This is a genomic window from Stenotrophomonas sp. YJH_SMC_58 (assembly GCF_059369635.1).
Genome location: NZ_JCAFSW010000010.1, coordinates 1 through 56,703 on the forward strand (window position 1 = coordinate 1; position 56,703 = coordinate 56,703).

The 56,703-nt window shown below is 65.9% G+C and carries 49 protein-coding genes, 1 pseudogene and 1 riboswitch (1 of these 51 only partly in view); of the genes and pseudogenes, 31 read left to right on the forward strand and 19 right to left on the reverse strand.

Annotation, left to right across the window (positions count from 1 at the left end; translation table 11 throughout):
• Positions 1-225: 225 nt before the first annotated feature.
• The 7 genes from pnuC to AC5P68_RS13735 form a co-directional block, all read right to left on the reverse strand.
• Positions 226-795 (reverse strand): nicotinamide riboside transporter PnuC, encoded by a 570-nt coding sequence (pnuC, locus tag AC5P68_RS13705; RefSeq protein WP_414498141.1) that lies wholly within the window; start codon positions 793-795, stop codon positions 226-228.
• An 8-nt stretch (positions 796-803) separates the two neighbouring features.
• A complete protein-coding gene (locus AC5P68_RS13710; protein WP_049402845.1) occupies positions 804-2,993 on the reverse strand; it encodes a TonB-dependent receptor in 2,190 nt (729 codons plus the stop codon).
• Positions 2,994-3,063: 70 nt separating this feature from the next.
• A riboswitch (TPP riboswitch) is annotated at positions 3,064-3,159 on the reverse strand.
• A gap of 43 nt (positions 3,160-3,202) precedes the next feature.
• A complete protein-coding gene (locus AC5P68_RS13715; protein ID WP_033835102.1) occupies positions 3,203-4,327 on the reverse strand; it encodes a phosphotransferase enzyme family protein in 1,125 nt (374 codons plus the stop codon).
• A 125-nt stretch (positions 4,328-4,452) separates the two neighbouring features.
• Positions 4,453-4,860: a glycine zipper 2TM domain-containing protein gene (locus AC5P68_RS13720; protein ID WP_014645533.1), complete on the reverse strand. Its 408-nt coding sequence runs from the start codon at positions 4,858-4,860 to the stop codon at positions 4,453-4,455.
• Positions 4,861-5,105: 245 nt separating this feature from the next.
• Positions 5,106-7,097, reverse strand: a complete 1,992-nt coding sequence (locus tag AC5P68_RS13725) for a peptidoglycan-binding protein (RefSeq protein ID WP_049432650.1) — start codon at positions 7,095-7,097, stop codon at positions 5,106-5,108.
• 112 nt (positions 7,098-7,209) lie between these two features.
• Positions 7,210-7,980 (reverse strand): hypothetical protein, encoded by a 771-nt coding sequence (locus tag AC5P68_RS13730; protein WP_049402844.1) that lies wholly within the window; start codon positions 7,978-7,980, stop codon positions 7,210-7,212.
• A gap of 378 nt (positions 7,981-8,358) precedes the next feature.
• A complete protein-coding gene (locus tag AC5P68_RS13735) occupies positions 8,359-8,997 on the reverse strand; it encodes a response regulator (protein ID WP_005407620.1) in 639 nt (212 codons plus the stop codon).
• Positions 8,998-9,072: 75 nt separating this feature from the next.
• On the opposite strand from AC5P68_RS13735, the gene AC5P68_RS13740 reads away from it, so the two are divergent.
• Positions 9,073-12,672: an ATP-binding protein gene (locus AC5P68_RS13740; protein ID WP_049402843.1), complete on the forward strand. Its 3,600-nt coding sequence runs from the start codon at positions 9,073-9,075 to the stop codon at positions 12,670-12,672.
• Here the strand turns inward: AC5P68_RS13740 and AC5P68_RS13745 are convergent.
• Together AC5P68_RS13745 and AC5P68_RS13750 are read right to left on the reverse strand one after the other, a co-directional pair.
• Entirely contained in the window at positions 12,666-13,067 is a 402-nt protein-coding gene (locus AC5P68_RS13745) for a c-type cytochrome (protein ID WP_423373157.1), read from the reverse strand. The genes AC5P68_RS13740 and AC5P68_RS13745 overlap by 7 nt on opposite strands.
• A gap of 65 nt (positions 13,068-13,132) precedes the next feature.
• The gene (locus tag AC5P68_RS13750) at positions 13,133-14,809 is read right to left on the reverse strand and encodes an electron transfer flavoprotein-ubiquinone oxidoreductase (protein ID WP_049455009.1); all 1,677 of its coding nucleotides are present in this window, start codon (positions 14,807-14,809) and stop codon (positions 13,133-13,135) included.
• A 257-nt stretch (positions 14,810-15,066) separates the two neighbouring features.
• Here AC5P68_RS13750 and AC5P68_RS13755 point away from each other — a divergent pair, with 257 nt between their 5' ends.
• On the forward strand, positions 15,067-16,230 hold the full coding sequence (locus AC5P68_RS13755; protein ID WP_033835514.1) for an acyl-CoA dehydrogenase family protein: 1,164 nt from the start codon (positions 15,067-15,069) through the stop codon (positions 16,228-16,230).
• A gap of 376 nt (positions 16,231-16,606) precedes the next feature.
• Here AC5P68_RS13755 and AC5P68_RS13760 read toward each other — a convergent pair whose 3' ends face one another.
• A complete protein-coding gene (locus AC5P68_RS13760; RefSeq protein ID WP_231522448.1) occupies positions 16,607-17,095 on the reverse strand; it encodes a tRNA (cytidine(34)-2'-O)-methyltransferase in 489 nt (162 codons plus the stop codon).
• Between the two features lie 670 nt (positions 17,096-17,765).
• Here AC5P68_RS13760 and AC5P68_RS13765 point away from each other — a divergent pair.
• From AC5P68_RS13765 to AC5P68_RS13805, 9 genes are all read left to right on the forward strand, one after another.
• On the forward strand, positions 17,766-18,185 hold the full coding sequence (locus AC5P68_RS13765; protein ID WP_495217100.1) for a hypothetical protein: 420 nt from the start codon (positions 17,766-17,768) through the stop codon (positions 18,183-18,185).
• The gene (locus AC5P68_RS13770; RefSeq protein WP_495217101.1) at positions 18,139-18,753 is read left to right on the forward strand and encodes a hypothetical protein; all 615 of its coding nucleotides are present in this window, start codon (positions 18,139-18,141) and stop codon (positions 18,751-18,753) included. Before AC5P68_RS13765 ends, AC5P68_RS13770 begins: the two co-directional genes overlap by 47 nt.
• Positions 18,750-19,391, forward strand: a complete 642-nt coding sequence (locus tag AC5P68_RS13775; protein WP_231522445.1) for an N-6 DNA methylase — start codon at positions 18,750-18,752, stop codon at positions 19,389-19,391. Before AC5P68_RS13770 ends, AC5P68_RS13775 begins: the two co-directional genes overlap by 4 nt.
• Before the next feature lie 9 nt (positions 19,392-19,400).
• Complete coding sequence (locus AC5P68_RS13780) at positions 19,401-20,549, forward strand: ImmA/IrrE family metallo-endopeptidase (RefSeq protein WP_231522444.1); 1,149 nt, start codon at positions 19,401-19,403, stop codon at positions 20,547-20,549.
• Entirely contained in the window at positions 20,546-21,040 is a 495-nt protein-coding gene (locus AC5P68_RS13785; protein WP_231522443.1) for a DUF4411 family protein, read from the forward strand. The genes AC5P68_RS13780 and AC5P68_RS13785 overlap by 4 nt, the downstream gene beginning before the upstream one ends.
• Entirely contained in the window at positions 21,037-22,617 is a 1,581-nt protein-coding gene (locus tag AC5P68_RS13790; RefSeq protein WP_231522442.1) for an Eco57I restriction-modification methylase domain-containing protein, read from the forward strand. The genes AC5P68_RS13785 and AC5P68_RS13790 overlap by 4 nt, the downstream gene beginning before the upstream one ends.
• Entirely contained in the window at positions 22,610-25,150 is a 2,541-nt protein-coding gene (locus AC5P68_RS13795) for a GIY-YIG nuclease family protein (RefSeq protein ID WP_231522441.1), read from the forward strand. The genes AC5P68_RS13790 and AC5P68_RS13795 overlap by 8 nt, the downstream gene beginning before the upstream one ends.
• Positions 25,147-25,686: a hypothetical protein gene (locus AC5P68_RS13800; protein WP_231522440.1), complete on the forward strand. Its 540-nt coding sequence runs from the start codon at positions 25,147-25,149 to the stop codon at positions 25,684-25,686. Before AC5P68_RS13795 ends, AC5P68_RS13800 begins: the two co-directional genes overlap by 4 nt.
• Positions 25,687-25,767: 81 nt before the next feature.
• Entirely contained in the window at positions 25,768-25,995 is a 228-nt protein-coding gene (locus tag AC5P68_RS13805; protein WP_231522439.1) for a hypothetical protein, read from the forward strand.
• A 305-nt stretch (positions 25,996-26,300) separates the two neighbouring features.
• Here AC5P68_RS13805 and AC5P68_RS13810 read toward each other — a convergent pair.
• Both AC5P68_RS13810 and AC5P68_RS13815 read right to left on the reverse strand, forming a co-directional pair.
• Positions 26,301-26,396, reverse strand: a pseudogene (locus AC5P68_RS13810) (tRNA (uridine(34)/cytosine(34)/5-carboxymethylaminomethyluridine(34)-2'-O)-methyltransferase TrmL); the annotation flags it as partial.
• Positions 26,397-26,465: 69 nt separating this feature from the next.
• Positions 26,466-26,942 (reverse strand): XAC0231 family protein, encoded by a 477-nt coding sequence (locus AC5P68_RS13815; protein WP_005407626.1) that lies wholly within the window; start codon positions 26,940-26,942, stop codon positions 26,466-26,468.
• A 415-nt stretch (positions 26,943-27,357) separates the two neighbouring features.
• Between AC5P68_RS13815 and AC5P68_RS13820 the strand changes: the two genes are divergently transcribed.
• The 4 genes from AC5P68_RS13820 (at position 27,358) to AC5P68_RS13835 (ending at position 32,842) form a co-directional block, all read left to right on the forward strand.
• On the forward strand, positions 27,358-30,207 hold the full coding sequence (locus tag AC5P68_RS13820; protein ID WP_231522438.1) for a M16 family metallopeptidase: 2,850 nt from the start codon (positions 27,358-27,360) through the stop codon (positions 30,205-30,207).
• Between the two features lie 212 nt (positions 30,208-30,419).
• Positions 30,420-30,737 carry a DUF4156 domain-containing protein gene (locus tag AC5P68_RS13825; RefSeq protein WP_005407628.1) on the forward strand — a complete coding sequence of 106 codons (318 nt, stop codon included), beginning with the start codon at positions 30,420-30,422 and terminating at the stop codon, positions 30,735-30,737.
• Between the two features lie 103 nt (positions 30,738-30,840).
• Complete coding sequence (locus AC5P68_RS13830; protein ID WP_004135358.1) at positions 30,841-31,857, forward strand: 3-oxoacyl-ACP synthase III; 1,017 nt, start codon at positions 30,841-30,843, stop codon at positions 31,855-31,857.
• 94 nt (positions 31,858-31,951) lie between these two features.
• Positions 31,952-32,842, forward strand: coding sequence for an alpha/beta fold hydrolase (locus AC5P68_RS13835; protein ID WP_033835519.1), 891 nt, complete (start codon positions 31,952-31,954; stop codon positions 32,840-32,842).
• A 114-nt stretch (positions 32,843-32,956) separates the two neighbouring features.
• Here AC5P68_RS13835 and AC5P68_RS13840 read toward each other — a convergent pair whose 3' ends face one another.
• On the reverse strand, positions 32,957-33,388 hold the full coding sequence (locus AC5P68_RS13840) for a YkgJ family cysteine cluster protein (RefSeq protein ID WP_005407630.1): 432 nt from the start codon (positions 33,386-33,388) through the stop codon (positions 32,957-32,959).
• A gap of 104 nt (positions 33,389-33,492) precedes the next feature.
• Between AC5P68_RS13840 and oleC the strand changes: the two genes are divergently transcribed.
• The 3 genes from oleC (at position 33,493) to AC5P68_RS13855 (ending at position 36,377) form a co-directional block, all read left to right on the forward strand.
• Complete coding sequence (gene oleC, locus AC5P68_RS13845; protein WP_423373158.1) at positions 33,493-35,151, forward strand: olefin beta-lactone synthetase; 1,659 nt, start codon at positions 33,493-33,495, stop codon at positions 35,149-35,151.
• Positions 35,148-36,140: a 2-alkyl-3-oxoalkanoate reductase gene (gene oleD, locus AC5P68_RS13850; protein ID WP_164227146.1), complete on the forward strand. Its 993-nt coding sequence runs from the start codon at positions 35,148-35,150 to the stop codon at positions 36,138-36,140. The genes oleC and oleD overlap by 4 nt, the downstream gene beginning before the upstream one ends.
• Positions 36,141-36,221: 81 nt before the next feature.
• Complete coding sequence (locus tag AC5P68_RS13855; protein WP_005407633.1) at positions 36,222-36,377, forward strand: DUF1328 domain-containing protein; 156 nt, start codon at positions 36,222-36,224, stop codon at positions 36,375-36,377.
• 76 nt (positions 36,378-36,453) lie between these two features.
• Here the strand turns inward: AC5P68_RS13855 and ddlA are convergent, their stop codons facing one another.
• Positions 36,454-37,548, reverse strand: a complete 1,095-nt coding sequence (ddlA, locus tag AC5P68_RS13860) for a D-alanine--D-alanine ligase (protein ID WP_231522436.1) — start codon at positions 37,546-37,548, stop codon at positions 36,454-36,456.
• Positions 37,549-37,925: 377 nt separating this feature from the next.
• On the opposite strand from ddlA, the gene AC5P68_RS13865 reads away from it, so the two are divergent.
• The 4 genes from AC5P68_RS13865 (at position 37,926) to AC5P68_RS13880 (ending at position 41,692) form a co-directional block, all read left to right on the forward strand.
• The gene (locus tag AC5P68_RS13865) at positions 37,926-38,561 is read left to right on the forward strand and encodes a ubiquinone biosynthesis accessory factor UbiJ (RefSeq protein WP_005411902.1); all 636 of its coding nucleotides are present in this window, start codon (positions 37,926-37,928) and stop codon (positions 38,559-38,561) included.
• Positions 38,558-40,213: a ubiquinone biosynthesis regulatory protein kinase UbiB gene (ubiB, locus tag AC5P68_RS13870; protein ID WP_049404805.1), complete on the forward strand. Its 1,656-nt coding sequence runs from the start codon at positions 38,558-38,560 to the stop codon at positions 40,211-40,213. The genes AC5P68_RS13865 and ubiB overlap by 4 nt, the downstream gene beginning before the upstream one ends.
• A gap of 5 nt (positions 40,214-40,218) precedes the next feature.
• Positions 40,219-40,797, forward strand: coding sequence for an O-methyltransferase (locus tag AC5P68_RS13875; RefSeq protein WP_033835524.1), 579 nt, complete (start codon positions 40,219-40,221; stop codon positions 40,795-40,797).
• Positions 40,798-40,951: 154 nt separating this feature from the next.
• Entirely contained in the window at positions 40,952-41,692 is a 741-nt protein-coding gene (locus tag AC5P68_RS13880) for a pseudouridine synthase (protein WP_012478780.1), read from the forward strand.
• Between the two features lie 76 nt (positions 41,693-41,768).
• Here the strand turns inward: AC5P68_RS13880 and AC5P68_RS13885 are convergent, their stop codons facing one another.
• Complete coding sequence (locus AC5P68_RS13885) at positions 41,769-42,296, reverse strand: DUF2059 domain-containing protein (protein ID WP_005407643.1); 528 nt, start codon at positions 42,294-42,296, stop codon at positions 41,769-41,771.
• Between the two features lie 133 nt (positions 42,297-42,429).
• Here AC5P68_RS13885 and arfB point away from each other — a divergent pair, with 133 nt between their 5' ends.
• From arfB to dcp, 3 genes are all read left to right on the forward strand, one after another.
• A complete protein-coding gene (gene arfB, locus AC5P68_RS13890) occupies positions 42,430-42,861 on the forward strand; it encodes an alternative ribosome rescue aminoacyl-tRNA hydrolase ArfB (protein WP_005407644.1) in 432 nt (143 codons plus the stop codon).
• Positions 42,862-42,865: 4 nt separating this feature from the next.
• Positions 42,866-43,468 carry a lysophospholipid acyltransferase family protein gene (locus AC5P68_RS13895; RefSeq protein ID WP_033835525.1) on the forward strand — a complete coding sequence of 201 codons (603 nt, stop codon included), beginning with the start codon at positions 42,866-42,868 and terminating at the stop codon, positions 43,466-43,468.
• Between the two features lie 111 nt (positions 43,469-43,579).
• Positions 43,580-45,736: a peptidyl-dipeptidase Dcp gene (gene dcp, locus AC5P68_RS13900; protein ID WP_033835526.1), complete on the forward strand. Its 2,157-nt coding sequence runs from the start codon at positions 43,580-43,582 to the stop codon at positions 45,734-45,736.
• A 381-nt stretch (positions 45,737-46,117) separates the two neighbouring features.
• Here the strand turns inward: dcp and AC5P68_RS13905 are convergent, their stop codons facing one another.
• Entirely contained in the window at positions 46,118-46,564 is a 447-nt protein-coding gene (locus AC5P68_RS13905) for a 3-dehydroquinate dehydratase (RefSeq protein ID WP_004153636.1), read from the reverse strand.
• Between the two features lie 3 nt (positions 46,565-46,567).
• Positions 46,568-46,969: a hypothetical protein gene (locus AC5P68_RS13910; RefSeq protein ID WP_414498106.1), complete on the reverse strand. Its 402-nt coding sequence runs from the start codon at positions 46,967-46,969 to the stop codon at positions 46,568-46,570.
• A gap of 175 nt (positions 46,970-47,144) precedes the next feature.
• Here AC5P68_RS13910 and lepB point away from each other — a divergent pair, with 175 nt between their 5' ends.
• Positions 47,145-47,771 (forward strand): signal peptidase I, encoded by a 627-nt coding sequence (lepB, locus tag AC5P68_RS13915; RefSeq protein WP_005407648.1) that lies wholly within the window; start codon positions 47,145-47,147, stop codon positions 47,769-47,771.
• A gap of 125 nt (positions 47,772-47,896) precedes the next feature.
• A complete protein-coding gene (locus AC5P68_RS13920; RefSeq protein ID WP_033835528.1) occupies positions 47,897-49,153 on the forward strand; it encodes an MFS transporter in 1,257 nt (418 codons plus the stop codon).
• Between the two features lie 129 nt (positions 49,154-49,282).
• Here the strand turns inward: AC5P68_RS13920 and AC5P68_RS13925 are convergent, their stop codons facing one another.
• A complete protein-coding gene (locus AC5P68_RS13925) occupies positions 49,283-50,200 on the reverse strand; it encodes a LysR family transcriptional regulator (RefSeq protein ID WP_005411915.1) in 918 nt (305 codons plus the stop codon).
• Positions 50,201-50,532: 332 nt separating this feature from the next.
• A complete protein-coding gene (locus AC5P68_RS13930) occupies positions 50,533-51,501 on the reverse strand; it encodes a LysR family transcriptional regulator (RefSeq protein WP_033833255.1) in 969 nt (322 codons plus the stop codon).
• A 110-nt stretch (positions 51,502-51,611) separates the two neighbouring features.
• Here AC5P68_RS13930 and aceB point away from each other — a divergent pair, with 110 nt between their 5' ends.
• The 4 genes from aceB to AC5P68_RS13950 all read left to right on the forward strand — a co-directional run.
• A complete protein-coding gene (gene aceB / locus AC5P68_RS13935; protein WP_033833256.1) occupies positions 51,612-53,234 on the forward strand; it encodes a malate synthase A in 1,623 nt (540 codons plus the stop codon).
• 64 nt (positions 53,235-53,298) lie between these two features.
• Positions 53,299-54,600 (forward strand): isocitrate lyase, encoded by a 1,302-nt coding sequence (gene aceA, locus AC5P68_RS13940; protein WP_005407653.1) that lies wholly within the window; start codon positions 53,299-53,301, stop codon positions 54,598-54,600.
• Positions 54,601-55,017: 417 nt separating this feature from the next.
• Positions 55,018-56,058, forward strand: coding sequence for a GGDEF domain-containing protein (locus tag AC5P68_RS13945; RefSeq protein WP_024956231.1), 1,041 nt, complete (start codon positions 55,018-55,020; stop codon positions 56,056-56,058).
• A 17-nt stretch (positions 56,059-56,075) separates the two neighbouring features.
• Positions 56,076-56,703, forward strand: partial view of a putative peptide modification system cyclase gene (locus AC5P68_RS13950; protein WP_495217102.1) — the start only. 1,910 nt of this gene lie beyond the right edge of the window; only the first 628 of its 2,538 coding nucleotides appear in the window; the start codon lies at positions 56,076-56,078; its stop codon lies beyond the right edge, outside the window.

Consider the following 56,703-nt stretch of genomic DNA (forward strand, 5'->3'; position numbering starts at 1 on the left):
GGCGGTTCAGGGAGAATCCGGCGTGGGGACCCAAGCTACTTCTCGGTCGCAAGACCTGGATCCACACGGTCGCCCACGCCGGGCTCTCGGCACCCAAGGTGCCAGATTGGCAAGAGATAAGATCCACGCCATGCGTGGATGTTCTGGGTAGATGCCGACCTTGGTCGGCACGCACGCCAACCAAGGTTGGCGACTACCGGTAGCCCAGCCACGCATGGCGTGGCCCTACCGGGTTGCCACCTGTGGCTCGCGAGCGGCGGCGCTCCATGCGCGCAGGCCGAACACGGCCAGGCCGAGGAAGAACATGTACAGCGCGGCGGTCACGTGCAGCGACTTGAACAGGTACGCACCCACATAGACCACGTCCACTGCGATCCACACCCACCAGCAGGCCACGTGGCGGCGGGCCTGCCACCATTGCCCGACCAGGCTCAGACCGGTCAGCAGCGCATCCAACCACGGCAGGGCAGCGTCGGTGAAGCCGTGCATGGCTGCACCCAGCGCCACGCCACCGCACAGGCCGATGGCCAGGTCGCGCAGCAGCGTGCCGCGTGCCAGCGGAACGATGCGGATGCTGCCCTCATCGGCGGCATGCTGTCGCCAGTTGAGCCAGCCATAGACCAGGAAACCACCGAAGGCGATCTGCAGCAGGGTGTCCGAGTACAGCTTGGCCTCGGCGAACACCAGGCCATACAGCGCCACCGACAGCAGGCCCACCGGCCACGCCGCCAGCCGGCGCCGGGCCATCAGCCAGACGCCGAGGATGCTGCACAGTGCGGAGGTCCACTCGAGCATCACGCCGCTCACAGCGCGAACGTCACCGACAGGCGGGCCTGTCGCGGTGCGCCGGGGAACAGGTAGTAGTCACCGCCGCTGCTGCCGGTATCGCGCCAGTAGAAGCGGTTGAACACGTTGTCCACCGACAGGTTCCAGGTCACTGTGCGCTCGCGCAGGCGATGCTGGAAACGCAGGCCAGCGTCGAACACTGAATAGTCCGGTGCGCGCACGCCGCCGTCGACACGTGCCACGTTGGCACCGGCATAGCGCCAGCCGCCGGTCACGTCCAGGCCCTGCACGAACGGCAGCGCGTAGGCCAGGTGCACGCTGGCGCGTACCTTCGGCACGTTCACCAGCTGATGGCCTTCATAGGCTGGCGTGCCGGTGTCGCGCGCGCGCGCCTGCAGCACGCTGGCGCTGGCCACGATCTGCAGCGCATCGGTCAGCTGGCCGTTGGCGGTCAGCTCCAGGCCGGTGTGGGTCTGCGTGCCTTCCTCGACGAAGGTGTAGCCGACGTCGCTGCTGTCCGGCTTGGCGTACTGGTACGGCTGCGAAATGCGGAACACGGCCGCGCCCAGGGTCAGCGCTTCGACCGGCACGTACTTCACGCCCACTTCCAGCTGCCGCGACTGCACCGACGGCAGGAAGGTGTCGGCGTTGCTGGTCCAGAACGGCGCTTCCTGGCCCAGCGAAATGCCGCGCACGTAGCTGGCATAGGCATTGAGCTGGTCGGTGGCCTTCCACACCACCGCGGTCTGCGGCAGGAAGCGCGACAGGCGGCTGTGCCGCTGCGGGGTGCCACGCTTGTCGTAGGCGCGCTCATCGAGGCGCACGAAGCGGCCACCGGCCAGCCACTGCCAGTCGTCACCGAAGCTCACCCGGTCCAGCGCGAAGAACGCGGTCTGGCGGCTGTCCAGGCGACGTGCGGATGGGCCCGGCATCTTCGGCGATGGCGCGAACACCGGCACCGGTGCCTCGTGGATGTTGCTGGTACCGACGTACTCGTTGACGCTCGGGCGCTTGTCCACGGTGCGGCGGAAGTAGTCGGCGCCGACGGTCAGGTGGTGACCGACGCTGCCGGTCTCGAAGCGGCCGCGCAGTTCGGCACGGGCCTGCTGGTTGCGGCGGGTGTCGTCCGGGCTGCGGTAGTCGTAGATGTCATAGTCGCCGTTGGGTGCGAAGTAGTTGCCTGGCACGCTGCCATCGGCACATTGCGCGGCGTAGTAGCAGCCGTAGGCGAAGGCGACGTTGTCATCGATCACCGAACGGCTGTGGCCGACCGATACACGTGATTGCCAGGCGTCGTTGAAGTCGTAGGTATGCAGCGCGGTGATGTTGGTGCTGGCGATATCCACCGGGCGCTGCCACGGCTGGTAGCCGAGCAGATGCTCGCGGTCGACACCGCGCGGCAGGTCACGCGCGCCCAGCAGCTGGTAGCCGGACACCGAGCGCTGCGAGCTGGTCTGGTAGTTGGCATCCACTTCCAGCTTGCCGCGCTCGCCGATCAGCCAGTCGGCGGCCAGCGAGTAGAAGTTGCGGCGGCCATCGGCGTGCTCGACGTAGGAATTGCTGGAATCCCATGCGGCATTCAGGCGGACGCCGAAGCGCGGGGTGATCCAGTGGCCGACATCGACGGCAACGTAGCGCGAGCCTTCCGAATCGGTGCCGAGCGTGGCGGTGCGCACTTCCGCCGGGCGCTTGCCGATGTAATTGATGATTCCGCCCGGCGCCATCACGCCTGCCGCCAGGCCGGCTTCACCCTTGAGGATCTCCACCGACTGCACGTTCTCCAGCGCCAGGCGTTGTTCGCCGGCGATGGACAGCCCGTTGAAGCGGTAGCCGGTGGCCGCGTCCAGTGCGAAGCCTCGGATGGCGATGTTCTGGTAGTAGCCCACCGGCGCGTAGGCATCACCCAGCGAGGCATCGTTGCTGGCCAGCTCGGACAGCGAACGTACCTGGCGACCGTCGAGGTAATCGCGCTCGAGCACGTTCATCGACGCGGGCGTGTCCTTCCAGCTGCCGCCACCGAAGGCATTCACGCGCGAGGTATCGGCCTTCGGTTTGCCGGCCTGCACGCGCACCGCCGCCAGTTCGGTCGGCGAGCGCTCGGCGCCGGTGGCAGCCGCATCGGGGGACGTTTCGGCCTCGCTGGCGTGCAGCGGCAGCGCGGCGCAGAGGGCGAGGCAGAGCAGGGTGGGGCGCAGGCAGCGGTTCATTCGGTTCGTCTTCGGACAACAAGGGAGACGAAGCGACGGCGCGCAGGTGCACCGGCCCATGACGGGGGTGTGGCTGCGGCTCAAAGCTCCCTACGCCGGTGCAAACCGGATCAGGTTCCAAGGGACTCTCTCAGCCTGGCAGATCCAGGCACCCCCGCTTCAGGTGACCATTTCACTACAAATGGTACGGATTTGCGAGCCGGCGTCCTTCAGGCTGCCGCGTGCAGCGCGTTGAGCAGTGCCTGCCCCGGGGCGGTATGGAACCACGCCGGATGGCCGAGCATGAAGGGCTGCCACGCCACATCGGCATTGGCGGTCGAGCCGGTGACGCCCTCGAAATACTCCACTTCGGATAGTGCGAAGTCGAAATGCACCATCGGCAGCAGGTCGGCCAGCAGGTGCACGCGTGCCGCCGACAGCGGAAGCACCTGGCGGTAGCCGTCGAGCAGGGCCAGCGCAATATCGATGCGCACCGCCTCCATGCCGCGCTCCAGTTCCAGCCACGCCACCGCGTTGCGCTCGATCGCCGTGGCGAGGTCGAACAGCGCACTGGTGGGCGAGGCCAGGCCGAAATCCAGCACGGTACTGATCTGCCCATCGCGCCACAGCAGGTTGGAAACGTGCCAGTCGTTGTGCGCCCACAACCGTGGCTCATCGCGCAGGCGCTCGGCCAGGCCGGCATGCCACGGCAGCACGTCGCGCTGCAACTGCGCTTCCCATGGAATGCGCGCGAGATAGCGGGCCAGCCCGGGACGCTCGTGCAGCCCTGCCTTGATGGCCGCGATCGGATCGTCAGCACGGATCAGATCGTCGCGCGCGACCAGCACATGGGTGCTGCGTTGGGGCGCGTGGTAGCTGGCGGCGGCCCGGTGCAGCTGCGCGAGTGTGCGCCCGGCTTCGCGGGCCTGCGCGACATCGGTCAGCAGCGACCACGACACGGCGTCGCGGTACAGGTCCTCGCCGACGCCGATCGCATGCAGCTCGAACGTCCATTCGCCATGTTCGGCCGCAGTGTGGCCATCGGCCGCTGGCAGCACCTGCACCACCGGTACGCCCGCTGCGGCGAGATGGGCGATGAAGCGATGCTCTTCTTCCAGGCAGGCCGTGCTGCGCACGCTGTGGTGGTGGCGCTTGATGAACACCGCGCCTTCCACGCCGTTGACGATGGCGGCAGCCGACAGCGGCCGCGGGCTGTGCCAGCGCGGTTCGCTGCGCTCGTCCAGCTGCGGGTAGTGCTGGCGCAGCCACGCGATGTCCGCCGCGCTGATCGGTGGCCAGTCGGCAGCGACCTCGTCGTTGTTGAGGCCCTGCACGCGGTGGGAGGAAGAAGTCATGCCGCAGCCCCAGTGGGGAAAGTCACATCCAAGGCTGCGCATTCAACGCCATGCACGCGGCCAACGCAAACGGGCGGGTCATCGACCCGCCCGTCCGTGCATCGGCATGGGAGATGCCGCGCTGCTTACCAGCCGCGATGGCGACCGCGGTCGTGGTAGTAGCGGTTGTCGTAGTAGCGCTCGCGCTGCCAGCGACGGTCATCACCGCGGTCGTAGTAGCCGCTGCGGTAGTAGCCACGGTCGTAACGGCGATCGTAGCGGTCGTCGTAACGGCGATTGTCGTAGTAACGGCGGTCGCGGCGGTCGGAGGTGGTCAAGTTGCCGATCGCGCCGCCGGCCACGGCGCCGCCGACGGTGGCAGCGGGATCGCCGTTGGAGAGCAGGTTGCCGGCCACGCCACCGACCACGGCGCCGACCAGGGTGCGCTTGTCCTTCCTCGACATCGCGCTGGCATCGCTGACCACGGCGACACCGGCAACCAGTGCCAGGGCCATCGCCAGACCACGGAAGCTGAGTGTGGAAGTACTGAGCATGTTCGTTCTCCTGTGAGGTGCATGCCACGCTGGGCAGGGAGGGCGCGGGCGCCCCGGCTGCCGTGGAGACCACGCTGACGTTCCAACATTGCCGGAACATTGCCTGGTCCACCGTGCGGCTTGCGCATTCATCTAGCGGCAGGCGGCATGAAGCAAGGCTGAAAGCGGCCTCGGCCGCTCAGCTGGCAGAAAGGGAAAAGGCCACGCGGACGTGGCCCTCCCTTCTCTGCCAAGGCGTTGCGGGCTTAGACGCCCATCGCCTTCTGTGCCTGCCGGGCCTGCTCCTGCTGGGCGTCCTGCTGCTGGTGCAGCACGTTAGGCGCGCCCTGCACGGCACCGCTGCTGAGCGCGATGCTCTGCTCGCTGGCGGCTCGGGCCTCCACCGCCACGCGGCTGGCCGCCGGGTCACCGATCGTGCCCTGCACGGCAAACAGGCGTTCACCGTTCGGGCTGGGCACCACCGTGTCGATGCGCTGCAGGCCGGCGGCATGCGCCTCCTTGGTCAGGGCCGCCGCGGCGCTTTCCAGCGCGTGGCGATCCTTGAAGGTGCCGGCCGGCAACAGTTCCAGACCCTTGCTGGCCTGGATGAAGAGCGGATTGCGCGGGTGCCGTTCGTCGTTCAGCAGCGGGCGCTCGCGGGCTTCCTTGATGGCCTCCAGCGTCTTCGCCCCGACAATGCCGTCGGCCACCAGGCCGTTGTCCTTCTGCAGCTGGCGCACCGCCGCGTCGGTGTTGCGGCCGAAGCGGCCATCCTCGACCAGCGGCTTGCCGTCGGCACCGACGTAGCCGAGGTGGCCCAGCTGCTCCTGCACCTTGCGCACGCCCTCGCTGTGCGCGCCCTGCTTGTACAGTTCGGCGTGCGGCGTGGCAGCGGCCTTGTGCTCGGCGGCAGGCTTGCCCTGGGCCTGCTCGTGCGACGGGGTGCGGTTTTCCAGCAGGTCGCGCGCCTTGGACAGCGGATCGGAGGCGTACAGCTTCCAGTTCGGGTGGTCCTTCACCTGCTTGAGGTAGTCCTCGACCGGCATGGTGTGCACGCCCTTGCTGCCGGTGGACTGGCTGATCAGCAGCTTGTCGGTGGTGGGGTCGCGCACCACCATCACGATGTGGTCGATGCCGTTCCAGTGCTCGTGGCGGGTCCTGGCCGTATCCAGGCCGATGATCATGCCTTCCTTCAGCGCACCGGGCTTGAGGATCGCGTCGCGGTCAAGCAGCACGCCGGACTGGTCGAATGCCTTGCGAACGATGCCGCCGGAACCCAGGTTGCCCAGGTCGATGCGATCGGCCTTGCTGAAGACCGCATGCCCGGCCTTCTGGTTGATCTCGTCCATGGTGCGGTTCTGCAGCGTGCCGACCCAGCCGGAGCAGTCGATGTAACCCTGCTCCACGTTCTTGCCGGTCTTGCCCGGTACGTACAGCGCGTGACCCGGAATGTTGATGGCGTACTTCACGTGGTCGTACTTCACGCCGGCCTCGTAGGCGGCCTGCAGTTCGATGCCCGGCTTCGGTGTGGCAGCCGCCGCTGCGGTTGCCGCCAGCGTGGCTGCACCCGCCGCCACGGCTGCGCTGGCCTGTGCAGGCGCGGCCGGGGCCTGGCCCTGGCCCTGCGCCACCGCCTGCGGTTCGATGTTCTTTTCCGGAATGCTGATCGCCGCGTACTTGTGGATGTAGTAGCTGGAGAACGTCCGCGCCAGGTCGCCATCGTTCATGCCGCGCATCTCGGCCAGGGTGTGGCCGGTCAGCGCCTTCGCGTCGGAACCGATCTGGTTCAGCACGTTGCGGCGCATGTTGATCTCTTCGCCGTGGCCGTTGCGGACCACGCCGAAGGTGCCGGTGGCAATCGCGGTCTGCACCGAGCCATAGCCGGCGCTGCCCTGCTGGTGGGCCAGGTACAGGTCCAGGCCGGTCGGCGTACTGCCTCCGGACAGGTACGGGTGGCCGGTGCGCTCGTTGCGGCGTGCCATCGAGTCCAGGTTGTCCTGGTACATCTTTGCGGCCGCTTCGGTGTTGCGGGTCGGGTCGAACTCGTGGCCGGTCAGGTGGTACTGGCGCGCGGAGCCGGGCACGAACTGGAACAGGCCCTTGGCGCCGGACGAGGTATTGTGGGCGCGCTCGTTGAAGGTGCCGCCGGTCTCGATGTGCGCGAAGCGCATGAAGTCATCGACCGGAAGGCCTTTCTGCCGGGCGACCTGCTCGACGATGTCCAGAACTTCCTTTCTGCTGTAGTCATGCTGTGCCATGACGTTTTCCTCGGGGTTGATGGAGCGGCGCATGCCGCGAATCGCCAACCGGACTCATCCGTGAGTCAAGAACATGTCGGTCAACAGGAAACCCGCGCGTGGGCGGGTGCTATCAGGGCGCGACGTACTGCTGGGTCGCGCTGTCGAAGGTGTAGTGCACGGCGTCGCCGGCGCCCAGCGCACGGGTCTTGCCGGGGCCTTCGATGGTGGTGCCCTTGAAGGTCACGGTCAGTCGCGGCAGGCCGCTGCCGTCGGCAGCGAAGGCCAGTTCGCCATCGCTGTCGGTGCAGGGCATGACGTTGCCTTCGTCGCAGGCGGCGCTGTTGTCCTCGCCCGTACGCACCGAGCCGACATAGCGCCAGACCTTGCTGTCCACGTCGTCTTCGCTGCGCTTGGGGTTGAACAGCAGCAGCGCATAGCCGGTGCTGCTGATGCCGCGGTCGAAGCTGCTGGTCGGCACCGCCAGCAGCAGGCGACCGTCGGCGGTGCGATGTTCAAGCGGCTTGCGCCGGGTATCGACATCGTCGGCCTTGTCGTACGCGCCCAGCGCGCCGATGGTCCATTCCTGGCCACGGAACTTCCATGGCTTCTTCGCGTCGGTGCCGGCCAGCACGAAAGTGGCCTCGGCGAGGTTGGCGCGGTCATCCGGACCGGCCGGCGTCTGCTCGCCCGGCTTGCCGTAGTGCTCGCGGGTATCCCAGGAGAAACCCGTGTAATACGTGGTGCCATCGAGGGTGAAGGTGTGGCCGAACCAGAAGGTCGCCACGCTGCCGTTCTGGACCTCGTAGGAGGTCGCGCCATCACCGTCCACCTGGTAGGTGAAATACATCACGGTCGGCGCGTCGGGCGGGGTGACGGCGGTGTCGGGAGAGGTGTTCTGCATCGGGGCAACATCCTGTCGGGGCGCATCGGCAGCCTGCACGGGGGCGCCAGGCTGGGAGGACGAGGGGGCCGGATCGGCGGCGCTGCAGGCCGCAGCGGAAAGAGAGACGAGCAGGCACGCCGCGAATGCGCGCAGGGGCCGCAACGGCAGGGTCCAACATGGCTCGGGGGGGTGATGCATGCGCCTCTCCATGGTCAGCGTTGCCGGGCCAGACGGCCGGCAGGAAACCGCACCCCATCCACCTGGGACGGGAGCGAGGACATGAGCCGGCCGATTCCTTCGACCTCGCATTGAAAACCCATGCCGGGTCATCTTGGCACAGAACGGCGGCCGGTCAAAGAGGGCGGTGACAGATGCCCTCACAGTGTGATCTGGTTCTCAGATCTTGCCGTCGCGCAGGTAGTCGAACAGTTCGGCGTCGCCCTTCAGGCCCAATTTGAGCATGGCGTCGCCTTTCTGCCGGCTGATGGTGCTGACGCTCTTGTGCAGCTGCAGCGAGATCTCCTTCACCGTCATGCCGGTGCCGAGCAGCCGCAGCACTTCCACCTCGCGTGGCGACAAAGGCTTGCCGTCGCCCTCGCGCATGCGCCAGCTGCCCGCAGCCTCGACCCGCTCACGCAGGCTCCGGCTGATGTAGGGCTGGCCCCGATAGACCGCCTGGATGGCCTGCGGTAGTTCGTCCATCGACGAGCTCTTGTCGACCAGGCCGAGCACGCCGCTGTCGAGCACCATGCGCAGGATCGCCAGGTTGTTGGAGACGCTGAGCATCAGCACCGGCAGGTCGGGGAAGCGGCGGCGGATCATGCCGATCATGGCGAAGCCGTCGGCCTGTGGGCTGCCCGGCATGGAATAGTCGGTCACCAGCAGGTCGCAGGGTTGGCTGCCGAGCAGGGCCATCAGCGCCTGCGCGCTGTCAGCCTCGCCGACCACGCGGCCGACCCCGCTCGATTCGATGACGGCGCGGGTACCGATACGGACCACAGGGTGGTCGTCTGCGATGATGATGCGCAAGCTCATTGCTCTAGTATGGCCACCGGGCAAGCCGGGCCGCGACCATCGCGGCCCTGTCAGGATTCTAGGAGATCGACGCCGATGCGTAGCTGGGCTGTTCGCGGGCTGGTCCTGCTGCTGGCCGTGCTGGTGCTGCCCGTGGCGCTGGCACAGGCAGTGCCTGGGCTGTTGCCGCTCAGTCCCCTGCAGCGCGAGTACCTCGCCGCCCATCCAAGCATCGTCGTGGGGCAGTATGACAGCGGCTGGCCACCATTCGAGTCACTCCGTGATGGCCAGCAGGTGGGTCTGGGTCCGGATTATCTGTCGCTTCTTGCCCGTCAGTTGGGTGTGAAGGTCGAGGCCCGTCGTTTTCCGGATTGGACCTCCGTGCTGGATGCGGCATGTCGTGGCGAGATCGATGTGGTGATGAATGTCGGTCTGAGTGCCGACCGCACCCGCTGCATGGTCTATACCGCCGCCTATGGCGAGGCACCGCTGGCCCTGGTGGGCCGCCCCGACGACCTGCGTGCCTCGGACAATCCCGATCTGGATGGACTGCGGGTGGTGATCGAGCAGGATTTCCTGACCGGCCCGCAGGTGCGCGCGCGTTTTCCACAGGCCCGTCAGCTTGTCGCAAACAGCTCGTTGGCGGCACTCGAGATGGTCAGAGACGACAAAGCTGATGTCTATATCGGCAATGCCTATGTCGCCACCGAACTGATCGCCACCCAGCGCCTGCAGGGCGTGGTGCTGCTGCGGCCGAGCGATCTGCCTCCCGAACGCCTGCACTTCGGTGTACCCAACAGCAAGCAGCCGCTGGCAGAAGCGTTGGATCTGGCCCTGGCTGCGACCAGCCAGGCCCAGCGCGATGCCCTGGTGCAGCGCTGGCTGCCGCCACCGCAGTGGTCGGCATCGGCGCAGATGGCGCTGAGCCGGGCCGAGAAGCGGGTGCTGGAACAGCCGTTGAAGATCGGTTTCGCACCGAACGCGGCGCCGCTGTCGTTCACCGACGAGCAGGGCAAGCCCAGCGGCCTGGCCAGTGAGTACCTGCGCCGTCTGATGCAGGCCGGCGCCAACCTGCAGCCGGAGAGCAGCCACGACTGGTATGAGGTGCGCGAGAAGGCCCGCCGTGGCGAGCTGCAGGCGGTGATGGGAATTCCGGCCGATTCGCGCTACCTGGGGCCGGATTGGGTGTTCAGCCAGCCCTTCATCAGTGTGCCGAACGTGATCGTCAGCCGCGTCGACAGCCCAGCCCTGCTGGGCATGTCGGACCTGCAGGGCAAGCGCGTGCTGCTGTCCGATCCCGAGCGTGTGCGGGGCTACGTGCTGCAGCAGGCACCGCAGGCCCGGATCATGGCGGCACGCAGTGCGGAACAGGCGATGCAGCGGCTGCTTGATGGCGAGGCCGATGCCTACGTGGGCAATCTGGCGGTGGTCGACTACCTGCTGCGCAGTCGTTTCCCCGGCCGCCTGCAGGTCGCTGCACCGGCGGGCTTCAACGATCAGCTGGTGCTGGCGGTGGAGCGGCGGCATGCCGCACTGGCGACCACCTTCGATCGCCTGCTGCTGCAGATGACGCCGCGCAAGCATGAGGCGCTGCGTGGCGACTGGCTGGCGGTGGAGTATCGCAATGGCGTTGACTGGAAAAGCGCACTGCACTGGGGCCTGCCACTGCTGGTGGTGCTGCTGACCGCGTTGTTGGTGCATGGCATCGGCTACTGGCGCCTGCGCCGCGAAGTGACCAGTCGGCGTCATCTGGAACAGCGACTGGCCGAGGTCACCGACAACCTGCCTGCGGTGGTCTACCAGGCACGCCGCGACGCCGATGGCGTGCTCAGCTTCCCGTTCATCGCCGGTGATCTGCAGGCGTTGTTCGGAATCAGCCGGCAGCAGGCCGAGCAGGACGCCAGGACGCTGCTGGAACGCATTGAGGAAGACGATCGCGCACACATCCTGCAGGCCGTCGAACAGGCCGCGCGCCAGTTCGCGCCGCTGATCCTCGAGTTCCGCCTGCGCGCCGAGGGCGAAGGCGCGCGCTGGGTGCGCAGCCAGGCCCATCCGTATGCCGCAGAAGCCGGTGCGGTGACCTGGAGTGGCTACTGGGTGGATGTGAGCGAAGCGCGTGCACAGGCCGACGCCCTGGTCACGGCCAAGGCCGAGGCCGAGCAGGCGGCGGAAGCGAAGTCGCGCTTCCTGGCGACCATGAGCCATGAAATCCGCACGCCGATGAGTGGCGTGCTGGGCATGCTGGAAGTGCTGGCGCATTCGCCGCTGGACATCGAACAGCAGCGCATCCTGGGGGTGATCGAGGACTCGGCGCAGATGCTGCGGCAGATCCTGGACGACATCCTCGACTACTCACGGCTGGAGGCTGGCGCACTGCGCCTTGAGCCGGTGCCGCAGCCGCTGCGGCCGTTGCTGGAGAGCGTGTGCCGCCTGCTCTCCGCACAGGCCAGTGCACGTGGGTTGGCGCTGCACGTGCAGATTGACCCGCAGCTGGCGCCGGCCCACGAAGTGGATGGCGTACGCCTGCGCCAGATCGTGTTCAACCTGCTCAGCAACGCCATCAAGTTCACCGCGCAGGGCGAGGTTCGCCTGCAGCTGGAGGTGCTGGGGCCGACCAGCGAGGAGGGGGCTCAGCCGCTGTGCCTGAGTGTCACCGATACCGGCATCGGCATTGCACCGGAACAACTGCAGCACCTGTTCGCGCCGTTCACCCAGGCCGGTGCCTACATCCAGCGAGACCACGGTGGCACCGGGTTGGGCTTGAGCATCTGCCAGCGTCTGGTGCAGATGATGGACGGCGAGCTGGCGTTGCACAGTACGCTGGGCGAGGGCACCCGCGCCGAGGTGCGGCTGTCGCTGGTGGAGGCCGGTAGTGGCGATGTCGAGGCCCTGGTGGCCGAGCAGGATCAGGTGGCGCTGCTGCCTGCGCCGCTGCGCGAGGCACGGGTGCTGGTGATCGAGGACCATCCGACCAACCAGGCGATGATGGCCTGGCGCCTGCAGCAGCTGGGCGTGCCGCACGTGATTGTCGGTGACGGCCAGCAGGGACTGGATCGGCTGTCGTCGGAGAGCTTCGATCTGGTGATCACTGACTGCCGGATGCCGGTGCTGGATGGCTTTGGCTTCACCCGGCTGCTGCGCGAACGCGAGGGACGCACCGGGCAACCCCGGCTGGCCGTGCTGGCGCTGACCGCCAGCGTGCTGGACGACGATGCGCGTCGTTGCCGTGAAGCCGGCATGGATGAGGTGCTGGCCAAGCCATTGTCATTGGCGACGCTGCGCGCGGCACTGCTGCGCTGGTTGCCGCAGGCGCAGGGGCAACGGTTCGAGGAGCCCCTGGCCGAGTCCGCTGCCGTCGATGACAGGACGCTGCCCGATCTGGACAGCCTGCAGCGGCGCTTCGGCTCACGTGCGGTGGCCGAGCGGTTGCGCGACAGCCTGCTGCAGGCCAGTGCAGGTGACCTGGCCGCTGTGCAGCGCGCGCTGGAGGCCGGCGACCGTGAGGCTGCCGCGCTGCACCTGCATCGCCAGGCCGGTGGCTTGGGCGCGGTGGGAGCGACGGTGCTGGCTGCGCAGGCCAATGCCCTGGTCGAACGCCTGCAGGATGCGGCCGAGACCGATCCGGAGCCGTTGTTCACCGCGGTGGCGGCATTCGTGGCGCGGCTGCAACAGCAGTTGCAGCGCCTGGCTCACTGAGCCGACTGCTGATGCAGGTAGGCGATCACCAGCGCACGGCGTTCGGCGCTGGGGAAGGCGTTGTACATGCGTGTGCCCGGTACAACATGGGTGGGTGACTGCAGGAACGCATCCAGGGTCTGCGCGGTCCAGGTGATGTCGGCGCGGCGCATGCCATCGGAGTAGCCGTAGTCGGGCAGGCTGCCGGCGCGCCGGCCGATCACGCCGTGCAGGTTCGGCCCGAAGCGGTGGATGCCCCCGGGCTGCACGGTGTGGCAGCCGGCACACAGTTCAAACGCGCGCTGCATGGCCTGCTGGTGCGCCTGTTCCGGCGTGGCCGGTGCTGCAGGCGGGCGCTGGCAGGCCGTGGCCGCCAGGGCCACGGCAACGGTGATGAGCAGGCGGAAAGCACGCATGGGCGGGCAGGATAGCGACGCAGCGGGGCAGGTGGGCTGCGACACGCGGTCGCAGCCCGTGGCGTTCACATGCCCGAGTAGTTCGGGCCGCCGCCGCCCTGCGGGGTCACCCACACGATGTTCTGGGTGGGGTCCTTGATGTCGCAGGTCTTGCAGTGCACGCAGTTCTGCGCGTTGATCTGCAGGCGCGCGCTGTCGGCTTCGCCGACGAACTCGTACACGCCGGCCGGGCAGTAGCGCGCTTCCGGGCCTGCGTACTCGGCCAGGTTCACCTTCACCGGAATGCTCGGGTCCTTCAGCGTCAGGTGGCTGGGCTGGTTCTCGTCGTGGTTGGTGCTGCTCAGGAACACCGAGCTGAGTCGATCGAAGGTCAGCACGCCATCCGGCTTCGGGTAGGCGATGCGGGTGTGCTTGGCCGCCGGTTCCAGGCAGGCGTGGTCGGGTTGGGTGCGGTGCAGGGTCCACGGCGGGTTGCGCACGCCCAGCTTGGGAAGCAGCCACTGTTCCACGCCGGTCATCAGCGTGGCCACGGTCTGGCCCTTCTTGAACCACTGCTTGAAGTTCTTGGCCTGCTGCAGTTCGGTGAACAGCCAGCTGGCTTCGAACGCCGTCGGATAGGCACTCAGTTCATCGTGCTGGCGGTCGGCGGCCAGTGCATCGAACGCGGCGTCGGCGCACAGCATGCCGGTCTTGATCGCGGCGTGGCTGCCCTTGATGCGGCTGGCGTTGAGGTAGCCGGCCTCGCAGCCGACCAGCGCGCCACCGGGGAACACCGTCTTCGGCAGCGACAACAGGCCACCGGCGGTGATCGCACGCGCGCCGTAACCGATGCGGGTGCCACCCTCCAGGTGCTTGCGGATGGAAGGATGGGTCTTGAAACGCTGGAACTCTTCAAACGGGCTCAGCCACGGGTTCCTGTAGTCCAGGCCGACCACGTAGCCGATGGCGACCTTGCCGCCGTCGGCGTGGTACAGGAACGCGCCGCCGTAGGTGTCGCTGTCCAGCGGCCAGCCGGCGGCATGCACCACCAGGCCCGGCTCATGCTTGGCCGGGTCGATCTGCCACAGTTCCTTGATGCCGATGCCGTAGGCCTGCGGGTCCTTGCCTTCGTCCAGCTTGTAGCGGGCGATCAGCTGGCGACCGAGGTGGCCGCGTGCGCCTTCGGCGAAGATCGTGTACCTGGCGTGCAGCGCCATGCCGCGCTCGAAGGCCGGGCCGATGCTGCCGTCCTTCTCGATGCCCATGTCGCCGGTCGCTACGCCGATCACTTCACCGTTGTCGCCATACAGCACCTCGGCGGCGGCAAAGCCCGGGAAGATCGCCACTTCCAGCGCCTCGGCCTGCTGCGCCAGCCAGCGGGTCACTTCGCCCAGGCTGATGATGTAGTTGCCTTCGTTGTGGAAGCACTCCGGCAGCAGCGCGTTGGGCGTGCTGCGTGCGCCGGTTTCGCTGAGGAACAGGAATTCGTCGCGGGTGACCTTCTGCTTCAGCGGTGCGCCACGCTCGGCCCAGTCCGGGAACAGTTCGGCCAGCGCGCGCGGATCCATCACCGCGCCGGACAGCACGTGCGCGCCTGGTTCGGACCCCTTCTCCAGCACGCACACCGACAACTCGCGGCCGGCTTCGATCGCGCGCTGGCGCAGGCGGATCGCGGTGGCCAGGCCGGCGGGGCCGGCGCCGACGATCACCACGTCGAATTCCATTACTTCACGCGGGGGCAGGGCGTTGGCTTCAGCGCTCATCGATTGCATGACTCGTGGGTAGGGCCGGCATCGGGGCCACCGGCGGTGCCTGGGAATCGCGCGTGCAGCCACGGGCGAAACGGTTGTTTGAATGTGTCAGGGTACCGGGACGCGCGTGATCGAGCTAGATCGCCGATGTTCACACCCGGATTGCTGCAATGCAGCGTAGGGCCGCCGCTCTGGTGGGTGCCGACCTTGGTCGGCACGCTCTGCCCGGATGACCGACAATGGCCCGGTCCTGACTGCGCGTGAGTGCCATGGCTTTGCATCCGTACGATCTGTTCGATGTCCGTTCCCTGCTCAACGAGGAAGAGCGCGCGGTGCAGGAGAGCGTCGCCCGCTTCACCAACGAGCGCGTGCTGCCGATCATCGGCGATGCCTTCGACCAGGCCCGTTTCCCCGCCGAGCTGGTGCCGGAGATCGCGTCTCTGGGCCTGCTCGGCGCGACACTGCCGGCCGAATACGGTGGCGGTGGCCTCGGCGCGGTCAGCTACGGCCTGATCTGCCAGGAGCTGGAGCGCGGCGATTCGGGCCTGCGCAGCTTCGTCTCGGTGCAGAGCTCGCTGTGCATGTACCCGATCTACGCCTATGGCAGCGAGGAGCAGCGCCAGCAGTGGCTGCCGGCGATGGCGCGCGGCGAACTGATCGGTTGCTTCGGCCTGACCGAGGCGCATGGGGGTTCCGATCCGGCCAGCATGAAGACCCGAGCGGTGCGCGACGGCAGCGACTGGCGCATCAGCGGCAGCAAGATGTGGATCACCAGCGGCCCGGTGGCCGACCTGGCCATCGTCTGGGCGCAGACCGAGGACGGCATCCAGGGCTTCGTGCTGGAAAAAGGCATGGCCGGCTTCACCACGCAGGAAATCAAGCACAAGATGAGCCTGCGCGCATCGCTGACCGGTGCGCTGTTCTTCGATGACGTGCGCGTGCCTGACAGCCACCGGCTGCCGAACGTGAAGGGCCTGAAGGGGCCGCTGGGCTGCCTGACCCAGGCCCGCTATGGCATCAGCTGGGGCCCGATCGGTGCGGCGATTGCCTGCCTGGATGAAGCACTGGGTTATGCCAAGGAGCGCGTGCTGTTCGGTCGCCCGCTGGCGGCCACGCAGAGCGCGCAGATCAAGCTGGCCGAGATGGCCCGCCGCATCACCACCGCGCAGCTGCTGGCCCTGCAGCTGGGCCGCCTGAAGGAAGCCGGCCAGCTGCAGCCGCAGCAGGTCAGCCTGGCCAAGTGGAACAACTGCCGCATGGCGATCGACATTGCCCGCGAATGCCGTGACCTGCTGGGTGGCGCCGGCATCACCACCGAACACGTGGCGATCCGGCACGCGCTGAACCTCGAATCGGTGATCACCTATGAAGGCACCGAGACCGTGCACCAGCTGGTGATCGGCCGCGAACTGACCGGCATCAACGCGTTCTGAGTGCACCGGTAGTGCCGGCCGCTGGCCGGCATTGCCCAGTAGCGTACTCGCAGGCGAGCGATCGGTGTATCGAACCGCGCACTGTATCGAGATGGGTTCAAGGACAGCCTGTACCGCGCGGCTGTTGGGTCCGCCTTGAAGCGAGCCGAGCACCGCAGGTCCGGCGGGGGCGAAGAGGCGCGGGTGTCTGAGCGCAGCGAGTTCCGCGCCGTCCCCCGGCGGGCCAAGGAGCGCAGGGCACCGGTGCGCAGCACCGGCTCGCGGATGGCGGCGCGTTTCTTTTGGTTACTTTTCTTTCCGCGCGGAAAGAAAAGTAACGCCCATGAACGCATGCGCCCGCCACAGCAACGACCAGGCAGAAGAGAGACGCGTGGCGTTACGCGCCGCCGGCAAACCCGTGCTGCCGCCACGCCTCGTACATCACCACGGCAACGGTGTTGGAAAGATTGAGGCTGCGGTTGTCCGGCCGCATCGGCAGGCGCAGGCGGCGGCCATCGGGCAGGGCATCGAGCACGTCCTGCGGCAGGCCGCGGCTTTCGGGGCCGAACAGGAATGCATCACCGTCTTCAAAGGCCACGCTGTCATAGCGGACGCTGGCACGCGTACTCAGGGCGAACAACCGTTTCGGTGCGATCCGCGCCAGCGCGGTATCCAGGTCGGGGTGCACCTGCAGGCGTGAATACTCGTGGTAGTCCAGCCCGGCGCGCTTGAGCTGCTTGTCTTCCAGTGCGAAGCCCAGCGGCTCGACCAGGTGCAGCTGCGCGCCGGTGTTGGCGCAGAGCCGGATCACATTGCCCGTGTTGGGCGGGATCTCGGGCTGGTAAAGGATTACGTCGATATGGAAGGGGTTGGCAGGAGTGTCCATGGGCTTGAGAAATGCGTTTTGAAGGGATTAGGGTGTCCATAAGAGTGACCACAGCCGTGGACATTGCGACAGACGAGGAGGTGGCTATGCCACCGAGAACCGAACAGAAGTATCGCCTGAGCAAGGCCCAGCTGCAGTCACTGACGATGGGTCACCGGCCCACACTGACGGTGGACGGTTGGGTTCACTTGGTCGACAACACGACCGGCAGGCCGTATCGCTTTCGCGATGGCTCGCCCGGTTCTCCCATCGGGTTCGGTTCAAGAGCTGGACCTGACAGTCGCACTCGAGCTGGCCGGGGCCGCTCCCACATTCGCCAGACCGGCGAAGACCCGCAGGAACGGATCAAGGCCACCACGGAAGCGCGGAAGGTCCGTGGGACCACAGTAGGCGAGGCGCTGCAGAAGTACCTGGACAGCCTGAAGAAGCCCCCGACGGGCAAGAAGGCCAAGCCAGGTTCCATACGCTGCCGTGCAGCAAGCGGTTCGGCGGTTGTCGCACCCGGACGTCGCCTGATCGACGTAGCAGTTGCAGACCTCACGGACGAGCGTCTCGTCGAAGCCTTGAACAACATGCGTCACACCGCCATGCAGGCGTCCAACCTGCTGTCGAAGGACACCAAGGACCGCTTGAAGGCAGCTGGGCGGCGGTGGGAGTTGAGGCCAGGTCGATGTTGGCCAACGTGCGCTTGGATGCTGGCCTGTACGACCCGGCAAAGGGCATGAAGATCCGCCTCACACCGTACAACCTGAGGTGCACTTCGGGGCGCTTGGCTGGCAAACTGTTCCATGGCCGCATGGTCACGCAAATGCTCGGCCACCATCCGAAGGATGACGAGCCGCGGCGCATGGCGAAAACCACCAGGTGCTACATCCAGCATGCGTGGCCGGACCTATGGATGGCAATGGCGCAATGTGAGGAGGCCATCATTGGCACCAGCCCTCGGGTCTGGAATACCCTGAGGCCCGACGGCCACTCCGCTCGCGACGAACAGGACGATCCTGCGATCCATGTCCCCACCACCTACCCCGGCAACCGGAGACGTGCGCGATACGCGCTCGATCAAGCAAACCCGGGACGACCTGGCTGAGCGTCGTGCGGCCGCTACACAGCGAGTGCGGCCGCAGATCGACATCCTGCGGGCAGCGGCGACGCTGCGCTGTCACGAGGACGCAGCGGCGGCCCTGGAGGGGTTGTTGGCAAGTGGCCGCTTGGCATTTGCCAGCCTTGCCGACTTGCTCCTGCCTCAGGTCTGGGCCACGAACCCCAGTGGTGCGCTGCTGGGTCACTTGTTGGTCGTGGACAACGCCATCTATGCCCAGACTCTCGACGGGGACGCCTTCGATGTGCTCTCGCTCGCCGACGCGCTGGCTCAGTCTTGGGAGGACTTGGCCGCACAAGCGGTCTGGGTGGCGATCTTCGCGGAGCTTCTGGACGAAGAGGGGACGCGGCACAGCAAGTTCAGGATGCAGCGTTGCGGCGACGAAGGCTCATGGAAGTCGTCGCTAACGCCAAGAATAGCCCGTCATGATCAAAGGGTTGGGAACGCAAGGCCTCATCACAACGAACCCGCCGCAAGGCGGGTTTTTGCTGGCTGTCTCACATGCTGTGCGATTAGCTGCATAATGCAGCGAAAGGGGAAAGCGATAGCACCATGAACCTAGTGAAATCCAAGCAGCGCGTCGCCGACCACGGGGAGGTCTTCACCCCGCCGTGGATGGTCGAGGCTATGCTCGATCTGGTGAAGAGCGAAACCGAGCGGATCGACAGCCGGTTTCTGGAGCCTGCCTGTGGCAGCGGCAACTTCTTGGTGCAAATCCTGCGGCGCAAGCTCGCGGCTGTCGAGCTGAAGTACGGCAAGGCCGAGTTCGAAAAGCGCAACTTCGCGCTGCTCGGGCTGATGTGTATTTACGGCGTTGAGCTGCTTCCCGACAACATCTTGGAGTGCCGGGAGAACCTGCTCGAAATCTTTGCGGAATACCTTGGGTTGGACGCTGACGCCGACTTGTACCGTGCCGCCAGTTTCGTGCTAACGCAGAACCTGGTTCACGGCGATGCTCTAACCATGCTGGATAACAGCAAGCAGCCGATAACTTTTGCCGAGTGGGGCTATCTTGGTAAGGGCAAGTTCCAGCGGCGGAATTTCCGTTTCGACGTGCTGACGCATTCGTCGGCGTTTAGCCAGGAGGGCGGCTTGTTTGCCCACCTGGGCAAGCATGAGATATTCCAGCCGGTTAAGACCTATCCCGTCATGAATGTGGCTGAGTTGGCCGCCACGGAACAGAGAACTCGATAAATCTTGTTCATGGATACTGTCCCCGCCACCATTTCTGTTCTCCTATGGGCTGCGCACCGTGCGGGGCTGGATGATGCAGCCTTGACTGGGCACTACCCGAAGTGGCCGCGTTGGGTCACGGGTGAAGCGCAGCCGACCTTGCGACAACTGGAAGACTTCGCGAGGCGCACGCATACAGCTATCGGCTACTTTTTTCTGCCGCAGCCTCCGAGGCTGCCGTTGCCTATCCCTGACTTTCGCACGCTAAGGGATGAGGCCATTGGCGAGCCGAGTAGCCACCTGCTCGACACGATCTATCTCTGCCAGCAGCGGCAAGGCTGGTTCCGTGACCACGCGCGGCTGCATGGCTTCCCGCCCCTTTCCTTCGTGGGTAGTGCCACCGTCCAGGAGGAACCAGAAATAGTGGCCCAGCGGATGCGCGAGGTATTGACGCTGTCCGTTGAGGCAAGACAGCGTCTGTCTACTTGGACGGATGCGCTTCGCCAGTTGATTGCCAAGGCCGAAGAAGCGGGCGTGATGGTGATGGTCACCTCGGTGGTAGGTAGTAATAGCCACCGCAAGCTGGATGTTGAGGAGTTCCGAGGCTTCGCGCTGGCGGATGATCTGGCGCCGCTCGTTTTCATGAATGGTGCGGACAGCAAGTCCGCGCAGATGTTCACGCTGGCCCACGAGCTGGCACATCTGTGGTTGGGGGCTTCCGGTGTATCCGATCCTGAGAGCGGTCGTATGCCGGAGCAGCAGATTGAGCGCTGGTGCAATCAAGTGGCGGCGGAATTGTTGATGCCCATGCAGGCGCTGCGTGCTGCGTATCACCCAGAAATGCCAATCCCGCAGGAAACTCAGCGGCTGGCACGTCTGTTCAAAGTTAGCACTTTGGTCGCCCTGCGTCGCCAGTTCGACGCCGGGTTCATTAGCCAAACTTTGCTGTGGCAGCACTATCGCGATGAGCTGGAACGACTGCGTTCGTTGGAACGTAGGGAAAGTGGTGGAGACTTCTACAACTCGCTCGGTGCGCGCACCAGTAAACGTTTTGCACGCGCCATCCTGTCTAGCACACTGGAAGGATTGACTTCCTTCCCCGACGCCTTCCGCATGCTGGGCGTGCGAAAGACGGCCACCTTCTACGAAGCCGCACGTGAGCTGGGGGTGACGGCATGAGCTATTTGCTGGACGCCAACATATTCATGTCGGCCAAGAATCTGCACTATGGACTGGATTTCTGTCCTGCGTTCTGGGAATGGCTGGTACACAAAGGTAATACCGGCGTGGTGTTCAGCATCGACAAGGTGGCCGATGAAATTGCCGCAGGTGGAGATGCTTTGTCCACATGGGCCGTAGATCACGGCAGCCATCTATTCCGCCGTACTCCGGCATCGCTGGCCACACAGTTCGGGCAGGTCAGCGGCTGGGCAACGGGTCAGCAATTCACGCCTGCGGCCATCAACACCTTTCTGCAGGCGGCCGACTTCTATCTGGTTGCGCATGCCTTGGCAGGTAATCATGTGCTGGTCACGCACGAAACGCCCGCTACATCGAACGCGCGCATCAAGATTCCGAATGCGTGCTTAGGTGTAGGCGTGCGCTACATGACGCCGTTCCAGATGCTGCGCACCGAGCAAGCCAGGTTTGTTCTGGGGAGACAAGCATGATGGGCACAAAGCAATCAGGTTTCACTCTGCGTGGGCGAAATCCCGACGTGCTGACGTGCATTGCCAACCTGAGCAACGACGAGGTGTTCACACCACCAGAGTTCGCCAATCGCATGTTGGATGCCGTGGCCGAAGCATGGGCCTCAGACCACGGCGGCGCGAGCATCTGGGCAAACCCGGACGTGCGTTTCCTCGATCCGTTTACCAAGTCCGGCGTGTTCCTGCGCGAAATCACTGCGCGACTAACGGAAGGCTTGAAGGACGCGATCCCCAACCTGCAGAAGCGTGTCGATCACATCCTCAGTAAACAGGTGTTCGGCATTGCCATTACCGAACTCACCAGTTTGTTGGCACGGCGCAGCGTCTACTGCTCGAAACACGCCAACGGCGAGCATTCCATTGGTAAGTCGTTCGATAGCGACGCTGGGAATGTCTGGTTCGAGCGGACGGAACACGCTTGGAACGGAGAGAGATGCGCGTTCTGTGGGGCGAGCAAGAAGGCGCTGGATCGTGGCGCAGGAATGGAAACGCATGCCTATGCGCTTATCCATGCTGACGATATCAAGGCGCGCGTGGACGGAATTTTTGGAGGCGACATGCAGTTTGATGTGATCATTGGCAATCCGCCGTATCAGTTAGCCAGTGATGGCGGCACGCGAGATATTCCTATCTATAATAAGTTCGTTGAGCAGGCAAAGAAGCTCCAGCCGCGTTATTTGACTATGGTCATCCCCTCCCGCTGGATGGCGTCTGGTCTTGGCCTGGGGGATTTTCGAAAGGCTATGCTTGGAGACAGGAATATAAGGAAGTTGGTTGACTTTGAGCGTATGGATTTGGTGTTTCCTGGCGTGGATTTCGAGGGTGGCGTCTGCTTCTTCCTCTGGGACAGGGATAATGAAGGTGCGTGCGAAGTCACCACTGTCAGCGGCGATGAAACAGTGGGCCCCGTGGATCGCGATCTGGGTGAGCACGATATCTTTGTGCGGGACAGTCGAGGGCTTGGCATTCTCAAGAAGGTGCTCGCAGCGAAAGAACCCTCCATCACGGAAATCCTGTCAGCTGACAAGGAGTTCGGCTGGACCTCAAACTTCGATGAATTTCGTGAGAAAAAGCGGCCGGATGACATTGCGCTGTACTACTTCCGTAAGGGCAAGCGCCTCATTGGCGGCATAGCGCGTAGAGATGTCACTAAGAGTGCGCATTTGATTGACTATTGGAAGGTGATGACGCCAGCGGCCTATGGCGAGCGTGGGGCTCGGCCTGCCATGGTGCTTGGGCCAAGTTTCATTGCCGAGAAGCCGTCAGTCTGCACACAAACCTATTTATTCTTCTACGTAGGGTCGAAGAAGAAGGCTGAGAGCCTGCAAACTTATCTCAATACTCGCTTCTTCCGCTTCTTGGTTTCGCTAAGAAAAATCACGCAGCATGCTACGCGTGCAACTTACACATGGGTTCCGCAGCAGGCGTGGGATCGAGCCTGGACAGACGCAGAGCTCTACAAAAAGTACCGGCTCAGCAAGGACGATATCGCCTACATTGAGGCATCCATCAGGGCGAAGGGCAATATCGATGAGTAAGCCCATCGATGAAATCCTTGCTCCCAAGCCAACCACACGCCCACGCATTTACGCCTACTCGATTGCCGACAACGCGCATAAGGGGCAGTTGAAGATTGGGCAGACCACGCGCGACGTGAAAAAGCGCGTCGCCGAGCAGCTCAAGACGGCGGCAATCAAGAACTACAAGATTGAAATGGACGAGAGCGCCGAGCGTGAGGACGGTAGCGTTATCCGCGATCACGAAGTTCGGGCGGCGCTGGTCAAGAAGGACTTCAAGAATGTCGCGCTGGAGTGGATGCGCTGCAGCGTGAAGGACGTGAAAACCGTCCTGACCGAGTTGCGGACGGGCCAGAAGTTCACAGGCACGCACAGCGATACCTTTCCCATGCGCAAGGAGCAAGCGGACGCCGTGCGATTGACGCACGACTACTACCGCTCACGCTGGGAAGAGGACAAGCACGCCGTTCCGCGTTTCCTGTGGAACGCGAAAATGCGCTTCGGCAAGACTTTCACCGCCTACCAGCTCGCCAAGGCGATGAAGGCCAAGCGCGTGCTGGTGCTGACGTTCAAACCAGCAGTCGAGGACGCGTGGCAGTCCGACTTGGAGAACCACGCCGATTTCGACGGCTGGCAATACCTCTCGAAGAGTTCGGGCAGCGACCCGACGCAGATCGACAAGAAGAAGTCGGTGGTCTATTTCGGCTCGTTTCAGGATGTGCTGGGCCGCGACAAGGCAACCGGGGCGATCAAGCCCCGCAATGAATGGCTGCACGAAGTGAACTGGGACTTGGTGGTCTTCGACGAGTACCACTTTGGAGCATGGCGCGACACCGCCAAGGAGCTGTTCGAGGGCGAAGACGAGGCCGAGGCCAAGAAGGAAGCCAAGCTCGAATATGCGGCTGATCTGGATGCAGTCAACGACGATCTGGACGTGCTGACGGAGAAGGAGCCAGGCTTCCTGCCCATCACTACCAAGGCGTACCTCTATCTGTCCGGTACGCCGTTCAAGGCGCTGGCCACGGGCGAGTTCATCGAAGAGCAAATCTACAACTGGACCTACACTGACGAGCAGCGCGTCAAGGAAGAGCACGCCACCTATCACGCGGACAAGTGGAACCCCTACGGGGCGCTGCCGCAAATGCGGCTGCTGACCTACCAAATGCCCGATGAGCTACTGGCCATCGCCAGCGCCGGAGAGTTTGACGAGTTTGACCTCAATGAGTTCTTCGCCGCGACGAGCACCGGGAAGACGGCCAAATTCAAGCACAAGGACGATGTACAGAAATGGCTCAACATCATCCGGGGCGCATACATGCCCAAGGCTGCCGAGTATCTGAAGACCGGCACCAAGCCGCCGTTTCCGTATTCCGACACCCGGCTGCTTCCGTACTTGCAGCACTCGTTCTGGTTTTTGCCTAACGTCGCAGCCTGCCACGCGATGGAGAACCTGCTGAAGGAAAAGCACAATACGTTCTGGCACGACTATAGAGTGATCGCGGCTGCTGGCACGAGTGCCGGTATTGGCTTGGAAGCCTTGCCGCCCGTGCGCAATGCCATCGGTAGCGGCTTCGATACCAAAACGATCACGCTGTCATGCGGCAAGCTCACGACGGGCGTGACGGTGCCGCAATGGTCGTCCATCCTCATGCTGCGCAACCTGAAATCGCCGGAAACCTATTTCCAGGCGGCGTTCCGCGTGCAGTCGCCGTGGTCGATCAAGAACCCGAACGGCGACAACCCGAACGAGGAAGAAATCCTCAAGCCGGCTTGCTTCGTGTTCGACTTCGCGCCCACGCGCGCTCTTCGCCAGTTGTCCGAGTACGGCATTGGTCTGTCGCCGAACGAACCGAACCCGGAGAATGCGGTCAAAGACTTGGTAGCGTTCCTGCCGGTGCTGGCCTACGACGGCGCTAACATGACGCAGATCGATGCCGGCGGCATTCTCGACATTGCGATGGCGGGCACATCGGCGACGCTGCTGGCACGTAAGTGGGAAAGCGCCCTGCTGGTCAACGTGGACAACGACACGTTGCGCCGCATCCTAAACGACCCGGAAGCCTTGGCTGCCGTGGAGCGGATTGAGGGCTGGCGATCGCTGGGCGACAACGTGATCGAAACGATCATCAACAAGGGCGACAAGATCAAGGCGCTCAAGAAAAAGGCCAAGGAAGCTGGCCTGACGGAGAAGCAGAAGAAGCAACTCTCCGAGGAAGAAAAGGAGTTTAAGAGCAAGCGCAAGCTGGTACAGGAGAAGCTGATCAAGTTCGCTACACGCATCCCGGCTTTCATGTACCTGACCGACTTCCGCGAAAACACGCTGCAGGATGTGATCACCAAGATTGAACCTGATCTGTTCAAGGTGGTCACTGGCTTGACCGTGGCCGACTTCCATCTACTGGTGCGGTTGAAAGTGTTCAACACCGAGCAGATGAACCAGGCGGTGTTTGCGTTCCGCCGCTACGAAGACGCCTCGCTGCGCTACACGGGCATCGAGAGCCACAAGGGGCTGACGCACTACGGCCTGTACGACACGGTGATTGCGAAGGAATGAGCGCCACCCTCCCCGCTGCTACTGAAGAACGCATTAGCCAACGGTTCCCCGGTCGCGTCTGCCTGTCTCCGGGAAAAGTCGCCGAAGCATGGCGCGCCGTTCTGGTTCCAGGCCTGCAGAAGAATGGCGGCGGGTGGGAGGTGCCGGTCGGGAAACTGATTGAGGCGATTGAAGAACCTGGGGATGACGAAGACAAGGCCGCTGAAAAGGCCGCCGATCCGGTTGGTGTGACGGAAGCGCTTGAGTTTTGGGGCGAGGTGTTCGACGAGCTAGATCGCCTCGAAACAGAGCGGGTACGTGTGGAACTCGGCGCGACCGTAATGGAGTGGAAGTGGATCAGCGCCGAGGAGCACGAGAAATGGCGCGTCAGATCCTTAGTGATACGTCGGAAAAAGCGTACACGGATGACGAAGTTGCGAAACTTGCCGGTAGTGGTATTCGCACGTTACAGAACTGGCGCAAGGCCGGGTCCGGGCCAAAGCACGCCACGAAGTAGGCCACCAAGAAGGTCACAACGAGGCGCACGCTGGAAGTAAAGTACACGGAGATCGTCTATTCGCGTTCTGGACCTGCTGAAGTGGCTGAAATCACGCGACTTCGTGGACGAGAGCGGCTTCATGATGTGGAACATGAAGGGTATGGGGCGCGGCGCCAGAACGGGCCAGCGCGACGCCGGTTCCTTGCTCGACCTGCTGCATTCCGAGCACTTTAGTCGCAAGAGCCTGGAGTTGGCGATGATCTGGATGGGGCGGCATGGCGGTTGGCGGCAATGCCGGTCGAAGCCGATCCGCCGTGCGTGTTCTGACCTGACGGAAACATTTCCCGTTTTGTTTAGGGTCCAGTGAAGCCGATGAGTGTTCGTGGCGTTCTTTTTTGACCCACCGGCAACATTCTGCGATTTGTTGAGGTCGTGTGTTGCTGGTGCCCCATAGGCTCGCTCCCGTCCATAACAGAGGAGGGACAGTCCATGACGACTAGCACCACCCGTCGCTCGTCCACGAGCACTGCCGGCGGTGTTTGCGTCGAAGTGGCGCGAGTTGCTGCGGGCGTCTCCGGCGGACACTTTTTGGGTGTCCATACGGTGACCATAGTTAAGGCAGCAGCAACGAAAACAGAGATTTAGCCGAGAAAATAAGGCCTAAAAAGTATGAGCGCCGGTGTTGGCGCAGAGCCGGATCACATTGCCCGTGTTGGGCGGGATTTCCGGTTGGAACAGGATCACGTGGAACGGGGGCGCGGCATTCATCGGCGCAGTGTACCTGCGACGACCGCCGCCTTTACGGCGCACGCCCTGCGCGAGGCAGGGCGGCACCGCTTACGGGCGCAGCAGGACCTGGGCGGTTTCGGTGGCCAGGGCCTGCAGGTCGGCGGCGCTCGGACGCACCTGCAGGGCCGGCAGGTTGACGATCACCTGGTTGGCGACGCTGGTGGCGGCGGCAGCCAGGGTCGCGGCGTAGCGCTGGGCTTCCAGTTCGGCGGCCAGGGCGACGCGCTGCTCCAGGCTCGGGCGCACTTCCACCGAGGCCAGGGTGGTGATCGGCATCGCGGCGGCGACCGGGGCGGCGACGTAGCCGCTGCGCTCGGCCAGCTGGTCGGCGCTTGGGCGCACTTCCACGGTGGCCAGGGTCGGGATGCCGCTGGCCTGTTCCCAGGCCTGCTGGGCCAGCTGGTCGGCGGCCGGACGAACCTGCACGGTGGACAGGGTCTTGATGGATTCGGAGGCCTGCACCGACGAAACAACCGCGGTGCCGGCGATCAGGGCGATGGCGATGGCAATGGTCTTGGCGTTCATGACGGGGCCTGTTTAGTGTTGGTGATCAGTGGTGTGGTAGTAAGGTAGTACACCAATTCTGGGCTTGCAAGGAAAATTTTCGATTTCCTGCGTTTGTTCATCCTTCAGTCAGCTTTTGTCTGAAGCCCTTCCTGGTGCAGAAACTACCAAGCAATCCCCGTGCCAACTTTTAATTATTGATTTGCAAGGGTTTTATGGTCATCGAAAAGTGTCCGGCGGGCGGACACCTGTCCATTCGATGTGCTGCGGACACTGTCCGGACGTTGCTGGCGGGTGCTTGTGACGGCTCGGACAGGGCAGATCGGCTCCGCGGATGGCGCACAGGGGCAAACACCCCCAGTGACTGGCGACCGATTCCTGCCGTTGCGCGCGCACGCTAGGATCGGGGTTCACCTATGTGACCAAGGATCCGGATATGTCTCTCGCCCTTCGCCCGCGCACTGCGCTGCTGGCCGTTGCCCTCAGCACCGCCCTGGGCACGCTTGTGCCTTCCCATGCGTTGGCGGCAAAGCCGGCCGCACCGGCCAAGGTCGATATCCCGTATGAGCAGTTCACCCTGCCCAACGGCCTGCGCGTGATCGTGCACACCGATCGCAAGGCGCCGATCGTCGCGGTCAACGTCTGGTATCACGTCGGCAGCAAGGACGAACCGGCCGGCCGCACCGGCTTCGCGCACCTGTTCGAACACCTGATGTTCCAGGGCAGCGAAAACCACGATGGCGAGTTCTTCGAGCCGTTCAAGCAGGTGGGTGCCACCAACCAGAACGGCACCACCAATACCGACCGCACCAACTACTTCGAGAACGTGCCCACCACTGCGCTGGACATGGCGCTGTGGATGGAATCGGACCGCATGGGCCATCTCGTCGGTGCGATCGACCAGGCGGCGCTGGACGAGCAGCGTGGCGTGGTGCAGAACGAGAAGCGCCAGGGCGAGAACCAGCCCTACGGCCAGGCCTGGGACCAGCTCAACAAGGCGCTGTATCCAGTTGGCCACCCGTACCACCACGGCGTGATCGGTTCGATGAACGATCTGAACGCGGCGTCGCTGGATGACGTGAAGACCTGGTTCCGCACCTGGTACGGCCCGAACAACGCCGTGCTGGTGCTGGCTGGCGACATCGACCTGGCCACCGCCAAGGAAAAGGTTGGCAAGTACTTCGGCAGCATCCCGGCCGGCCCGACCATGGCGCAGCCGGCGGTGAACGTGGCCAAGCGCAGCGCCGACACGCGCGAGACGATGACCGACAAGGTGCCGCAGGCGCGTATCTACCGCGCCTGGAACGTGCCGCAGGTCGGTACCATCGAGGTCGATCAGCTGCAGCTGTTCGCGCAGGTACTGGGCGGCGCCAAGTCCTCGCGGCTGAGCCAGCGCCTGCAGCACCAGGACAAGCTGGTGGACAGCATCGCGGCAGGCCTGTCGACGTCGCAGCTGGGTTCGAACTTCGTGATCATGGCGACGGTCAAGCAGGGCCAGGACCCGGCCAAGGTCGAGAAGATCATCGACGAGGAACTGGACCGGCTGATCAAGCAGGGCCCGACCGCGGCCGAGCTGGAACGCGCCAAGACCGGTGCCCGCGCCGGTTTCATCCGCGGCATCGAACGCATCGGCGGCTTCGGCGGCAAGGCCGACGCACTGGCCGAGTGTGCGGTGTTCACCGGCGACCCGGGCTGCTTCCGCACCTCGCTGGCCAACATCGAGAAGGCCAGTGCTGCTGATCTGAGCCGTCTGGGCGCGCAGTGGCTGGACAAGGGCAGCCACACCCTGGTGATTGCACCGGGTGAGCGCGTGGCGCTGAAGGAAGACCCGAGCCAGGCGCCGAAGCCCTCCACCGTGCCGGCAGTGGACCCCAAGTACAGCACCCTGCCCGAGCAGGTCGACCGCAAGGCCGGCGTGCCGCAGACCCGCGAGTTCCCGCAGCTGAAGTTCCCGGCGCTGCAGCGCGCCACGCTGAAGAACGGCACCCAGGTGATCCTGGCCGAGCGCCACGAGATTCCGGTGGTGCAGTTCAGCTACCAGTTCCCGGGTGGCTTCAGCGCCGACCAGGGCCGCAAGCCGGGCACCGCCAACTTCACCATGAGCCTGATGACCGAAGGCGCCGGCAAGCTCGGCTCGCTGGCCTTCGCCGATGCCGCAGACGCACTGGGCGCCAGCCTGGATGCCTCGGCCGGCCTGGACTCCATGAGCGTGGACCTGTCGGCGCTGAAGGAAAACCTGGCACCGTCGCTGGCGCTGTATCGGGACCTGCTGCGCGAACCGCGCTTCGAGCAGGGCGAGATCGACCGGGTCAAGGCGAGCTGGATTGCCGGCATCCAGCAGGAGAAGGTCAACCCGGGTGCGGTGGCGATGCGCGTGCTGCCGCCGCTGCTGTACGGCAAGGGCCACCCGTATGCCATTCCGTTCACCGGCAGCGGTGACGAAGCAGCGATCAACGGCCTGACCCGCGAAGACCTGGTCGACTTCCACCACGACTGGCTGCGGCCGCAGAACGGCACCCTGATCGTGGTCGGTGACACCACCCTGGCCGAGATCGTGCCGCTGCTGGACAAGCAGCTGGGCGACTGGAAGGCGACCGGCGAGGCGCCGCAGGTGAAGGCGGCTACCGATGTCGCGCTGCCCAAGGGCCCGCGCGTGTTCCTGATCGACCAGCCGGGTGCGGTGCAGGCCAACCTGTTCGCGGGGCAGGTGGTGGCGCCGTCCAGCGCCACCAGCTCGACCCGCTTCGATATTGCCAACGGCGTGATCGGCGGCGACTTCACCTCGCGCCTGAACATGAACCTGCGTGAGGACAAGCACTGGTCGTACGGTGCGCGCAGCAGCGCGATCAACTCGGTGGGCCAGCGCCCGTGGATGGCCAGCGCGCCGGTGCAGATCGACAAGACCGGCCCGGCGATGGCGGAAATGCGCAAGGAAATCGCCGCGTTCGCCGATGGCAGCAAGCCGGCCACCGCCGCCGAGGTCAACCGCATCCGCAACATCCAGACCCTGAGCCTGCCCGGTGCCTACGAGACCGCCAGCGCGGTCGCCTCGACCATCGGTTCGATCGTGCAGTTCAAGCGTCCGGACGACTACGTGCTGCGTCGCAAGGCCGAGATCGAGGCGATGACCCCGGCGCAGGTGCAGCAGGCCGCCGCCGAGATCAAGCCACAGGCGCTGACCTGGGTGGTGGTGGGTGATCTCAAGCAGACCGAAGCGGCCGTGCGTGCGCTCAACCTGGGCGAGGTGACGGTGATCGACGCCGAAGGCAACCCGGTCAAGAAATAAGGGATGCGCCTGCCCGCCCCCGCGGGCAGGCCTCCCCAGGTAGTGCCGGCCGCTGGCCGGCAACCTTGCCGTGGTAGTGCCGGCCGCTGGCCGGCAACGCCGTGACCCGAAGGCGGGGTCAGAGCCCGCTGCGGGGGATCCGTCCCCCCACCGGCTACCCCCGATTCAGGCGGTTCAGGCAGAATCCCTCCATACCCTTCCAGGATCTGCCCATGCGCGTTCTGCTGCTTTCCTCCCTGCTGCTCACCGTCACCGCCTGTACCTGGGTGCCGATCGAACCGGCCGGCAAGGCGACCCGCGTGCTGCCGGCAGGCCCGGTTCCCGCTGGCTGCATTGCCAAGGGCGAGGTGGTGGTGACCGTGAAGAGCAAGGTCGGCTTCTACAACCGCAACCCGCTGCGCGTGCAGGAAGAGCTGGAAACCCTGGCCCGCAACGAGGCCCCGAGCGCCGGCGCCAATGCCGTGCAGGCCGCCGCGGCCCCGGCCGATGGCAGCCAGCGCTTCGCCGCATTCCAGTGCCCGCCGCGCTGAACGCTTCACCATACGGCCAAGGCTGAATTCGTAAAGATGCGGTGAAGGCCCCGGGGGTTATAGAATAGCGCCCCCTTTTGCCTGAGCCTTGGCGCTAACCTCGATGCTCTTCAAGAATGTCTCGATCGCCGGCCTGGCACACGTCGACGCGCCGCATACGCTGACCACCAAGGAAATCAACGAACGCCTGCAGCCGACGTTGGATCGCCTGGGTATCCGCACCGACGTGCTCGGCGACATCGCCGGCATCCACGCGCGCCGCCTGTGGGACAACGGCGTGCTGGCGTCCGACGCTGCCACCATGGCAGGCCGCAAGGCACTGGAAGACGCAGGCATCAATGCGACGCAGGTTGGCCTGCTGGTCAACACCTCGGTCAGCCGCGACTACCTGGAGCCGTCCACGGCCTCCATCGTCTCGGGCAACCTCGGCGTCAGCGACGAGTGCATGACCTTCGACGTCGCCAATGCCTGCCTGGCCTTCATCAACGGCATGGACATCGCCGCGCGCATGATCGAGCGCGGTGACATCGACTACGCGCTGGTGGTGGACGGCGAGACCGCCAACCTGGTGTACGAGAAGACCCTGGAGCGCATGACCGCCCCGGACGTCACCGCCGACGATTTCCGCAACGAGCTGGCCGCCCTGACCACCGGTTCGGGTGCCGCGGCGATGGTGATGGCGCGCTCGGAGCTGGTGCCGGACGCGCCGCGCTACAAGGGCGGCGTGACGCGCTCGGCCACCGAGTGGAACCAGCTGTGCCTGGGCAACCTGGACCGCATGGTCACCGACACCCGCCTGCTGCTGATCGAAGGCATCAAGCTGGCACAGAAGACCTTCACCGCTGCCAAGATCGCCTTGGGCTGGGCCGTGGAAGAGCTGGACCAGTTCGTGATCCACCAGGTCAGCCAGCCGCACACCGCGGCGTTCATCAAGAACTTCGGCATCGACCCGAAGAAGGTGATGACCATCTTCGGCGAGCACGGCAACATCGGCCCGGCCTCGGTGCCGATCGTGCTGAGCAAGCTCAAGCAGCTGGGCAAGCTGAAGAAGGGCGATCGCATCGCGCTTCTGGGTATCGGCTCGGGCCTGAACTGCTCGATGGCTGAAGTGGTCTGGTAAAAGAGTCACCGCTGACCTGCTGCACGACGGGCAGCGATGATTTTTCCAAGTGTTCAAGGGCCGGTTTACCGGCCCTTTCTACAGGTGCGATCCGATGTCCCAGCTTCCCGGTTACCCCGCCCACCCGCAGCGCTTCGAGGTACGCCCCGGCCTGTCGATGAACTATCTCGACGAAGGCCCGCGCGACGGCGAGGTGGTGGTGATGGTGCATGGCAACCCGTCGTGGAGCTATTACTGGCGCACGCTGGTCGCCGGCCTGTCGGACACGTACCGCTGCATCGTGCCGGACCACATCGGCATGGGCCTGTCGGACAAGCCCGATGACAGCCGCTACGAGTACACGCTGCAGTCGCGCGTTGACGACCTCGATGCGCTGCTCAAGCACCTGGGCATCACCGGTCCGGTGACCCTGGCGGTGCACGACTGGGGCGGCATGATCGGTTTCGGCTGGGCGCTGTCGCATCACGACCAGGTGAAGCGCCTGGTGGTGCTCAACACCGCCGCGTTCCCGATGCCGGCGGCGAAGAAGATGCCGTGGCAGATCGCGCTGGGCCGCCACTGGAAGATCGGCGAGTGGATCATCCGCACCTTCAACGCGTTCTCGTCAGGTGCCTCGTGGCTGGGCGTGGAGCGGAAGATGCCGGCCGACGTGCGCCGCGCCTACGTGTCGCCGTACAACAGCTACGCCAACCGCATCAGCACCATCCGCTTCATGCAGGACATCCCGCTGTCGCCGGCCGACAAGGCGTGGTCGCTGCTGGAACGTGCCGGCAAGGCGCTGCCGTCGTTCGCCGACCGGCCGGCCTTCCTCGGCTGGGGCCTGCGCGACTTCGTGTTCGACCACCACTTCCTGAAGGGCTTCCAGGCCGCGCTGCCGCAGGCCCAGGTACATGCGTTCGAGGACGCCGGCCACTACGTGCTGGAAGACAAGCACGAAGTGCTGGTGCCGGAGATCCGCGCCTTTCTGGACAAGAACCCGATCTGATCGGTGTGCCGACCAACGGTCGGCATCCACCCCTTCCTCTTCCGGTGGGTGCCGACCGTTGGTCGGCACACCCGAAGGGTTGATGAGGTTGCCGGCCAGCGGCCGGCACTACCATTACGCGGCGACCGGCGCCTGCGGCGGCGAGGACGGGCTGTTGCCGTTGTCGTCCGGGTGATCGTCGTCATTGTCGGCGTCATCGCGCCAGCGCCAGTCGGCCGGCGTCAGCGGATCCAGGCCATAGGCAATGCGCGCCTTGTCGCACTGCGGGCTGGCCTTGCCGTATTCCCACGATGCATCCACCTCACGGCACACGCTGGGCCGGTTGGGGTGGATCGTGCAGCGTGAATACACGCCGATCTGCGCATCCAGCGCGACGCAGCGCACCGGCTTGGAATGGGTGCCGCGCATGCACAGGCGGTGCGGATCCAGCACCTCAGTGAGCTGATGCGGCACGCCGCCGGGGGTGACCTCGTCCGATTCCATCCAGTGGAAGGCCACGCGGTACTGGGTGCAGCAGGCGCCGCAGGTCATGCAGGGATGTTGCATGGGCAAGCCGCCTCGGGCGGCAGTCGGAATCGGGAACGAGGGTGCGGATTTTCCACGAAGTGGGCCGCCGCGCAAGAAATTCCGTAAGCGGCGACAATGAACGGATGAACCGACCCTGCAACATTGCGGCCCGTTTGCCTGAACTGGCGCGTGAACGCCCCGACCAGATCGCCATCCGCTGCCCGGGCCGCCGCGGCGCCGGCAACGGCATGGCCGCCTACGATGTCACCCTCGATTACCGTCAGCTGGACGCCCGCAGTGATGCCATGGCCGCCGGCCTGGCCGGCTACGGGATCGGCCGTGGCGTGCGCACGGTGGTGATGGTGCGGCCCTCTCCGGAGTTCTTCCTGCTGATGTTCGCGCTGTTCAAGCTGGGCGCAGTGCCGGTGCTGGTCGATCCGGGCATCGACCGGCGCGCGCTTAAGCAGTGCCTGGACGAGGCGCAGCCGCAGGCCTTCATCGGCATTCCGCTGGCGCATGTGGCGCGGCTGGTGCTGCGCTGGGCGCCGTCGGCCACCCGGCTGGTGACGGTCGGCCGCCGCCTCGGCTGGGGCGGTACCAGCCTGGCCGCGCTGGAACGTGCCGGTGCCAAGGGGGGGGCCATGCTGGCCGATACCGATGGCGAGGACATGGCGGCGATCCTGTTCACCAGCGGCTCCACCGGCGTGCCCAAGGGCGTGGTCTACCGCCACCGCCACTTCGTCGGCCAGATCCAGCTGCTGGGCAGTGCCTTCGGCATGGAAGCGGGTGGGGTGGACCTGCCGACCTTCCCACCGTTCGCGCTGTTCGACCCGGCGTTGGGCCTGACTTCGGTGATCCCGGACATGGACCCGACGCGGCCGGCGCAGGCCGACCCGGGACGCCTGCACGATGCCATCCAGCGCTTCGGCGTAACCCAGCTGTTCGGCTCGCCAGCGCTGATGCGGGTGCTGGCTCGGCACGGGCGGCCACTGCCGACGGTGACCCGGGTGACCTCGGCCGGGGCACCGGTGCCGCCGGACGTGGTCGCCACCATCCGCAGCCTGCTGCCGGCCGATGCGCAGTTCTGGACTCCCTATGGCGCCACTGAGTGCCTGCCGGTGGCGGTGGTCGAAGGCCGCGAACTGGAGCGCACCCGCGCGGCGACCGAGGCCGGTGCCGGCACCTGCGTGGGCAACGTGGTGGCCCCCAACGAGGTGCGCATCATCGCCATCGACGACGCACCGTTGGCCGACTGGTCGCAGGCACGTGTGCTGGCCACCGGCGAGGTGGGCGAGATCACCGTGGCCGGGCCGACCGCCACCGACAGCTACTTCAACCGCCCGCAGGCCACTGCGGCGGCGAAGATCCGCGAGACGCTGGCCGATGGCAGCACCCGCGTGGTGCATCGCATGGGCGACGTCGGTTACTTCGATGCGCAGGGTCGCCTGTGGTTCTGCGGGCGCAAGACGCAGCGCGTGGAAACCGCGCGCGGACCGCTGTACACCGAACAGGTCGAGCCGGTGTTCAACACCGTGGCCGGCGTGGCGCGCACTGCGCTGGTTGGCGTGGGGGCCGCCGGTGCGCAGGTGCCGGTGCTGTGCGTGGAGCTGCAGCGTGGCCGGTCCGACAGCCCGGCACTGCAGGAAGCGCTGCGTGCGCATGCCGCAGCGCGCATGCCTGAGGCCGGCCTGCAGCACTTCCTGGTGCATCCGGCGTTCCCCGTCGATATCCGTCACAACGCCAAGATCGGCCGCGAGAAGCTCGCCGTCTGGGCCAGCGCCGAACTGGAGAAGCGCGCATGAAGATCCTGGTCACCGGTGGTGGTGGGTTCCTTGGCCAGGCGCTGTGCCGCGGGCTGGTCGAACGTGGCCACCAGGTACTGGCGTTCAACCGCAGCCATTACCCGGAGCTGCAGGTGATGGGCGTGGGCCAGATCCGTGGCGACCTGGCCGACCCGCAGGCGGTCCTGCATGCGGCGGCCGGCGTCGATGCGGTATTCCACAACGGTGCCAAGGCCGGTGCGTGGGGCAGCTATGACAGCTACCACCAGGCCAATGTGGTCGGCACCGACAACGTCATCGCAGCCTGCCGTGCGCACGGTATCGGCCGGCTGGTCTACACCTCCACGCCCAGCGTGACGCACCGGGCCACGCACCCCGTAGAAGGCCTCGGCGCCGACGAAGTGCCGTACGGCGAAGATTTCCAGGCGCCCTATGCAGCCACCAAGGCGATTGCCGAACAGCGCGTGCTGGCAGCCAATGACGCCTCGCTGGCGACGGTGGCGCTGCGTCCGCGCCTGATCTGGGGCCCTGGCGACCAGCAGCTGGTACCGCGCCTGGCCGAACGTGCACGACAGGGCCGCCTGCGCCTGGTGGGCGATGGCAGCAACAAGGTCGATACCACCTACATCGACAACGCCGCGCTTGCCCACTTCCTCGCCTTCGAGGCACTGGCGCCCGGTGCCGCATGTGCAGGCAAGGCCTACTTCATTTCCAACGGCGAACCGCTGCCGATGCGCGAGCTGGTCAACAAGCTGCTGCAGGCGGTGGGTGCACCGACCGTGGACAAGGCGATCAGCTTCAAGACCGCGTACCGTATCGGCGCCATCTGCGAGCGGCTGTGGCCGCTGCTGCGCCTGCGCGGCGAACCGCCGTTGACCCGGTTCCTGGCCGAACAGCTGTGCACGCCGCACTGGTACAGCATGGAGCCCGCCCGCCGTGACTTCGGCTATGTGCCGCAGGTCAGCATCGAAGAAGGGCTGCGCAGGCTGAAGGCTTCATCTGCTGCATAGATCGCCATCACTGGTTGCACACCGCAGGATCGGGAGGATGGACCCACGCCATCCAAGGCTCGACCACCCGCGAGGAGCGCCATGCTGCACTACGCCATCATTTTCTTTGTCATCGCCATCATCGCCGCCGTTCTGGGTTTCTCCGGTATCGCCGGCGCCGCAACGAACATCGCCTGGATCCTGTTCGTGGTGTTCCTGATCCTTGCGGTGATCTCGATGTTCCGCAAGCGCGGCTAGCCGGTAGTGCCGGCCGCTGGCCGGCATCGCTTTCCGCAGAGTCGAGCCATGCTCGACTCTGCGGGCGATCACCACGTTACACAGCGCTCTGCAGCCCGCGATCAGCTTCGTGGCGTTCCAGCGCCAGCTCGATCAGGCGCGTGATCAGCGCGGTGTAGTCGACACCGCTGGCGCCCCACAACTTCGGGTACATGCTGATGCGGGTGAAGCCCGGCAGCGTGTTGACCTCGTTGATGACGATCTCGCCGTCTGCGGTGAGGAACACATCCACGCGCGCCATGCCCGCACACTCCAGCGCCTGGTAGGCCTGCCGCGCGATCTGCTGGATGCGCGCCTGGGTGGCGGCGTCGATGTCGGCCGGCACCACCACTTCAGCGCCATAGTCATTGATGTACTTGGTGTCGTAGGCGTAGAACTCGTCGTGCACCACCACCTCGCCGCATACGCTGGCCTGCGGGTGCTCGTTGCCCAGCACTGCGCATTCGATCTCGCGGCCGACCACCGCCGATTCCACCAGCGCCTTGTGGTCGTAGCGCAGCGCCAATGCCAGTGCCTCGGCGAAGCCCGCCGCATCCTTGACCTTGCTCACACCCACCGACGAACCCTGGTTGGCCGGCTTCACGAACAGCGGCAGGCCGAGCTGGGCGATCACCGCGTCGGCATCGACCTCCGCGGCCTGATGGCGACGGATGCACAGCCACGGCGCCACCTGCAGCCCCGCGTCGCGCAGCAGGCGCTTGGTCACGTCCTTGTCCATCGCCACCGCCGAGCCCAGTACCGGCGAACCGACGAAGGGCAGATTGGCCATGCGCAGCAGCCCCTGCAGCGCACCGTCTTCGCCGAGTGGCCCATGCAGGATCGGCAACACCACATCGATCTGGCCCAGCGCGCTGGCCGCATCGCACGGCTGCAGCTGCGCCTGCTCGGCGCCCGGGCGCACCGCCAGCGACTGGCCCGAGCGATGCAGCGCGATGCGCGACGGATCATCGGCATTGATCAGGAAGGTATCCGGCTGGCTCAGATGCCACTGGCCCTGCTTGTCGATGCCGACCAGCACCGGCTCGAAGCGCTCGCGATCAAGCGCATCGAGGATGTTCTTCGCCGACTGCAGCGAAACTTCGTGCTCGGAGGACTTGCCCCCGAAAATGATGCCGACCCGGGTCCGTGCCATGGGGAGTGCGATGTCCTGTGCGTTGCGTGGCCCCATAGCATGAACCTTCATCGGCCATCCGCGTGAGGCACAGGTGAACCAGAAATCCATCCACGCATGGCGTGGATCTACCGTGTCGACCAAGGTCGACACCCACCAAGAGCAGCAGGAACCTGTCGAAGGCGGGGTGGGCCGGTTGCGGGGGTGTCCGCGGCATGGATGCCGCGGCCAAGCCCCCACGGACGGGTTTACGGCGTCCCCCGCAACCGGCCCCGTCCCGCCAACCCACGGAATGCCCGCTGTTGCTGTTGCTTCGGCTATTGCCGTTGCCGTTGCATCTGCGGGTGCCGGGCGGCAGCCCGGCCCAAGCCCCCCACCCACGCAGGTAGAATGCGCACATGGCTCTCTCCCTGCTCAAGTCCCTCAAGCCGGTCGCTGGCCGCGCCCTGCAGATCGCCCTGAACCGCGCGCTGGCGCTGGATCCGGATACCCGCCATGCATTGGCCAGCCTCGACGGCCGGCATATCGACCTGACCCTGGAAGCGCCGTCGCTGGCCATGCGCATCAGCGTCGACGGCGACCAGCTGCGGGTCGGCCCGGTGGATGCGCAGGAAGCCGACCTGGCCGTGCGCAGCAGCCTGGCCGGCGTGCTGGCGCAGCTGCCGCTGCTGGCCAACGCGCGGCGCGGCGACAACAACGGCAAGGGCCGTGTGCGCGTGGCCGGCGATGCCGAGCTGGCGCGCCGCCTGCAGCAGCTGGCCAAGGGCTTCGATCCGGACTGGCAGCAGCCTTTCGTCAGCGTATTCGGCGAAGTACTGGGCGTGCAGGTCGCCAACACCCTGCGCAGCGCCCTGCAGCACGCGCGCCAGGGGGCGATCGACCTGGCCCACAGCGCCGCTGAGTTCATCACCGAGGAGTCGCGCGATGTGGTGCCGCGCGCCGAGCTGGATGCCTTCCACGACGACGTGGATGTGCTGCGCGATGACGTGGAGCGCCTTGGTGCACGCGTGCAGCGCCTGCGGGGTGCCGCATGAAGGCCGTGCTGCGGGCCAGCCGCATTGGCCGGGTGATCCTGCGTTACCGCCTCGACGACCTGCTGCAGGGCACGCCGGCCGAGCGCTGGCTGCGCCTGGCCAAGCCGTTCGTGCCGCGCGCCTCGGCCAGCATCGCCTCGCAGTCGCGCGGTGCGCGCCTGCGCCTGGCGCTGCAGGACCTCGGCCCGATCTTCGTCAAGTTTGGCCAGATCCTGTCCACCCGCCGCGACCTGGTGCCGCCGGACGTGGCCAACGAGCTGACCCTGCTGCAGGACCGGGTCAAGCCGTTCGATGGCGAGACCGCGCGCCGCATCGTCGAGGACGCGCTCGGCCTGCCGGTCAGCGAGGCCTTCGCCAGCTTCGACACCGAACCGCTGGCTTCGGCCTCGATCGCGCAGGTGCACGCGGCCACGCTGGCTGATGGTCGCCAGGTGGTGGTCAAGGTACTTCGACCGGGCATCGAGAAGCAGATCGACGCCGACATCGCCCTGCTCAATTCGCTGGCCGCCCTGGTCGAGCGCACCCACCCGCGCGCCGACAAGATCCGGCCGCGCGAAGTGGTGGCCGAGGTCGAGAACACCCTGGCCGCCGAGCTGGACCTGCAGCGCGAAGGCGCCAATGCCAGCGTGCTGCGCCGCTTCTGGGAAAACTCCGACGACCTGTACGTGCCGGAAGTGATCTGGAGCCACACCGCCGAGCGCGCGCTGACCCTGGAGCGGGTGTGGGGCATTCCGTCCGATGACATCGCTGCACTGGACAAGGCCGGCATCGACCGCAAGGCGCTGGCCGCCAAGGGCGTGCGGGTGTTCTATACCCAGGTATTCCGCGACAATTTCTTCCACGCCGATGCGCACGCCGGCAACATCTGGGTCGACACCGATCTGGCGCGCCGTGCCAATCCGCGCTTCATCGCGCTGGACTTCGGCATCATGGGCCAGCTCTCGCAGGAAGATCAGTACTACCTGGCCGAGAACTTCATGGCCATCTTCAACCGCGATTACCGTCGCATCGCCGAACTGCATGTACAGGCACGCTGGATGCCCGACCACGTACGCATCGACGATCTGGAAGCAGCCGTGCGTTCAGTGTGCGAGCCGTACTTCACCCGTCCGCTGTCGCAGATCTCGCTGGCCGAAGTGCTGATGAAGCTGTTCCGGGTGGCGCAGCGCTATCAGCTGACGCTGCAGCCGCAGCTGATCCTGCTGCAGAAGACCCTGCTGAACATCGAGGGCGTCGGCCGCCAGCTGGACCCGCAGATCGACATCTGGGCGGTGGCCAAGCCGGTGCTGGCGAAGATCCTGCGCGAGCGCTACAGCCCGCGCCGGGTGGTGCGCGAGCTGGGCAAGCGCCTGCCGGAAATCATGACCCATGCGCCGGACATGCCGCGGCTGGTGCACGCCTGGCTGACCCAGCAGGTGGAAGGCCGCCACGAACTGGCGATGCGTTCGCGCGATCTGGTCGCGCTCGACGCCAGCCTGCAGCGCCTGCAGAAGCGCGCCGTGGGCGCGATCACCGGCGTCGGCCTGCTCGCCATCGCTGCACTGATGTATGTGCTGCAGCCGCCGGGCTGGTACTGGGGCGACGTGCCGGCGTGGAGCTGGCTGTCCGGTGCGGTCGGTGCAGTGGCGCTGCTGCGCGCGTGGTGGAAGTAGGCCCCATGCTGCAGGCACTCAAGGACGAACTGGCCCGCTTCGGCGCCGACAACGACGCCCGCGAAAGCGCGCGTGGCCGCCGCATGCTCAACATCACGCCAGATACGGGCGAATTCCTCGCGGTGCTGGTCCGCTTCGGCACTGCGCGCCGCGTACTGGAGATCGGTACCTCCAACGGCTATTCGACGCTGTGGCTGGCCGAGGCTGCCGCCGCCATCGACGGCCACGTGACCACGCTGGAATACGCCGAGGACAAGGCGGCGATGGCGCGTGACACCTTCGCGCGCAGTGGCCTGGCCGATCGCATCACGCTGGTCCACGACGATGCCGGGCCGTGGCTGGCAGAGGCCGCCGATGCCAGCATTGACCTGCTGTTCCTCGATTCGGACCGCGGGCAATACGCCGGCTGGTGGCCGCAGCTGCGCCGCGTGCTGCGCCCGGGCGGCCTGCTGGTGGTGGACAACGCCACCTCGCATGCGGGAGAGATGGAACCGTTGCGCGTGCTGCTGGACGCTGATCCGGACTTCAGCACCAGCCTGGTGCCGGTGGGCAACGGCGAGCTGCTGGCCGTACGCAACGCCTGACCGCCGCGCTGCCCGCGCTGATCTGGTAGTGCCGGCCGCGCCTGATCTGGTAGTGCCGGCCGCTGGCCGGCAAGCCCAGCAGCCAGACGATCCGCAGGCAGCCGGCCAGCGGCCGGCTCTACCGCATTCAGTGCCCAGCCTCGATAATCCCGCCGTGAGCACCGAACCTGACACCCTCGCCGCGGTCGAGACTGAAACCGCGCCCCTGCAGCTGCTGCACCTGGATGAGCGCCTGGCCGTGGTCAACAAGCCTGCCGGGCTGATGGTCCACGACAGCAAGCTGGCCCGTGGCGAAGACGACTTCCTGGCCGACCGCCTGCGCGAGCAGCTGGGCCGCCCGATCTTCCTCGTGCATCGCCTGGACCGGGCCACCAGTGGCTGCCTGCTGCTGGCCTTTGACCGCGAGACCGCCAGTGCGCTGGGCAAGGCGCTGATGGGTGGCGAGGTGCTGAAGGACTACCTGACCGTCTGCCGGGGCTGGCCGGCCGAACTCGCTTGGCAGGTCGATCATGATCTGGACGGCGGCCCGGGCAAACCGGTGAAAAAGCCGGCGGTCACCGACTTCCAGCGCCTGGCCACCGGCGAGCTGTCGGTGCCGGTCGGCGAGTTCACCCGCTCGCGCTATGCGTTGCTGCGCTGCCAGCCACAGACCGGGCGCTTCCGGCAGATCCGCCGGCACCTCAAGCACCTGTCGCATCACATGATCGGCGACACCAGCCATGGTGATGGCCGCCACAACCGCATCTTCCGCATGCAGGGTGTGCACCGCATGCTGCTGCACGCCGAGCGCCTGCGCTTCCCGCATCCTGAGGGCGGCAACGTGGATGTCAGTGCGCCGCTGGATCGTGAGTTCCAGAAGGCGCTGGACCTGTTCGGCTGGCAGGTGGACCTATAGACGGTAGTGCCGGCCGCTGGCCGGCATCTGCCTGATCCCAACCGTACGAGGTTGCCGGCCAGCGGCCGGCACGACCTCACTTCTTTTCCGGCTCGTTGACGATCGCTTCCAGGTCCTTCTGCAGGTCCGCGAACAGCGGCTGCATGCGCGCCTGGATCGCCACCATCACGTTCTGCATCAGGGCCGGGGTCTTGTCCAGCAGGCTCTGGCCGGCCGCGCTCTCGTAGAACTCGGCCATCGCCAGCACGTCTTCCTTGCTGAAAGTCTTCTTGTACAGGTCCACGTACATCGGCCGCAGCTGCTGCCAGGACAGTGCCTGCCGCAGGGTCTGGCTGGTCCGCGCCTGGATCCGCTTCAGCTGCTCCTGCTGCTGGGCATTGAGCTGGCGCTGTGCGGCCACCTGCTGGAACTGCTGCTGCTGCATCGCCTCGATCTGCGGCAGCATGGTGTCGATCATGCTCTGCGCACGTGACGCGGACAGCAGACGGTTGATGTCGCCATCGGTCGGCGGCGCGGCCAGGGCGGGGACACTGGCCACGGCCAGCGCCAGCAGCAGGGCGGCGCGGCGCAGCAGGGAGGGCAGGGCGGGTGCGGAGCGGGTCATGCGAAGCTTCCTGCGGTACATGGGACGGCCAGCATACCCGCAGCCAAGGCGAAGGCGGCGTGTTCGGTACCTGATCGGCGGCATACGGCGCGCGATGCGCACTCCGACACGTGGCTGCCGCTACAATGCGCGGATGGGCAGTGGACCGGTCACCATCAACGCGCAGCTTGAAATCCCCGACGGCGAGATCGTCGAGCGGTTCGTGCGTGCCAGCGGTGCCGGTGGCCAGAACGTCAACAAGGTCTCCACTGCGGTGGAACTGCGTTTCGACGTGGCCAACTCGCCCTCGTTGCCCGAACCGTTGCGCACGCGCCTGCTGGCGCGGCGTGACCGGCGCATGACCGGCGAAGGCGTGCTGGTCATCGACGCGCAACGTTTCCGCACCCAGGATCGCAATCGCGAGGATGCGCGCGAGCGGCTGGCGGCCTTCATCCAGGCCGGGCTGAGCGTGCCCAAACCGCGCAAGGCCACCAAGCCGACCCTCGGGTCGAAACTGCGTCGTCTGGACGCCAAACGCGGGCGCGCGCAGATCAAGCGCGGGCGCTCATCACGTGACTGGGAGTGATTGCTTGAACAACCCGACTCCGCTGCTGCCGGCCGTGCCGCCGCAGATGCCACAGGTCAAACCCAACGCCTTCCTGCGCTGGCTGGCGCGCTGCACCCTGCGCATGGGCGGCTGGAAGGTGACCGGCACCCTGCCTGACATCCCGCGCCTGGTATTCATCATCGCGCCGCATTCGTCCAACTGGGACGGCCTGTGGGGCATGGCGGCCAAGATCGCGCTGGGCATGAAGGTGAAGGTGCTGGGCAAGGCCTCGCTGTTCTGGTGGCCGCTGGGGCCGCTGCTGCACAAGCTGGGCGTGATCCCGCTGGACCGCAGCTCGCCGCAGGGCACGGTGGGCCAGGCGGTGGACCTGCTGCGCAACAACGAGAAGATGTGGTTCGCCATCACGCCCGAGGGCACCCGCAAGGCGGTGAAGGAGTGGAAGGCCGGCTTCCTGAAGATCGCCCGGATGGCAGACGTGCCGATCCTGACCGCCTATTTCCACTATCCGGAAAAGACCATCGGCATCGGTCCGCTGTTCACCCCGAGTGGCGACGATGTGGCCGACATGGCTGCCATCCGCGAGTTCTACCGGCCGTGGATCGGCAAGACCCGCGGCACGGTCTGAGCCGGCCGCAGGCCGTCGCATAGACGCCACGTCCGGCACATGCCGGGCGAGCGCGACAGGAGTAGGGTGGAGGGCTGGTATTCCATACCGTCTGCCCAAGGAGCGTTTTACATGTCGCGTACCGTAGTCCTGGCCGCCGCCATCAGCCTGGCGCTGGCGGCCTGTTCCGGCAAGGAGTCCACCCCCGTGTCCGATGCCCAGAAAGCCCCGGCCCAGCAGCCGGCCGAAGCCTCCACCAATCCGCTGCTGAGCGCCAGCACGCTGCCGTTCCAGGCGCCGCAGTTCGACAAGATCAAGGACAGCGACTACCTGCCGGCCTTCGAAGAAGGCATGCGCCAGCACCTGGCCGACGTTCGCAAGATCGCCGACAGCAGCGAGCCGGCCACCTTCGACAACACCATCGTGGCGATGGAGCGCAGCGGCGAGACCCTGACCCGCGTGTCGCGCATCTTCTTCGGCCTGGTCCAGGCCGATACCAACGATGCGCGCCAGAAGATCCAGGAAGAAGTGGCGCCGAAGCTGGCCGCGCACCAGGACGAGATCAACCTCGACCCGAAGCTGTTCGCGCGCGTGAAGTCGATCTATGACCAGCGCGACACGCTTGAACTGGATCCGGTGCAGAAGCGCCTGGTCGAGCACTACTACGATGGCCTGGTGCGCGCCGGTGCACAGCTGTCCGACGCCGACAAGGCATCGCTGCGCAAGCTCAACGTGGAAGAGACCACGCTCTCCACCCAGTTCCATACCCGCCTGGTGGCTGCCACCGCCGCTGCGGCCGTTGTCGTTGACGACAAGGCCAAGCTGGCCGGCCTGGACGAGGATGCGATCAACAACGCCGCCAACGCAGCGAAGGAGCGCAAGCTGGATGGCAAGTTCCTGCTGCCGCTGCAGAACACCACCCAGCAGCCGGTGCTCGGTTCGCTGAGTGATCGTGACCAGCGTGCCGCCGTGCTGAAGGCTTCGGAAACCCGTGCCGAGCGTGGCGATGCCAACGACACCCGGCAGACCGTGCAGCGTCTGGCCCAGCTGCGCGCGCAGAAGGCCAAGCTGCTCGGCTTCGATACCTTCGCCGACTACCAGCTGGGCGACCAGATGGCCAAGACCCCGGCCGCCGCGCTCAAGCTGCTGACCGACACCGTGCCGGCCGCCACCGCCAAGGCCCGCGCAGAAGCCGGCGAGATCCAGAAGGTGATCGACGCGCAAAAGGGCGGTTTCCAGGTCGCCGCCTCGGACTGGGATTTCTACGCCGAGCAGGTGCGCAAGGCCAAGTACGATCTGGACGAGTCGCAGATCAAGCCGTACTTCGAACTGGACAACGTGCTGCAGAACGGCGTCTTCTACGCCGCCACCCAGCTGTACGGCATCACCTTCAAGCCGCGTACCGACATTCCGACCTACAACCCGGACATGAAGGTGTACGAAGTCTTCGACAAGGACGGCACCTCGCTGGCCCTGTTCTACACCGACTACTTCAAGCGTGACAGCAAGTCCGGCGGCGCCTGGATGGACGTGTTCGTCGAGCAGGACGGCCTGACCGGCGCCAAGCCGGTGGTCTACAACGTCTGCAACTTCACCAAGCCGGCCGCCGGCCAGCCTGCGCTGATCAGCTTCGACGACGTCACCACCATGTTCCATGAGTTCGGCCATGCACTGCATGGCATGTTCTCGAACGTGAAGTATCCGTCGATTGCCGGCACCGCCACCTCGCGCGACTTCGTCGAGTTCCCGTCGCAGTTCAACGAGCACTGGGCGCTGGACCCGAAGGTGTTCGCCAACTACGCCAAGCACTACAAGACCGGCGAGGCGATGCCGCAGGAGCTGGTCGACAAGATCCTCAAGGCACGCAGCTTCAACCAGGGCTATGCGACTACCGAGTACCTGTCGGCCGCACTGCTGGACCTGGCCTGGCACACGCAGAAGGCCGACGCGCCGCTGCAGGACGTCGGCGCCTTTGAAGCGAGCGCGCTGAAGAAGTTCAAGGTCGACCTGCTGCAGGTGCCGCCGCGTTACCGCACCACCTACTTCGACCACATCTGGGGTGGCGGTTACTCGGCCGGCTACTACGCCTACTTCTGGGCCGAAGTGCTGGATCATGACGCCTACCAGTGGTTCACCGAACACGGTGGCCTGACCGCCGCCAATGGCCAGGAATTCCGCGACAAGATCCTCTCGCGCGGCAACAGCGTGGAGCTGTCGACCCTGTACCGCGATTTCCGCGGCAAGGACCCGTCGGTGGAACCGCTGCTGAAGTTCCGCGGGCTGAAGTAAGCGCGACCTGAAGTACGAAAGAAATAACGGCGGGGGAAACCCCGCCGTTTTTCGTTGAATCGATGCCATCGACAGATTCCGCAGTGTGCCGCTCATCCACGCATGGCGTGGATCCATGTATCGACCAAGGTCGACACCCACCAGAAGCAGGCCATGCTGTTCCGACAGTTCGCGGAGATCTGTCGAAGGCGGGGTGGGTCCGGTTGCGGGGGTGTCCGCGGCATGGATGCCGCGGCCAAGCTTACAGGGACGTACTTGCAGCGTCCCCCGCAACCGGACCCACCCCGCCATCCCCCAGGAAACCGGCTTTGGCTGTTGCTGTTGCTGATGAGGTTGCCGGCCAGCGGCCGGCACTACCGGGTGCCGGGCACAGCCCGGCCATCACGTCCCCACGTGTACCCGGTTGGCTTGTTCGGCCAGCCCCAGGTGATCCAGCGCGATGTCCAGCGCCAGCACATAGCTCTGCGCACCGTAGCCGGCGGCGATGCCCAGGCGCTGGCCGACACCGGCCGGCAGGCACGGCTCGGCCACCGCGCCGTCGTCATGTACTTCCACGTAGGCGTTGTGCAGGTAGGGCAGCAGGCGCTGAAGACGCAGGCTGTTGGCACACGCACCCGGGTCCAGCAGCGTCACCTCGCCACGGCTGTGGTCGGCCACGCGCAGGGCGTCCAGCAGTTCCTGTTCCGAGCCGCAGGCGCGTATCGCCACGCTGGTGCCGGCGTCGATTGCCCGGTGCACCAACGACTTCAGTACCGGTGCCGGCAGCGGCATGGCGGTACGGATCAGCGCACCGGCGGCTTCCGGGCCACGGATGATGAAGATCGACATGGCTCAGCCCTCCTGCGCCAGGCGGCGGCCGACGATGGCCAGCGACAACGGATAACCGGCCTGCTGGCTGCGCTGGTCGATGACCACCGCCGCGGGGCCATGCTGCAGTCGCAGGCGCGACTCCAGGCCGGGCTCGCTGGGTGCCTGCAACTCGATGTACTGCGCCGGCAGCCGTTCCAGCGCCGCCTGCAGCGCACCGCCCTCGGCCTGCCATTGCGCCTCGTCGGCCACGCCGACATCCAGCAGCACCCAGTCGGCCGAACGCGCCTGCGGCTGGCACAGGCACTGGCGCACTTCGGACAGGCTGGCGCAGTCGCTGCACAGTACGCGATGGCCGCTCAGCTGCGCCTGCAATTGCGGGCGCGGCGCGGACGAAGATGCGTGGCGGATCACCAGGAGGGTCATACAATACCTTGCGGAATGCGCCCTGTGGCGCGGTGGGCACACGATGCGCGCGCTGGCCGTAAAGGTGCGATGCCGGCGGCCGGTCCCGCGCGTAAAACCTGCGTAACCCGGCGCTACCGGGAACCTCTCCCCCCATGTGTGGTCTGATGCAGCTACCACCCACCCGGAGCCTGCCATGGACGCCGTTGCCCGCCCTCCCTTTTCCGATCGCGCGCTGGCCTGGCTGAAAAAGGAGGCGCTGCCGTTGCTGGTGATGCTCGGCCTGCTCGCCGCCGCCCGCGATACCCTCGCCAACCACTACGTGGTGCCCAGCGGTTCGATGCAGCCGACCCTGCAGCCCGGCGACCGGGTGGTGGTGGACATGCGCGCCTACGGCCTGCGCCTGCCATTCACCAGCAGGGAGCTGATGTCCACCGGCACGCCGCAGCGCGGCGAAGTGGCGGTATTCGATTCGCCAGCCGACGGCACCCGCCTGATCAAGCGCGTTGCCGCAGTGGCCGGTGACCATGTGCAACTGCACGAAGGGCACCTGACCATCAACGGCCAGCCGCTGCAGACTGCGGACCTGCAGGATGTGGAAGCCTTTGGTGAACGCCGTGCCAGCCTCGATCTGGACATGGGGGGCGGCCCGGACATCGCCGACCTGGTGGTGCCGGACGGCAAGGTGCTGGTGCTGGGTGACCACCGTGGCAACAGCTTCGATGGCCGCTTCTTCGGCTTCGTCGATGCCGACAAGGTCTACGGCCGTGCGGTGGCGGTGTACTACCGCCGCGGCGACGGTTTCGAGTGGCAGCGCCTGTAAGCTGAATTGATACTTCTTGAGTATCAATCCTGACTTATCAGGTTATGGATCGACTGGATGGACGGGCCTTAGTCTGAGGCCCGTTCCCTCCCACGCCCGGCCGTCCCCACCGGCCTTTCGATTCCATGACTGGCGAAACTGCGGCGGCCGTTGAAGGCCGTCCCTCCACTCTCGATACCGGCACCGACACCCGCATCCAGCAGGGCACCCCGGCCTTCCGCCGCGCCGCGATGGCGCTGTTCCTGGCCGGCTTCTCCACCTTCGGCCTGCTGTACACGGTGCAGCCGCTGCTGCCCGAGTTCAGCCGTCACTTCGGCGTGTCCGCCGCCGGCAGCGCGATGTCGCTGTCGTTGACCACTGGCACGCTGGCGGTGGCGATGCTGCTGGCCGGTCTGCTGTCCGACGCGGTCGGCCGTCGCCCGTTGATGATCGTTGCGCTGTTGGCGTCGGCCATGCTGTCGCTGTGCACCGCGCTGGTGGACGACTGGACCACGCTGCTGGTGCTGCGGACCCTGCTTGGCCTGGCGCTGAGCGGCGTGCCGGCGGTGGCGATGACCTACCTGGTCGAGGAAATGGACGGCCGCGCGCTGGGCCTGGCGATGGGCCTGTACATCGGCGGCAACGCCATCGGTGGCATGAGCGGGCGCCTGCTGGCCGGCATCATCGCCGACCATTGGGGCTGGCGCTGGGGCATCGGCGTGGTCTCGATCATCGCCGTGGCCAGCACCGTGCTGCTGTGGCTGCAGCTGCCACCGTCGCGGCACTTCCATGCCCGTCGCGGCGGCCTGCGCCAATTGCCGTCGCGCTGGCGCACGCTGTTCGCCGACCCGGGCCTGCCGTGGCTGTTCGCCACCTCGTTCGTACTGATGGGCGTGTTCGTCACCCTCTACAACTACCTGGGCTATCACCTGCTGGCGCCGCCCTACCATCTCAGCCAGACCGTGGTCGGGCTGATCTTCAGCGTCTATCTGGTGGGTACCTTCAGTTCGGCGTGGATGGGCCAGCAGGCCACGCGCTACGGACGCGGCCGCATCCTGTCGATCTCGTTCGCGCTGATCGGCGCCGGCATCGCGCTGCTGGCGATGCCGTGGCTGAGCACGATGGCGCTGGGTATCGCACTGGTGACCTTCGGCTTCTTCGGTGGTCATTCCGTGGCCAGCAGCTGGGTTGGAAGCCGCGCCGGTGCGATGCGTGCGGAAGCCTCGGCGCTGTACCTGTTCGCCTACTACCTGGGGTCCAGCGTGCTGGGCGGTGTGGGTGGCCTGGCCTATGCAGCCTGGGACTGGCTTGGCGTGTGTGCGTTCGCCGCCGCGCTGACCCTGATCGGCGGTGGCATCGTCTGGACGCTGCAGCAGCGCGCGCCACAGCCGGTCACGGCGTGACCCAACGCACGGTAGTGCCGGCCGCTGGCCGGCAACCACGGTGTGGCGGGTTTGCCGAGGTAGAGTCGACTGTTAGTCGACTGCTCTTCCATCAGATCGCGAAAACCCCGCGCTGCGCGCGATAGTCGACTAACAGTCGACTCTACCGGCGAATGCCCCGCGCAGCAGCGTGGCGAAATTGCGGATCAACGGGGTTACCCGTTCGCGATGCCACGCCAGCTGCACTTCCGAATGGGCACCGGCATCGGCCAGCGCCACGAAGCGCGATCCTTCCACCCGGATGTGATCGCACGAAGACGGCAGGATCGCGGCGCCCAAGCCTGCGGCGGCCAGGCTGATCAGCGTCGAGGCTTCACCCGCCTCCTGCACGATGCGCGGCGTGAATCCGGCAGCCGCGCACAACGCGATCATGTGGTCATGGATGCCCGCACCGGCACTGCGGCGGAACGCCACGAATGGCTCCTGCGCGAAGTCGCGCAGCGACAGCGTGCCCTGCTTCGACAGTCTGCGCAGGGCAGGATGGTCGGCATGCACGATCAACGCCAGCGGATCGACGAACAGGCTGTGCGCCACCAGTTCCGGCGGCAGCGCACGCTTGCGGATGATGCCCACGTCCAGTGAGCCGTCGAGCAGCGCGTCGATCTGCTGCAGGGTGTTCATCTCGCTCAGCTGCAGCCGCACCTGCGGATACTGCTGGCGGTAATGCAGGATCGAACGCGGAATCTGCGGCGACAGCGGCGTGGCGCGGGTCAGGCCGATGTGCAGTTCACCCTGCTCACCGCGCTGCGCGCGCTGTACCTCGTCCACCGCCGCTTCCACCTGCTGCACGATGGCGCGTGCACGTTCCTGCAGCAGCTCGCCCGCAGGCGTCAGCTGCACACGACGATGGCTGCGCACGAACAGACGCGCACCGATCAGGTCCTCCAGCTGGCGGATCTGCTGGCTGAGCGGCGGCTGCGACATGCCCAGCCGCTCCGCCGCCTGGCCGAAGTGCAGCGTATCGGCAACGGCGAGGAAGTAACGCAGGTGGCGGAGTTCGATGGACATGGGGCCAGTCTAGCCAGACCGGGACCGTGCCTGGCGTCTTCTTTGATCGTTTTTCCGCCAGTCGAGCATGGCTCGACTCTACAAAAGCCCATTTCGATCATTGATGACGTGTCGACCAAGGTCGACACCTACCAACAGCCGCGGAGATCTGTCAGAGGCGGTGCGCTGTGGGTGGGCAGGACCGTTGACGCCATGGATGGCGCCATCGAGCCCCCAGGGATGGGTTCACGGCGTGTCCTGCCCACCCACAGCGCACCGCCATCCCACGGATAGCCCGCTGTTGCCGTTGCTTCGGCCTCGGCAGGTGCAGGGCGCAGCCCTGCCGAACACCCCTACCGCTCGGAATGCCCGCTCTGGTCGTAATCGCGCGGACTGAACAACTCCGGCTGGATCAGCTCGATGAACGCCCGCGCCTGCGCCGACAGCGCCTTGCCCCGGCGCACGATCACCCCGTAACTGCGTTCCGGGAACCAGCGCTTCATCGACCGCGCCGCCAACCGCTCGCGGTCGGCCTCGTTCAGGCACAGCGCCGGCACGATCGAAATGCCCATGCCCATCGCCACGTACTGCTTGATCACCTCCCAGCCGCCGACCTCCAGTGCCACGGTGTAGGCGATGCGGTGGCGCTGGAACACCTGGTCCACCAGGCGATAGGTGATCTGCCGCTTCGGCGGCAGTACCAGCGGATAGCGCGCGATGTCGGCCAGCTCCAGCTCGCCGCCACTGGCCAGCGGATGATCGTGCGGTGCGATCAGCACCTGCTCGAAGCGATAGGCCGGGGCGTAGCTCAGGTCGGCCGGCACATCGGTCATCGAACCGATCGCCAGGTCGGCGGCATCCTCGCGCAGCAGGTCGGTGCCGTCGGCGCTGATCGCGTTGTGCAGGGTCAGGCGCACGTCCGGGTGATGCAGGCGGAAGCGTTCGACGATCTTCGGCAGCAGGTAGAGGATGGTGGAACTGTTGGCGGCGATGTTCAGTTCGCCCGCATCCAGTCCGCGCACCTTGTCGCGGAAGCGCGCCTCCAGCCCGTCCAGGTTTTCCACCAGTGGCTGCGCCAATTCATACAGCAGCTGGCCCTCGCGGCTGGGCACCAGGCGCCGCCCGCTGCGCTCGAACAGCGGCACCCCCAGCTCCCGTTCCAGCGCCTGCAACTGAAGGCTGATCGCCGGCTGGCTGACGAAAAGTGCCTCAGCCGCCCGTGAGACCGAACCCAGGCGCACGGTCTGGCAGAACGCGCGCAGCGGCTTCAGCCGGTCGGATTTGTAGGAAAAACGCGGACTTGGCGGCGTGCGTGTGCTCATCGTGTCACGAGTATTAGCATAACTTATGTAGAACATTGCAAAAACTGTTTTGCCAAATACTCGGGCCCAGCGGCACCGTGGAGTCGTTCCCCCACCGCTGGAGTCGCCCCATGTCCGCCGTCGCTTCCGCTGTTCCCACCCCTGCCAGCAAGGCCACCCCCGGTATCGCCCTGGCGACCCGCGTGGCCGGCCAGGACACCCTGCTGCCGGCGCCGTTGCTGGCCCTGCTGGTGTCGCTGCACCGCGCGGTGGAACCGGGCCGGCAGGCACGGCTGCAGGCCCGCCGCGAGCGCCAGGCGTTCTTCGACCAGGGCGGCCTGCCGGACTTCCGGGAAGACACCACCGCGATCCGCAACGGCGACTGGCGCGTTGCCCCGCTGCCGGCCGCGCTGCAGGACCGCCGCGTCGAGATCACCGGCCCGACCGACCCGAAGATGGTCATCAACGCGCTGAACTCCGGCGCCAAGGTGTTCATGGCCGACTTCGAGGATTCGACCTCGCCGACCTGGCGCAACCTGCTGGCCGGCCAGCAGTCGCTGGCGGCGGCGGTGCGCGGTGACCTGCAATTCACCGCTGCAAATGGCAAGCACTACAGCCTGCGCCCGTACGACGAGCAGGCGGTGCTGATCGTGCGCCCGCGCGGCTGGCACCTGGACGAAAAGCACGTGGCCATCGACGGCCAGCCGCTGGCCGGTGGCCTGTTCGACGCGGCGGTGTTCGCCTTCCACAACGCCCGCACCCTGCAGGCGAAGGACCGCGGCCCGTACTTCTACCTGCCCAAGCTGCAGAGCATGGAAGAGGCGGCGCTGTGGGAGACCGCGCTGTCGCACATCGAAGGCATGCTCGGCCTGCCGCATGGCCAGATCAAGGTGACGGTGCTGATCGAAACGCTGCCGGCGGTGTTCGAGATGGACGAGATCCTGCACGCGCTGCGTGACCGCATCGTCGGCCTGAACTGCGGGCGCTGGGACTACATCTTCTCGTACCTGAAGACCTTCCGCCGCCACGCCGACCGCGTGCTGCCCGAACGCGGCCAGGTGACCATGACCCAGCCGTTCCTGAAAGCGTATTCGGAGCTGCTGATCCAGACCTGCCACCGCCGCGGTGCGCATGCGATGGGCGGCATGGCCGCGCAGATTCCGATCAACAACGATGCCGCCGCCAACGAACAGGCGATGGCCCGTGTGCGCGCCGACAAGCTGCGCGAAGTCACCGCCGGCCATGACGGCACCTGGGTTGCACACCCGGCGCTGATTCCGGTGGCGATGGCGATCTTCGACGAACACATGCCCGGTGCGAACCAGCACAGCGTGCTGCGCCAGGACGTGCGCGTCGGCCGCGACGAACTGATCGCACGGCCGCCGGGCACCATCACCCGCGCCGGTTTCGAAGGCAACGTGGAAGTCTGCGTGCGCTACCTGGCCGCTTGGCTGGATGGCAACGGCTGCGTGCCGATCCACCACCTGATGGAGGATGCGGCCACCGCCGAGATCAGTCGCAGCCAGCTGTGGCAGTGGCTGCACACGCCGGGCCAGCAGCTGGACGACGGCACCGCGATCGACCTCGCGCTGCTGGATTCCACCCTCTCGCAGCTGCCGGCACGGCTGGGCGATACCGCCGCGCTGCCCGGTGGCGCACGCATCGGCGAGGCCATCGCCCTGCTCGGCGAACTGAGCCGCAGCGACGAACTGACCGATTTCCTGACCCTGCCGGCCTACGCGCGCATCGACTGACTGACTGCCCGCAAACCCGCCGTTTCCCTCCCCGTTGCACGCACGAACCGAACTGGAGAAAGACATGAGCAAGCTGCCCACTGCCGAACAGATCCAGCACGACTGGGATACCAACCCGCGTTGGGAAGGCATCCAGCGTAACTACAGCGCCGCCGACGTGGTCCGCCTGCGCGGCACCGTCCACATCGAGCATTCGCTGGCCCGCCTGGGTGCGGAGAAGCTGTGGGCATCGCTGCATGAGCGCGAGTTCGTCAACGCGTTGGGTGCACTGACCGGCAACCAGGCCATGCAGCAGGTCAAGGCCGGGCTGAAGGCGATCTACCTGTCCGGCTGGCAGGTGGCGGCCGACGCCAACCTGGCCGGCCAGATGTATCCGGACCAGTCGCTGTACCCGGCCGATTCGGTGCCGGCGGTGGTCAAGCGCATCAACAACACGCTGCTGCGTGCCGATCAGCTGCACCACGCCGAAGGCAAGGATGACATCGACTTCCTGCAGCCCATCGTGGCCGACGCAGAAGCCGGTTTCGGCGGCGTACTCAACGCCTTCGAACTGATGAAGGCGATGATCGAGGCCGGCGCCGCCGGCGTGCATTTCGAAGACCAGCTGGCGTCGGTGAAGAAGTGCGGCCACATGGGCGGCAAGGTGCTGGTGCCGACCCGCGAGGCCATCGAGAAGCTCAACGCCGCACGCCTGGCCGCCGACGTGCTGGGCGTGCCGACCCTGCTGGTCGCGCGCACCGATGCCGAGGCCGCGGATCTGCTGACCAGTGACATCGACGGCAACGACCGCCCGTTCACCACTGGCGAGCGCACCGTCGAGGGCTTCTACAAGACCCGCAATGGCCTGGACCAGGCGATCAGCCGTGGCCTGGCCTACGCGCCCTACGCCGACCTGGTGTGGTGCGAGACCGGCAAGCCGGACCTGGAATTCGCACGCAGGTTCGCCGAGGCGATCCATGCGAAGTTCCCGGGCAAGCTGCTGGCCTACAACTGCTCGCCCAGCTTCAACTGGAAGAAGAACCTGGACGACGCCACCATCGCCAAGTTCCAGCGTGAGCTGGGCAGCTATGGCTACAAGTTCCAGTTCATCACCCTGGCCGGCTTCCACGCGCTGAACTACGGCATGTTCAATCTGGCCCACGGCTACGCACGCCGCCAGATGAGCGCGTTCGTGGAACTGCAGGAAGCCGAGTTCGAAGCCGCCGAGCGTGGCTTCACCGCGGTCAAGCACCAGCGCGAGGTTGGCACCGGCTACTTCGATGCCGTGACCCAGGCGATCCAGCAGGGCCAGTCGTCGACCACCGCGTTGACCGGCTCGACCGAAGAAGAACAGTTCCACGGCGGGCGCAGCGAACGCGCTGCGTGATGCGGTAGTGCCGGCCGCTGGCCGACACCCACGTGCGCCTTCGGGCACTACGGAGAAGCCGGCCAGCGGCCGGCTCTACCGGGGTCGCGAATCCGATCAGGGTGGCCAGGGAAGGGCCAGGCAACGCCGGCCGGTCGGGGGACTTGCCGGCGTTGTTGTATCGATGGAAACTCGATGAACGCATGCAGCGTCAATCCAGCGCACCCCACAGTCCGGCAACTTGGCCGAAACCCTGTGAAGGTGGCCATCAGATTGATCCGGAACGACTTTTCCCTGGACCGTGGCGGGCAGAACGGCCACCGTGCGCCTTCACATCGGGAAAGCGGACCACACGGCTCAAAATGAGATAGGGCGCACATTTTAAAGCGGTGCTATGCTCCGCGGCTCACCAGGGGACGCTGGCGGCGGGTGCAGGGAATGACCGGCAGGGGTGCGGCCGAGAACAGTGATGTGACGTCAGGTATCGCCCGGGTGGCGATGGCCGAGATCGTGCATGCGCTGCTGTCCGATGCCGAGGTCGCATTGTTCGCCAGATTTGCCCGTCCACGCAAGCTTCATGCCGGGCAGTGGCTGTTCCAGCGTGGCCACCGTGGCGAGCGCATGTACGTGATCCTGGAAGGCCAGATCGAACTGGACTTCGGCGAGGACCTGGTGATCAAGACCCTCGGGCAGCAGGAGTTCTTCGGTGAGCTGGGCCTGCTGGTGGGTGATCACCCGCGCAGCGCCAGTGCGCGCGCTCTGGTGGACTGCGAGGTGCTTGAGCTGGGGCCCGCCGACTTCCATCGTCTGGTGGAATCCGATCCGGGCCTGGTCGCCTACTTCCTGCGCCGCACGATCATGCGCGTGCTGACCAACGAACAGGCGCTGATCAGCCAGCTGCGCCGGCGCAACCATGATCTGGAAACCGCGCTGGACAATCTGTACATCACTACCCACCAGCTGACCCACACCCGTGAACTGGTGCGTACCGATGAACTGACCGGGCTGCACAACCGCCGTGGCCTCACCCTGTACCTGCAGGAATGCCGCGCCGATGGCAGTGGGCTGCCGCAGGCGCTGCTGCTCATCGACTGCGACCGCTTCAAGCAGATCAATGACCGCCATGGCCACCAGGCCGGCGATCGCGTGCTGCAGAGCATGGGCAACATCCTGCGCTCGATGGCCGGTGAGCAGGACCTGGCCTGCCGGCTCGGCGGTGACGAGTTCTGCCTGATCCTGCGTCGTGGCAACCACGAGATCGTGCAGCACGCGGCAGAGTTCATCCTCAGCGCGGTACACGGCCTGCTCGAGCGCAGCCACGGCACGCCGCACGTCAGCCTGGTCAGCATCGGCGCCAGCCTGCTGGACCCGGATGCGGGCTGGAGCGAGTGGTACGCCAGCGCGGATCGTGCGCTGTACCAGGCCAAGCGTGATGGTGGCAACTGCCTGCGTTGGGCAGACGCAGTGGACTCACCCTAGATCGGGAGACAGAGGCGATGAATGGCGACAACGGAACGTCGGCGCCGCACAACCAGCAACTGCGCGCCCTGCTATTCACCGACCTGTGTGACTCGCTGCTGCTGGTCGAACGCATCGGCGATGTCGCTGCCGCCGAACTGTTCCAGGAACACGACCGGCTGGTGCTGGCGCTGCAGCAGCGCTGGAACGGCCAGCTGATCGATCGCTCCGACGGGCTGTTCATGCTGTTCGAGCGCCCGATCGACGCGCTTGGCTTCGCATTGGATTACCAGCGTGGGCTGCAACCGCTGGGGCAGAGACACGAGATCCATCTTCAGGCGCGGGCTGGTCTGCATGTGGGCGATGTGCTGACCTGGGAGAACAGCGCCGAGGCAGTGCGGGCTGGCGCCAAGGCGATTGAAGTCGAAGGCCTAGCCAAGCCGACGGCGGCGCGCCTGATGCAGTTGGCACGTCCGGGCCAGATCCTGCTTTCGGCGGTGGCCGAATCCATCGTGCGTCGCTCCAGTGGGTCGCTGGGCGCGATGGCTGAAGGCCTGCAATGGCGATCGTTCGGGCGATGGCGCTTCAAGGGCGTGAGCCAGCCAGCCGAAGTCTACGGCGTGCAGGCGGCGGGCATGCCCACCCCGGGGCGGCTGCGGCACACGG

What these genes read in the sequence shown, in the direction of transcription:
- AC5P68_RS13830 (WP_004135358.1), top strand. Translation starts at nt 30,841, where the DNA reads ATGCTCTTCAAGAATGTCTCGATCGCCGGCCTGGCACACGTCGACGCG.
- AC5P68_RS13905 (WP_004153636.1), bottom strand. Translation starts at nt 46,564, where the DNA reads ATGTCGATCTTCATCATCCGTGGCCCGGAAGCCGCCGGTGCGCTGATC.
- AC5P68_RS13910 (WP_414498106.1), bottom strand. Translation starts at nt 46,969, where the DNA reads ATGACCCTCCTGGTGATCCGCCACGCATCTTCGTCCGCGCCGCGCCCG.
- AC5P68_RS13785 (WP_231522443.1), top strand. Translation starts at nt 20,546, where the DNA reads ATGAGCTATTTGCTGGACGCCAACATATTCATGTCGGCCAAGAATCTG.
- AC5P68_RS13740 (WP_049402843.1), top strand. Translation starts at nt 9,073, where the DNA reads ATGCGTAGCTGGGCTGTTCGCGGGCTGGTCCTGCTGCTGGCCGTGCTG.
- oleD (WP_164227146.1), top strand. Translation starts at nt 35,148, where the DNA reads ATGAAGATCCTGGTCACCGGTGGTGGTGGGTTCCTTGGCCAGGCGCTG.
- AC5P68_RS13840 (WP_005407630.1), bottom strand. Translation starts at nt 33,388, where the DNA reads ATGCAACATCCCTGCATGACCTGCGGCGCCTGCTGCACCCAGTACCGC.
- AC5P68_RS13865 (WP_005411902.1), top strand. Translation starts at nt 37,926, where the DNA reads ATGGCTCTCTCCCTGCTCAAGTCCCTCAAGCCGGTCGCTGGCCGCGCC.
- AC5P68_RS13780 (WP_231522444.1), top strand. Translation starts at nt 19,401, where the DNA reads ATGGATACTGTCCCCGCCACCATTTCTGTTCTCCTATGGGCTGCGCAC.
- AC5P68_RS13710 (WP_049402845.1), bottom strand. Translation starts at nt 2,993, where the DNA reads ATGAACCGCTGCCTGCGCCCCACCCTGCTCTGCCTCGCCCTCTGCGCC.
- AC5P68_RS13720 (WP_014645533.1), bottom strand. Translation starts at nt 4,860, where the DNA reads ATGCTCAGTACTTCCACACTCAGCTTCCGTGGTCTGGCGATGGCCCTG.
- ddlA (WP_231522436.1), bottom strand. Translation starts at nt 37,548, where the DNA reads ATGGCACGGACCCGGGTCGGCATCATTTTCGGGGGCAAGTCCTCCGAG.
- aceB (WP_033833256.1), top strand. Translation starts at nt 51,612, where the DNA reads ATGTCCGCCGTCGCTTCCGCTGTTCCCACCCCTGCCAGCAAGGCCACC.
- AC5P68_RS13765 (WP_495217100.1), top strand. Translation starts at nt 17,766, where the DNA reads ATGTTGGCCAACGTGCGCTTGGATGCTGGCCTGTACGACCCGGCAAAG.
- AC5P68_RS13715 (WP_033835102.1), bottom strand. Translation starts at nt 4,327, where the DNA reads ATGACTTCTTCCTCCCACCGCGTGCAGGGCCTCAACAACGACGAGGTC.
- arfB (WP_005407644.1), top strand. Translation starts at nt 42,430, where the DNA reads ATGGGCAGTGGACCGGTCACCATCAACGCGCAGCTTGAAATCCCCGAC.
- AC5P68_RS13735 (WP_005407620.1), bottom strand. Translation starts at nt 8,997, where the DNA reads ATGAGCTTGCGCATCATCATCGCAGACGACCACCCTGTGGTCCGTATC.
- AC5P68_RS13750 (WP_049455009.1), bottom strand. Translation starts at nt 14,809, where the DNA reads ATGAGCGCTGAAGCCAACGCCCTGCCCCCGCGTGAAGTAATGGAATTC.
- AC5P68_RS13795 (WP_231522441.1), top strand. Translation starts at nt 22,610, where the DNA reads ATGAGTAAGCCCATCGATGAAATCCTTGCTCCCAAGCCAACCACACGC.
- aceA (WP_005407653.1), top strand. Translation starts at nt 53,299, where the DNA reads ATGAGCAAGCTGCCCACTGCCGAACAGATCCAGCACGACTGGGATACC.
- AC5P68_RS13775 (WP_231522445.1), top strand. Translation starts at nt 18,750, where the DNA reads ATGAACCTAGTGAAATCCAAGCAGCGCGTCGCCGACCACGGGGAGGTC.
- dcp (WP_033835526.1), top strand. Translation starts at nt 43,580, where the DNA reads ATGTCGCGTACCGTAGTCCTGGCCGCCGCCATCAGCCTGGCGCTGGCG.
- AC5P68_RS13885 (WP_005407643.1), bottom strand. Translation starts at nt 42,296, where the DNA reads ATGACCCGCTCCGCACCCGCCCTGCCCTCCCTGCTGCGCCGCGCCGCC.
- AC5P68_RS13930 (WP_033833255.1), bottom strand. Translation starts at nt 51,501, where the DNA reads ATGAGCACACGCACGCCGCCAAGTCCGCGTTTTTCCTACAAATCCGAC.
- AC5P68_RS13855 (WP_005407633.1), top strand. Translation starts at nt 36,222, where the DNA reads ATGCTGCACTACGCCATCATTTTCTTTGTCATCGCCATCATCGCCGCC.
- AC5P68_RS13805 (WP_231522439.1), top strand. Translation starts at nt 25,768, where the DNA reads ATGATGTGGAACATGAAGGGTATGGGGCGCGGCGCCAGAACGGGCCAG.
- AC5P68_RS13755 (WP_033835514.1), top strand. Translation starts at nt 15,067, where the DNA reads ATGGCTTTGCATCCGTACGATCTGTTCGATGTCCGTTCCCTGCTCAAC.
- AC5P68_RS13925 (WP_005411915.1), bottom strand. Translation starts at nt 50,200, where the DNA reads ATGTCCATCGAACTCCGCCACCTGCGTTACTTCCTCGCCGTTGCCGAT.
- oleC (WP_423373158.1), top strand. Translation starts at nt 33,493, where the DNA reads ATGAACCGACCCTGCAACATTGCGGCCCGTTTGCCTGAACTGGCGCGT.
- AC5P68_RS13875 (WP_033835524.1), top strand. Translation starts at nt 40,219, where the DNA reads ATGCTGCAGGCACTCAAGGACGAACTGGCCCGCTTCGGCGCCGACAAC.
- AC5P68_RS13790 (WP_231522442.1), top strand. Translation starts at nt 21,037, where the DNA reads ATGATGGGCACAAAGCAATCAGGTTTCACTCTGCGTGGGCGAAATCCC.
- AC5P68_RS13725 (WP_049432650.1), bottom strand. Translation starts at nt 7,097, where the DNA reads ATGGCACAGCATGACTACAGCAGAAAGGAAGTTCTGGACATCGTCGAG.
- AC5P68_RS13945 (WP_024956231.1), top strand. Translation starts at nt 55,018, where the DNA reads ATGACCGGCAGGGGTGCGGCCGAGAACAGTGATGTGACGTCAGGTATC.
- AC5P68_RS13800 (WP_231522440.1), top strand. Translation starts at nt 25,147, where the DNA reads ATGAGCGCCACCCTCCCCGCTGCTACTGAAGAACGCATTAGCCAACGG.
- AC5P68_RS13920 (WP_033835528.1), top strand. Translation starts at nt 47,897, where the DNA reads ATGACTGGCGAAACTGCGGCGGCCGTTGAAGGCCGTCCCTCCACTCTC.
- AC5P68_RS13835 (WP_033835519.1), top strand. Translation starts at nt 31,952, where the DNA reads ATGTCCCAGCTTCCCGGTTACCCCGCCCACCCGCAGCGCTTCGAGGTA.
- AC5P68_RS13730 (WP_049402844.1), bottom strand. Translation starts at nt 7,980, where the DNA reads ATGCAGAACACCTCTCCCGACACCGCCGTCACCCCGCCCGACGCGCCG.
- ubiB (WP_049404805.1), top strand. Translation starts at nt 38,558, where the DNA reads ATGAAGGCCGTGCTGCGGGCCAGCCGCATTGGCCGGGTGATCCTGCGT.
- AC5P68_RS13745 (WP_423373157.1), bottom strand. Translation starts at nt 13,067, where the DNA reads ATGCGTGCTTTCCGCCTGCTCATCACCGTTGCCGTGGCCCTGGCGGCC.
- lepB (WP_005407648.1), top strand. Translation starts at nt 47,145, where the DNA reads ATGGACGCCGTTGCCCGCCCTCCCTTTTCCGATCGCGCGCTGGCCTGG.
- AC5P68_RS13760 (WP_231522448.1), bottom strand. Translation starts at nt 17,095, where the DNA reads ATGGACACTCCTGCCAACCCCTTCCATATCGACGTAATCCTTTACCAG.
- AC5P68_RS13820 (WP_231522438.1), top strand. Translation starts at nt 27,358, where the DNA reads ATGTCTCTCGCCCTTCGCCCGCGCACTGCGCTGCTGGCCGTTGCCCTC.
- AC5P68_RS13825 (WP_005407628.1), top strand. Translation starts at nt 30,420, where the DNA reads ATGCGCGTTCTGCTGCTTTCCTCCCTGCTGCTCACCGTCACCGCCTGT.
- pnuC (WP_414498141.1), bottom strand. Translation starts at nt 795, where the DNA reads ATGCTCGAGTGGACCTCCGCACTGTGCAGCATCCTCGGCGTCTGGCTG.
- AC5P68_RS13815 (WP_005407626.1), bottom strand. Translation starts at nt 26,942, where the DNA reads ATGAACGCCAAGACCATTGCCATCGCCATCGCCCTGATCGCCGGCACC.